49 protein-coding genes, 6 pseudogenes and 1 riboswitch (1 of these 56 running past the window's edge) are annotated in these 57671 nt (G+C 36.2%); of the genes and pseudogenes, 38 read left to right on the top strand and 17 right to left on the bottom strand.

The annotated features are described in order from the left end of the window. On the top strand, positions 1-107 hold the 3' portion of the coding sequence (locus BN990_RS13110; RefSeq protein ID WP_021291884.1) for a copper homeostasis protein CutC. The gene continues 604 nt to the left of window position 1, outside the view; 107 of the gene's 711 nt are visible here — the last part of the coding sequence; the start codon falls outside the window, past its left edge; its stop codon occupies positions 105-107. Positions 108-307: 200 nt separating this feature from the next. Here the strand turns inward: BN990_RS13110 and BN990_RS13105 are convergent, their stop codons facing one another. The 3 genes from BN990_RS13105 to BN990_RS22940 all read right to left on the bottom strand — a co-directional run bounded on the left by BN990_RS13105 (position 308) and on the right by BN990_RS22940 (position 2332). Next, a complete protein-coding gene (locus BN990_RS13105; RefSeq protein ID WP_038245476.1) occupies positions 308-835 on the bottom strand; it encodes a spore coat protein in 528 nt (175 codons plus the stop codon). An 82-nt stretch (positions 836-917) separates the two neighbouring features. Then, positions 918-1967: a C45 family autoproteolytic acyltransferase/hydolase gene (locus BN990_RS13100; protein ID WP_038245474.1), complete on the bottom strand. Its 1050-nt coding sequence runs from the start codon at positions 1965-1967 to the stop codon at positions 918-920. A gap of 221 nt (positions 1968-2188) precedes the next feature. Continuing rightward, positions 2189-2332, bottom strand: coding sequence for a hypothetical protein (locus tag BN990_RS22940; protein WP_187370468.1), 144 nt, complete (start codon positions 2330-2332; stop codon positions 2189-2191). A 154-nt stretch (positions 2333-2486) separates the two neighbouring features. Here BN990_RS22940 and BN990_RS13095 point away from each other — a divergent pair, with 154 nt between their 5' ends. The 3 genes from BN990_RS13095 (at position 2487) to BN990_RS13085 (ending at position 6082) form a co-directional block, all read left to right on the top strand. Further along, positions 2487-3740 (top strand): YeeE/YedE family protein, encoded by a 1254-nt coding sequence (locus BN990_RS13095; protein ID WP_038245471.1) that lies wholly within the window; start codon positions 2487-2489, stop codon positions 3738-3740. 248 nt (positions 3741-3988) lie between these two features. Continuing rightward, positions 3989-5323 (top strand): alkaline phosphatase, encoded by a 1335-nt coding sequence (locus tag BN990_RS13090; RefSeq protein WP_051739264.1) that lies wholly within the window; start codon positions 3989-3991, stop codon positions 5321-5323. Between the two features lie 72 nt (positions 5324-5395). Then, a complete protein-coding gene (locus BN990_RS13085; RefSeq protein ID WP_021291878.1) occupies positions 5396-6082 on the top strand; it encodes a hypothetical protein in 687 nt (228 codons plus the stop codon). A 19-nt stretch (positions 6083-6101) separates the two neighbouring features. Here the strand turns inward: BN990_RS13085 and BN990_RS13080 are convergent, their stop codons facing one another. Then, complete coding sequence (locus tag BN990_RS13080; RefSeq protein WP_038245469.1) at positions 6102-7613, bottom strand: multicopper oxidase family protein; 1512 nt, start codon at positions 7611-7613, stop codon at positions 6102-6104. A gap of 158 nt (positions 7614-7771) precedes the next feature. After that, positions 7772-7875: riboswitch (SAM riboswitch) on the top strand. 81 nt (positions 7876-7956) lie between these two features. Here BN990_RS13080 and ssuE point away from each other — a divergent pair. After that, the gene (gene ssuE / locus BN990_RS13075) at positions 7957-8508 is read left to right on the top strand and encodes an NADPH-dependent FMN reductase (protein WP_021291876.1); all 552 of its coding nucleotides are present in this window, start codon (positions 7957-7959) and stop codon (positions 8506-8508) included. Positions 8509-8613: 105 nt separating this feature from the next. Then, positions 8614-9390, top strand: a complete 777-nt coding sequence (locus BN990_RS13070; protein ID WP_021291875.1) for a class I SAM-dependent methyltransferase — start codon at positions 8614-8616, stop codon at positions 9388-9390. A gap of 15 nt (positions 9391-9405) precedes the next feature. Here BN990_RS13070 and BN990_RS13065 read toward each other — a convergent pair whose 3' ends face one another. The 4 genes from BN990_RS13065 to BN990_RS13050 form a co-directional block, all read right to left on the bottom strand. Then, positions 9406-10473, bottom strand: coding sequence for a glycosyltransferase family 2 protein (locus BN990_RS13065; protein WP_021291874.1), 1068 nt, complete (start codon positions 10471-10473; stop codon positions 9406-9408). A 94-nt stretch (positions 10474-10567) separates the two neighbouring features. Beyond that, positions 10568-11095 carry an NTTRR-F1 domain gene (locus BN990_RS13060; RefSeq protein ID WP_021291873.1) on the bottom strand — a complete coding sequence of 176 codons (528 nt, stop codon included), beginning with the start codon at positions 11093-11095 and terminating at the stop codon, positions 10568-10570. Between the two features lie 107 nt (positions 11096-11202). Beyond that, on the bottom strand, positions 11203-12195 hold the full coding sequence (locus tag BN990_RS13055; RefSeq protein WP_021291872.1) for a glycosyltransferase family protein: 993 nt from the start codon (positions 12193-12195) through the stop codon (positions 11203-11205). Positions 12196-12223: 28 nt separating this feature from the next. Beyond that, positions 12224-13933 carry a nucleotide sugar dehydrogenase gene (locus BN990_RS13050; RefSeq protein ID WP_232620901.1) on the bottom strand — a complete coding sequence of 570 codons (1710 nt, stop codon included), beginning with the start codon at positions 13931-13933 and terminating at the stop codon, positions 12224-12226. A gap of 207 nt (positions 13934-14140) precedes the next feature. Here BN990_RS13050 and BN990_RS13045 point away from each other — a divergent pair, with 207 nt between their 5' ends. Together BN990_RS13045 and BN990_RS13040 are read left to right on the top strand one after the other, a co-directional pair. Further along, positions 14141-15253 (top strand): DegT/DnrJ/EryC1/StrS family aminotransferase, encoded by a 1113-nt coding sequence (locus tag BN990_RS13045; RefSeq protein WP_038245468.1) that lies wholly within the window; start codon positions 14141-14143, stop codon positions 15251-15253. Next, entirely contained in the window at positions 15247-16311 is a 1065-nt protein-coding gene (locus BN990_RS13040; RefSeq protein ID WP_038245467.1) for a Gfo/Idh/MocA family protein, read from the top strand. Before BN990_RS13045 ends, BN990_RS13040 begins: the two co-directional genes overlap by 7 nt. Before the next feature lie 159 nt (positions 16312-16470). On the opposite strand, the gene BN990_RS13035 is transcribed toward BN990_RS13040, so the two are convergent. After that, complete coding sequence (locus tag BN990_RS13035; RefSeq protein ID WP_021291868.1) at positions 16471-17019, bottom strand: GNAT family N-acetyltransferase; 549 nt, start codon at positions 17017-17019, stop codon at positions 16471-16473. Between the two features lie 102 nt (positions 17020-17121). Between BN990_RS13035 and BN990_RS13030 the strand changes: the two genes are divergently transcribed. Beyond that, complete coding sequence (locus tag BN990_RS13030) at positions 17122-17901, top strand: aminoglycoside adenylyltransferase domain-containing protein (RefSeq protein WP_051739197.1); 780 nt, start codon at positions 17122-17124, stop codon at positions 17899-17901. 25 nt (positions 17902-17926) lie between these two features. Here BN990_RS13030 and BN990_RS13025 read toward each other — a convergent pair whose 3' ends face one another. From BN990_RS13025 to BN990_RS13010, 4 genes are all read right to left on the bottom strand, one after another. Further along, the gene (locus tag BN990_RS13025; protein WP_021291866.1) at positions 17927-19060 is read right to left on the bottom strand and encodes a Ger(x)C family spore germination protein; all 1134 of its coding nucleotides are present in this window, start codon (positions 19058-19060) and stop codon (positions 17927-17929) included. Further along, the gene (locus BN990_RS13020) at positions 19061-20518 is read right to left on the bottom strand and encodes a spore germination protein (RefSeq protein WP_021291865.1); all 1458 of its coding nucleotides are present in this window, start codon (positions 20516-20518) and stop codon (positions 19061-19063) included. After that, complete coding sequence (locus BN990_RS13015) at positions 20505-21602, bottom strand: endospore germination permease (RefSeq protein WP_038245465.1); 1098 nt, start codon at positions 21600-21602, stop codon at positions 20505-20507. The genes BN990_RS13020 and BN990_RS13015 overlap by 14 nt, the downstream gene beginning before the upstream one ends. 153 nt (positions 21603-21755) lie before the next feature. Beyond that, entirely contained in the window at positions 21756-22622 is an 867-nt protein-coding gene (locus BN990_RS13010; protein ID WP_187370474.1) for an SDR family oxidoreductase, read from the bottom strand. 181 nt (positions 22623-22803) lie between these two features. Between BN990_RS13010 and BN990_RS13005 the strand changes: the two genes are divergently transcribed. Next, positions 22804-24231: a polysaccharide deacetylase family protein gene (locus BN990_RS13005; protein WP_038245460.1), complete on the top strand. Its 1428-nt coding sequence runs from the start codon at positions 22804-22806 to the stop codon at positions 24229-24231. Positions 24232-24263: 32 nt separating this feature from the next. On the opposite strand, the gene BN990_RS13000 is transcribed toward BN990_RS13005, so the two are convergent. Continuing rightward, positions 24264-25070, bottom strand: coding sequence for a cytochrome c oxidase assembly protein (locus tag BN990_RS13000; RefSeq protein WP_021291861.1), 807 nt, complete (start codon positions 25068-25070; stop codon positions 24264-24266). A gap of 208 nt (positions 25071-25278) precedes the next feature. Between BN990_RS13000 and BN990_RS12995 the strand changes: the two genes are divergently transcribed. After that, the gene (locus tag BN990_RS12995) at positions 25279-25857 is read left to right on the top strand and encodes a DeoR family transcriptional regulator (RefSeq protein ID WP_038245458.1); all 579 of its coding nucleotides are present in this window, start codon (positions 25279-25281) and stop codon (positions 25855-25857) included. Between the two features lie 10 nt (positions 25858-25867). Continuing rightward, a complete protein-coding gene (locus tag BN990_RS12990) occupies positions 25868-26635 on the top strand; it encodes a FixH family protein (RefSeq protein WP_038245455.1) in 768 nt (255 codons plus the stop codon). A 684-nt stretch (positions 26636-27319) separates the two neighbouring features. Here the strand turns inward: BN990_RS12990 and spoIIP are convergent. After that, positions 27320-28450: a stage II sporulation protein P gene (gene spoIIP, locus BN990_RS12985; RefSeq protein WP_038245454.1), complete on the bottom strand. Its 1131-nt coding sequence runs from the start codon at positions 28448-28450 to the stop codon at positions 27320-27322. 333 nt (positions 28451-28783) lie between these two features. Here spoIIP and BN990_RS12980 point away from each other — a divergent pair, with 333 nt between their 5' ends. Further along, positions 28784-31516 (top strand): UPF0182 family membrane protein, encoded by a 2733-nt coding sequence (locus BN990_RS12980; RefSeq protein WP_038245453.1) that lies wholly within the window; start codon positions 28784-28786, stop codon positions 31514-31516. Between the two features lie 142 nt (positions 31517-31658). On the opposite strand, the gene BN990_RS12975 is transcribed toward BN990_RS12980, so the two are convergent. Continuing rightward, positions 31659-31799, bottom strand: coding sequence for a YjcZ family sporulation protein (locus BN990_RS12975; RefSeq protein ID WP_021291856.1), 141 nt, complete (start codon positions 31797-31799; stop codon positions 31659-31661). A gap of 35 nt (positions 31800-31834) precedes the next feature. Beyond that, positions 31835-31927 (bottom strand): YjcZ family sporulation protein, encoded by a 93-nt coding sequence (locus tag BN990_RS21990; RefSeq protein WP_074436684.1) that lies wholly within the window; start codon positions 31925-31927, stop codon positions 31835-31837. Positions 31928-32116: 189 nt separating this feature from the next. On the opposite strand from BN990_RS21990, the gene BN990_RS12970 reads away from it, so the two are divergent. The 25 genes and pseudogenes from BN990_RS12970 to BN990_RS21975 all read left to right on the top strand — a co-directional run. Continuing rightward, positions 32117-32374, top strand: a complete 258-nt coding sequence (locus BN990_RS12970; protein ID WP_021291855.1) for a hypothetical protein — start codon at positions 32117-32119, stop codon at positions 32372-32374. 289 nt (positions 32375-32663) lie between these two features. After that, positions 32664-32960, top strand: a complete 297-nt coding sequence (locus tag BN990_RS12965; RefSeq protein ID WP_021291854.1) for a WXG100 family type VII secretion target — start codon at positions 32664-32666, stop codon at positions 32958-32960. Between the two features lie 275 nt (positions 32961-33235). Beyond that, positions 33236-36739, top strand: coding sequence for a type VII secretion protein EsaA (gene esaA / locus BN990_RS12960; RefSeq protein ID WP_038245452.1), 3504 nt, complete (start codon positions 33236-33238; stop codon positions 36737-36739). Next, positions 36714-37205, top strand: coding sequence for a type VII secretion protein EssA (gene essA, locus BN990_RS12955; RefSeq protein WP_038245450.1), 492 nt, complete (start codon positions 36714-36716; stop codon positions 37203-37205). Before esaA ends, essA begins: the two co-directional genes overlap by 26 nt. Positions 37206-37215: 10 nt before the next feature. Further along, positions 37216-37473, top strand: a complete 258-nt coding sequence (locus BN990_RS12950; protein ID WP_021291851.1) for an EsaB/YukD family protein — start codon at positions 37216-37218, stop codon at positions 37471-37473. Positions 37474-37510: 37 nt separating this feature from the next. Beyond that, positions 37511-38785: a type VII secretion protein EssB gene (essB, locus tag BN990_RS12945; RefSeq protein WP_038245448.1), complete on the top strand. Its 1275-nt coding sequence runs from the start codon at positions 37511-37513 to the stop codon at positions 38783-38785. 47 nt (positions 38786-38832) lie between these two features. Beyond that, positions 38833-43332, top strand: coding sequence for a type VII secretion protein EssC (essC, locus tag BN990_RS12940; RefSeq protein WP_038245445.1), 4500 nt, complete (start codon positions 38833-38835; stop codon positions 43330-43332). A 19-nt stretch (positions 43333-43351) separates the two neighbouring features. After that, a complete protein-coding gene (locus BN990_RS12935) occupies positions 43352-43684 on the top strand; it encodes a hypothetical protein (protein WP_081856148.1) in 333 nt (110 codons plus the stop codon). A gap of 32 nt (positions 43685-43716) precedes the next feature. Then, positions 43717-44016 (top strand): WXG100 family type VII secretion target, encoded by a 300-nt coding sequence (locus tag BN990_RS12930; protein ID WP_021291847.1) that lies wholly within the window; start codon positions 43717-43719, stop codon positions 44014-44016. Continuing rightward, on the top strand, positions 44013-44720 hold the full coding sequence (locus tag BN990_RS12925) for a DUF5081 family protein (RefSeq protein WP_038245442.1): 708 nt from the start codon (positions 44013-44015) through the stop codon (positions 44718-44720). The genes BN990_RS12930 and BN990_RS12925 overlap by 4 nt, the downstream gene beginning before the upstream one ends. Then, entirely contained in the window at positions 44721-45053 is a 333-nt protein-coding gene (locus BN990_RS12920) for a hypothetical protein (protein WP_021291845.1), read from the top strand. It begins immediately after the preceding gene. 3 nt (positions 45054-45056) lie between these two features. Next, positions 45057-46862: an ADP-ribosyltransferase gene (locus BN990_RS23200; protein WP_051739195.1), complete on the top strand. Its 1806-nt coding sequence runs from the start codon at positions 45057-45059 to the stop codon at positions 46860-46862. A 25-nt stretch (positions 46863-46887) separates the two neighbouring features. Next, entirely contained in the window at positions 46888-47898 is a 1011-nt protein-coding gene (locus tag BN990_RS12905) for an ADP-ribosylglycohydrolase family protein (RefSeq protein ID WP_038245955.1), read from the top strand. A 1876-nt stretch (positions 47899-49774) separates the two neighbouring features. Next, positions 49775-49840, top strand: a pseudogene (locus BN990_RS23695) (T6SS immunity protein Tdi1 domain-containing protein); the annotation flags it as partial. 147 nt (positions 49841-49987) lie between these two features. Beyond that, a pseudogene (locus BN990_RS21565) lies at positions 49988-50636 on the top strand (DNA/RNA non-specific endonuclease). 10 nt (positions 50637-50646) lie between these two features. Then, complete coding sequence (locus BN990_RS12890) at positions 50647-51114, top strand: hypothetical protein (protein ID WP_021291840.1); 468 nt, start codon at positions 50647-50649, stop codon at positions 51112-51114. A gap of 203 nt (positions 51115-51317) precedes the next feature. Then, positions 51318-51674 (top strand): Imm6 family immunity protein, encoded by a 357-nt coding sequence (locus BN990_RS12885; RefSeq protein WP_081856147.1) that lies wholly within the window; start codon positions 51318-51320, stop codon positions 51672-51674. Positions 51675-52223: 549 nt separating this feature from the next. Then, on the top strand, positions 52224-52391 hold the full coding sequence (locus tag BN990_RS22615; RefSeq protein WP_308437224.1) for a DNA/RNA non-specific endonuclease: 168 nt from the start codon (positions 52224-52226) through the stop codon (positions 52389-52391). A 361-nt stretch (positions 52392-52752) separates the two neighbouring features. Then, positions 52753-53505 (top strand): annotated as a pseudogene (locus tag BN990_RS23500) (polymorphic toxin type 15 domain-containing protein). A gap of 32 nt (positions 53506-53537) precedes the next feature. Then, a pseudogene (locus tag BN990_RS12875) lies at positions 53538-54079 on the top strand (T6SS immunity protein Tdi1 domain-containing protein). 76 nt (positions 54080-54155) lie between these two features. Continuing rightward, on the top strand, positions 54156-54689 hold the full coding sequence (locus tag BN990_RS12870) for an HNH endonuclease (RefSeq protein ID WP_051739190.1): 534 nt from the start codon (positions 54156-54158) through the stop codon (positions 54687-54689). A 5-nt stretch (positions 54690-54694) separates the two neighbouring features. Next, positions 54695-55180, top strand: a complete 486-nt coding sequence (locus BN990_RS12865; RefSeq protein WP_021291843.1) for a DUF6985 domain-containing protein — start codon at positions 54695-54697, stop codon at positions 55178-55180. A 292-nt stretch (positions 55181-55472) separates the two neighbouring features. Further along, positions 55473-55667 carry a hypothetical protein gene (locus BN990_RS12860; protein WP_038245440.1) on the top strand — a complete coding sequence of 65 codons (195 nt, stop codon included), beginning with the start codon at positions 55473-55475 and terminating at the stop codon, positions 55665-55667. Positions 55668-55946: 279 nt separating this feature from the next. Next, a pseudogene (locus BN990_RS12855) lies at positions 55947-56491 on the top strand (T6SS immunity protein Tdi1 domain-containing protein). A 428-nt stretch (positions 56492-56919) separates the two neighbouring features. Next, positions 56920-57671: pseudogene (locus BN990_RS21975) on the top strand (recombinase family protein); the annotation flags it as partial.

Genomic DNA, 57671 nt, shown 5'->3' with positions numbered 1-57671 from the left:
GCAGGTCTTTAAGAATAAAGGGAGATTTCAAGCATTCATTTGATCCGTTAAACTTTAAAAAAGTTGTTAATGTATTAAATAGTTCATATAAACAAGAGAGGAACTAAAATTAATTATTAAAGCGGAATAAACATTCTATTCTATATATCGGAAATAGGCCATGTACTTCGTGGAACATCTGCTGCTAAGGTGAAGGATCCTCGGGTTCTTGGTGTTCATAGGAGTCATGCCTATTTTATTTGCTTTGATTTTACGAACAAGGTACAGTCGATTTTTTAGCTAGATGCTTTTTCTCTCCCGTTTACTTCTAAAATAATTGTAGGAAGTAGTTATAGGATTTGAGCTGTTCTTCAAACGAAGCTACTGGGAAGAACGACCACCCCATCTGTATCATGTATTCTTCATAGTTATCCTGAATGGTAAGTTGCTGTAGCGCCATCTGGACATGTATATGTCGTACATTATCATTTTTCATCATTAATGCAGACAAATAATTTGTATTTGACATGTTTTTAGCAGAAGTATGTGATTCCATAGCGATCCATTGATTCGTTTCATTCAAAGCTGTGGGCGACATAGCATGTAATTTTTGAGAAATAACATCGGCTTCACTTGGTAAAGGGGGCAGTTCCACTAGTTGCGTTTGGTAAGGGTTAATTAAAGCTAACATAACTAGCACATGATTGTATAACACAGAGGATTGCATTACAAGTATATCTTTTAATATTTGATCTGTTGCCAAGTTATTATAGTCTTGTAACTTATGTAACGCACCTTTATGAGCAGTCAAGTGTTCAGTCATTAATCCAAGGTCGATTACGGGTAACTGATTCATATAGAATCACCTCTCCTTATTAGATAGGTATCTTTATACATTATGTTGTTTAGAACAATATATTCGACCTTGATAGGAGGATTTATAAGTAATCCATATTGACAAATGCGTGTGTAGTTTCTAATTGACCTTTCAATTGCTTCGCATGTATATCAGCTCCTTGCACCCAATTTTCTAAATTAAAAATGAGTGGTTTGCGATCTCCACCTAAAGCAAACCATGCTTTTCTTACCTCTGGAAAGTACATAGCGGTATGCAATGTTCCCGCCCAAGCACCATACTTTTTGGAAAAAACTCCTTTATCGGTATCGTTTAACATTCGGAAAGCATGATAAGGTTTTATTGCATCAGCTTGAAGCGTTTGTATTGCTTGATACCTTTGGAAAGAATCATCCATACGATATCGGTTTTCATCCGTTAGTTGTTCAAAATGGTTGGTACATATATTGGATTTTTGCAGAGCGATTGACCGAGGTGATGCTTCAATAATAATTGATTGCCTGTTGCGGTCAATGACACAATAACTAAATGAATGGCGATGGGGAATTTCTTTTAGTAATGAGATCGCATCTCCGATCGTTGCGCAATTTTCTAATACGATTCTACCAATCATATTACATAGGAAACCATCTTGTGATTTTTTACGGTTTATAAAGTTATACCCCATTGCAAGTCCTTTCTCATTCATTCCATCTGTTCTTCCTGTAATTTGCATTGTCGGCCCAATTGTAGCAAAGCCATGATCTGTAGGCTGGTAGATAGCGTATCGTCCTTCATAAGAAGAAGGGTCGTTATCATAATTTCGAACCAGATAATGAGAACCCGTGTATATGGAGCAGCCACTCCTGCCGTATTCTAAATAATAGCCTCCAAAATCTTGGATCGCATCTTCCATTTTCATTGATAAAGCATCTGCTAGACCTTTTAATTCCTCCCAAATACCAGGGGCGAAATGATGTAACATTTGTTTAACCGTATTTATATCAACAATAAAATGCCGAAATTTTTGGGATTCCCATTGGATTTTACGATTGTGCAAAATGGGAGATTGCTTAAGCAATTTCCCTTGGTAAACACCGTAATCATAGTGTGATCCGCGAAATTGAATAACATCACTATATACTTGTTTCATTACAGTCTCCTTTAAAAAGATAGTATGGTTAATTGAATGAAACACCTTGAGTTTACTTTATTATAAAGAATAAGGATATGAATATGCTTATTGAATGACAAAAGGTGAGCTTTGCTTATCATGCAGTTGCTTGTTTGTCAATAGAATACAAAAAAGTTGCCGAGCCTATTAAACTGTACTCGACAACTTGTTCAACTTACATAGAAAACAGGTGATAAATATTAATCTTTATGCTTTTGTTCATTCGTCTTATTATTAAATTCATTCTCACTTGCAAATTCAACATCACCACGTTGTTTATTATGCTTATTTCGATTATTTTGTTTACCTTTATCTTTGTTTCGATTCTTATTTTCCTCAGACATACCAAAACCTCCTAAAGTTAAGAATAGGTATAGCATGTCCGAATAAAAAAAAGCTATGCAAATACGGCTTGAATTCTTTTGTTGACACAAAACGTAACACCAGTTATGATAGAAAAATAAATCTGACTAATTTTATCAGAAAAGGATGTTTTGGATGACAACAAAGGTTCAACCGATCAATGAAGTAAAAGATCCAATCCCTAAAGACAATACGGGGTTAAATAAATCACAGACGCCATTAATTATTGGCGGATTAGTTGTAGCAGCACTTCTGTTAATCTATTTACTAGCTACACAGCAAGTTGCTCAACCTTTGCTCTTAGTAATTGGGCTCTTGCTTGGATATACACTGTTCCATGCGCGTTTTGGTTTTACTTCTGCTTTTAGGAGATTTATGTCGGTAGGAAATGGGCAAGCACTTCGTTCCCATATGCTTATGTTGGCAGTAGCGGTAACATTATTTGCGCCTATATTAGCGTTTGGATATTCCTTCTTCGGAGGAGAAGTAGCTGGATACGTATCACCAGTTGGTGTAAGTCTCTTAGTAGGAGCATTTATGTTTGGAATTGGTATGCAGCTTGGAGGAGGCTGTGCCTCAGGTACGCTGTATGCTGTAGGTGGTGGACGTTCCGTTATGTTTGTAACCTTATTGTTCTTTATTGTTGGCTCGACAATTGGGGCAAAGCATTTAACATTTTGGACAGAAGACTTACCATCATTCGAACCAATTTCTCTAGCAACCTCAACTGGACTTGGATATGGGGGAGCATGGATTGTATCCATTGCATTATTTGGTTTAATCGCGTGGATTACATTAGTTGTAGAACGAAAACGAAAAGCCCCTAAAATGGCACCAGTACCTTCAACGAAAGGGTGGAAACGCATCTTCCGCGGATCTTGGCCACTCTTTGCTGCGGCAATTGTATTAGCAGTTTTAAATGCATTAACATTAATGACTCGTGGTGCCCCGTGGGGGATTACCTCAGCATTTGCACTTTGGGGTTCAAAAGTAGCTCAATTCTTTGGAGTTGACGTTACCAGTTGGGGGTATTGGCAAGGTGCCAATGCTCAAGTACTAGAATCATCTATCTTTGCAGATTCGACAACAGTGCTTAATTTAGGTGTTATCCTCGGTGCTTTTCTAGCTTCTGCAGCGGGTGGATTATTTAAATTTACGAAATTAAATCTAAAAAATATAGCTGCATCGATTATTGGTGGTCTTTTAATGGGATATGGTGCAAGATTAGCATTTGGATGTAATATTGGTGCATATTTTGGTGGCATAGCATCCTTTAGCTTACATGGGTATGTATGGGGAATACTCGCCTTAGCTGGGACATTTATTGCGCTATATCTTCGACCATTATTTGGACTATCCGTTCCAAAATCTAAGGACTCCTTTTGTTAAAAGTAGAATTGAACTATCGCAAAATTATTTTGCGGTAGTTTTTTTCTTTCATACCACTATGTTAGCGCTTTCTTCGAGATGGATAATTTGATCCAGGAAGAAATTCCCTTTAATTTTTACGTTATTTTTATATACTTTTAATCATAGATTAATAGATTCTCAGTAAGATATGGGTGGACAAAATTAGTAAAGGAGGAAGTATCTTGATTAGTAAAGGGTCTAGAAAAAAAATACTATCTGTTGCTGTTATGACAACTTTAGTATTCGGAAGCTTTGCTACAAGTAGTTTAGAAGTTGAAGCTAAGTCGTATAAGTCGAATCAAGGCAAGGTGAAAAATGTTATTTTTTTGATCGGTGATGGAATGGGTCCTGCCTACACGACAGCATATCGATCGTTCAAAGACAATAAAGACCCATATGTTGAAGAGACAGCATTTGATAAACATTTAGTAGGGATGCAGCAAACGTATTCTTGGGATCCAGAAGAAAGTATTACTGATTCTTCAGCAGCAGCCACTTCCCTATCTTCTGGAATCAAAACCTATAATGGTGCAGTTGCTGTTGATATGGAAAAGAATGAAGTGAAAACCGTATTAGAAGAAGCTAAAGATCGAGGAAAAAGTACTGGTCTTGTATCTACATCTCAGGTAAATCACGCAACCCCTGCATCTTTTGGTGCACATGATGAATCACGTAATAATTATAATGATATCGCAGATGATTATTTCGATGAGAAAATTGATGGCCAGCATAAAGTTGATGTTATTTTAGGCGGTGGAACATCTTACTTTGAAAGGGAAGATCGAAATCTAGCAGAGGAATTTGAAGATGCTGGATTTAGTTATGTTCATACCAAAGAAGAGATGCTAGAAGATGATAATGAGCAAATTCTTGGACTTTTCGCCCCTGTTGGCCTTGATAAAGCGATCGATCGTCCAGAAGAACAGCCAACATTGGAAGAAATGACGGATACGGCATTAAGCAAATTGAGTGAAAATAAAGATGGCTTTTTTCTGATGGTAGAGGGAAGCCAAATTGACTGGGCAGGACATGATAATGATATTGTTGGTGCAATGAGTGAAATGGAAGAATTTGAGAAAGCTTATCAACGGGCAATTGAATTTGCTAAAAAGGACAAGCATACATTAGTTATTACAACTGCAGATCATTCTACAGGTGGATTGACTATGGGAATCGATGGGGAATATAAATGGGATCCAACGCCATTGAAAGCAGCGAAGCGTACTCCGGATTACATGGCAGCTGAAATTAGTGAAGGTGAAGATGTTGAAGATGTCTTAGAAGAATATATTGATTTAGATTTAACCGAAGAAGAAATTGATTCAGTAGAAGATGCGGCTGAAGAGGAGGATACAACAGAAATTGACAATGCAATTGAACGCATTTTTGATCTTCGCTCTGGTACAGGTTGGACTACTGGTGGACATGATGGTGTAGACGTCAATGTTTATGCTTATGGCCCTCAATCAGATCAATTTATCGGTTTACATGATAACCACCAGGTCGGTTTAAAAGTTATTGATATACTGAAAAACGTTCGGAGCGTAAAACCGCATAAATAAAGGTAGTTCTAGACCCCATTATGCACAATATGGGGTCTTTTCTATCTAACGGATGAGGAGGTTTAACTATCTATGTTAAAAGGGTTATATGCTGTTCTTGCATTTATTTTGATCCTATCCGGATGTGCCAAGCAGGAGGAAAATGCAGAGGCTGAAAATAAGCAAAATCAAACGGAATCAATCGACATGGAAGAGGAAGAAAGAACAATTCAAGAGGTCAATGATGATCGTGATTATGTTGATAATCCACAAGCTCCTGATACACGCTCACTCAATGAGATTGGTGACCAATTTGAAGACGAAGATGGGAATATTACGCTTGAAGCAATCACAGATTATCAAAAGATGCATAGCATAGGGCCTATTCAAATGAGTATTCGTGATGTAAAGGTCGTGAATTTTTCTCCAGCAATGCATTTAGTTGATTACTTTCATGGTTTTACACATAACGAGGAAAATTTTAACTATATTAAAATGTACGTAACAATTGAAAATACGTCTGATCAAATGGTTAATTTTGCACCTGTATCGATATTGGAAACAGAAGCAGGAGAGAAAAAAGATTTTGAAGATGATTTTTACTTACAAAATCTTTATGGAGATCTCTCCGCTGGTCAGAAAAAAACAGGAGAACTCGCTTTTATTTTAGAAGAGACAAATATAGAACAAATTGGAACTATATCCTTAATCACCAGCGATGTCTTTGATAAGGAAAATCAATCCATTGAACAAGGAAAAGAAATTACAATTGAATTTTAGTAACGCGGTCACCTACTAGTTAGTCTCGCTTTTGTATTAAAAAAGGACGCATCATATCGTAATCTTCATGTTCCAAGATATGACAATGCCAAACGAACTTTCCAGCATAGGGGGAAAAAGTTGCGATTAGTCTTGTAATCTGTGCCGAAGGGGCAGCTATTGTGTCTTTCCAACCTCTTTCATTAGGTTTTGGTTTGACGGCTGATCCGGTATACACGATGCTTCCATCTTGATTGAATTTCTCCAGGTTAAAGGGGGTACGATCTAGAACCTGGAATTGAACAAGATGTAAGTGAATCGGGTGTGTAAAGCCTGTCACATTAATGATAGACCAAATTTCAGTAGAGCCAAGTTTCGGTGTTTCTGAGATCGGATCATCCCAGTATTTATTGTCCAATAATAATAAAGGCCTACCAAAATCATCACTCGCACCTACCAGTTTTAAATTTCGTATGGCTGATATAGGCTTATCTTTAAGGGAGGGGATAGATGATAAGTGCTTTGGAATGATTGTCGAATCTTTTCCCTTTAGAGGCAAGCGAACATTAAACTGCATAATATCCCCTGTCTCATCTTCGGGAGTGTTGATAGAACCGAGGTCATTTCTTAAAATTAATGATTTTCCTTGGTATTTCCTAAAATCAATAATTACGTCAATTCGTTCTGCTGGTTCCATTGTGATGCTTCTTGCTACAACGGTTTTTGAGAGGAGCCCGCCATCTGAACCAATTTGATACATTGGGTCTCCAGATTCAAGAGATAACGTATAGGTGCGTGTGTTGGAGGCATTAAGGATTCGGAACCGATATTTTCTTGGTTCTACATTCAGATATGGCCAAATTTTTCCATTCACTAGAATCTTGTCACCAGTAAATGCTGGTAAGATGGAAGGAATCGGTAAGTTAGCAGGTGGATTTTCCGGTCCCACCGGATAAAATAGCGATCCATCATTATTAATGGTCTTATCCATTAAAATAAGCGGGATTTCATATTCATCTTTAGGGATATTTAATCTTTTTTCTTGCTTGCCTCGGATAATATACATGCCGGCAAGACCAGCATAGACATTCAGCCTCGTTATCCCCATGGCGTGGTCATGATACCAAAGAGTGGCAGCACGTTGTTTGTTGGGATAGGAATATACTTGATGGAGAAATTCTGGACCAACCTCCTTGAAATTTCTGGAAAACCAAGCTTCTGGATATCCATCATTCTCCGGTTTTGTCACACTCCCATGTACATGCGTAACTGTTCGAACTTCAGGATGGTTAGCGATATGGTGAATTGATTTGTCCACTGGAAGTAAATGATTATCGGGCAAATGGTTTTCCCATTTTATATGGAGTTCTTCTCCTTCATTTACTTCAATAGTAGGACCAGGAAATTGGTTATTGTATCCCCAAAGCCGTGTTGGTTTTAAGTCCCTGTGTAGCTTTTGTCTAAACTCCTCCATACGCATTTCTAAATAGGAACCTTGTTTTTTTATCGTTTGCATTATTGGTAGCTCATCTATAAATTTTTTCAATTTCATTTCATTACCTCCTCAAAACTAGGTAGTAATACAGTAGATGAAACTTATCTCTATAAGGGTTGGGCGATTATCCTAAAATAATGAAAGGGCGAGAAGAAGTTACATTTCCCTCTTGATTTATCAGATTAATTGGAATACAATATAGTAACAAATGAATCATCTTATCAAGAGAAGCTGAGGGAACTGGCCCGAAGAAGCTTCAGCAACCTCTGTTTACTCAGAAAGGTGCTAAATCCAGCGAGTGTATCTTGGTAGATAAGAGCGGAACGAATATAATTGTAAGAGCCCTCTTTTTCCTATCAGAATGAGAGGGCTATTTCATTATCATAAAGGAGAGATCAACATGAATGAAATTGCTATCTTGTCGGGAAGTCCTTCCAGTCCTTCTCGTTCAGATCAAGTATTAAATTATCTTGGGAGTATATTGAATCAGAATGGTTTTTCGATTACTTCTATCTCTGTAAAAGATGTTCCTTATGAAGATTTATTTACTGGGAATTTTAATAGTCAAGCCATTACCTCCATAGCTCAAACCCTTGAATCCGCAAAAGGAGTCATTGTAGGTTCTCCGGTTTATAAAGGAGCATATTCAGGAGTGTTGAAAGCTTTACTGGATGTTCTTCCGCAAGATGTTCTTAAACATACGCCTGTTTTACCTGTCATGACTGGAGGAAGTATGTCGCATTTGCTAGCTATTGAATATGCTTTAAAACCAGTATTAGCGACATTAAAAGGTCATAATTTAAAAGGGCTGTATTTTTTAGATAGCCAAATCGATAAATTTGCGGACGTTCCTATTATCGAAGAAGCTTCATTGGAAAGAGCTTCAAAACAAGTGCACTATTTTATAGAACTTATTCAAAACCATCAAGGTGTAGTTCATTCATCTTCATAAGTGGTGAAATGATGATTTGATTTATTTATCCCTTTCCATTATTAATCGCTATTATATTTATTTTAATTAATAAGCTATACTTTATGGAAAAGGGAGGTAGTCGAAATGTCGATGAATTTTCATGATGATAACATGAAAATGACATACGCCAGCAGAGAAGCAGATCCGTCTTGGCTTCAAATTGTGAAGGACATTATAACTCCAACAAGTGTCATTTATGCTGCAGATATTGGATGTGGTGGTGGTATTTATACGAAGGCTTTATATGAATTAGGAATTAACAACGTTATTGGGATTGATTATTCAGAAGCGATGCTGGCAGGTGCTAAAGAGAATTGCAAGCAGTATCCGATGATTCATTTAAGAAAAGGGCATGCATATCAAACGCATTTACCAGATAAAAGTGTCGATTTCGTACTCGAACGGGCACTTATCCATCATTTAGATGATCTATTTGCTTGCTTTACAGAAGCTTCTCGTATCTTAATGGATGATGGCGTCTTGCTTGTACAAGATCGTACATTAGATGATTGCCTGAAAAAGGGAACGCATCAGCATATAAGAGGCTGGATTTTTGAGATGTTTCCTCAGCTAAAGAAAGTGGAAGAGAGACGTCGTATTTCTAGCGTGGATGTGAAAAAGGCATTATTTGATGCAGGCTTTAACCATATTACTGAAACAAAATTGATGGAAACACGGAAGATGTATTCATCAAAACAGGAACTGTTAACAGACATTCAGCAAAAGAATGGTCGTTCAATTTTACATTATTTAAATAATCATGAAATGGATCGCTTGCTTCTGTCTTTAGACAAAAAAATTGTAAGTATGAGGCCAATAATCGAAAAAGATTATTGGACCATTTGGAAAGCACAAAAGTAATCGGCTATGTTTGTTTTATTTTCCCTTTAGCAAAGTCTGGTGAAAGCGTAATAGTTCATCGTTTGGCCGATATTCCATAGCCTTATTATTATGATGGGCAGCAAGGTCGAATGCTTGTAGATTATAATAACAAATACACAGTTGTTGATGTGGGTACCAAGTGGAATATGCCGGGTAAGAAAAACCCCAAGAACTTTTAGGTTGTACCACACGTAATGCTAGTTCATACCAAAAGATAGCTAACAGAAATTCTCGTTTCTTCTGAAATAAAAGGCCAATTCGACTGCAGGCTTCTGATCGAGCTGTTTTTGAAAAACGAAAAGATTGAAATAAAGATTCTAGTGCAAGCTCAGCTTCATTTAAATAATAAAAACAGTCCGCACGAAAAATACAGGCAAATATTTTTTCTTCAATCCAGCCATATTTCATATTTATTCCATTTGTATACGCTTCTATCGCTTGTTGATAAAAACCATTTTCACGTAATTCATTGCCATAATAAAAGTAGTCTCGTTCCGTAAAGCTTCTGCTCTTACAAATCATTGCTTCATAGATATGGAGGTTCCGACCATAGGCATGTGCATTCTTTTTATGTGAAACTGCAATATCCGAATGAAAAATTTTTCCTCGTACTTGAAGATAATTATGGCAATCGCCAAACCATTGGTATTGCTTCCTCCGTTTTACTAACCGATTTCTTCGATATTGTAACGTAACGTTTTCGTATTCATCTATTCCAGCTAGATATATCATCGATACGGCATCAAATTCCGGATTTAAATGCTTCTTTAAATGAAATAATTTTTCTTGTTCCATTTTGTCTATAACGTCATCTGCATCTAGATAAAAGATATAATCTTTCGTAGCATACGAAAATGATTGATTCCTTGCTTCACTGAAATTATCGGTCCACTCAAAATGGAAGACGCGATCCGTGTATTTTTTCGCAATTGCAACCGTATGATCATTAGATCCTGTATCTACAATATTAATTTCATCAACAAGATGGGAGATCGAATCAAGACAGCGTTCAAGCACGTGCTCTTCATTCTTTACAATCATACAAAGACTGATGGTAACCATTATCTTCTTCCTTTCATATGGTGTAGCAAGAAGTTTATTATAAAAAAGAAGATACTCTGTAGGGGGAGCATCTTCTTTGATTGTAACGATGGAATTAATATCCGGTTGTACCTTCTGGGCCAGTTGGACCTGGGATATCCGGGTTGCTATCAAAATCTAATAATGCCACATCATCAACCAATATGCTAGAAGATAAAAAGTTACCTGATTGTTTGCTTATTTGAACAATTGCTTGTGTTGCTGTTTCGGGTACGATATCTGTTGTGTGATAAATTTCTGTCCAATTACTAGATACAGCATTTGGCAAATCGCCTTGGCTGATTTCTACGAATAATCCATTCGTAATAACAGCATTATTTTCATCTAGAAAATCAACAACTAACGTGACGCGAGGATTACTTAAAAAACGGGTACTAGACAACGATGCAAGCAGTTGGAAGTTTTGTCCCGGAGCAACTGGAACGGTTTGGCTAATGCTTGCTGGAGAAGTACCTCCACCCAATTTAGCAGATGCATTTCCGGTGTGAGAATAGAACTGAGTAATTGTACTATTCATTATATCCCAGGACTGAAAATCACCGGTTTCAAATCCCCCATTAAGCAATAAATTATTAACAGTCAATCGTGTTCCTCCTCTGATAGATTAAATTTTTATTCCCTATACGTTATGCAAATAATTAAACCTTGTTCAGGCACTAGCGCCAGATAACAAGTACATTTTATAGAATTTTAATAGGTTATAATCTCTTGTATCGCTTTTAAAAATTGCTTTGCACGCTCTTCGTTTGTGTGATGTGAATGAATAAACGTATAGCCATTCTCAGTAATTCGCTGTCTCTCTTGGTCATTTTCTAGATAGTACGCTGTTTTTTCTTCGATATTTTCAACGGTACATGCTACAAAGTTTTCACCATCTTTAAATCCTAAATCAATAATATCTTTGTTGGACTCAGCTAGTAATAGACTTTTACATGCTGGTGCTTCAAAGAACTTCAGGACGGCAACACCACCAGTCTCGTTCCTACTACCGCATGTGAAAAAGATTTTCGAACGGTTCAGTTCTTTGGCGTATTTTTCATTGACAATCAGTTGATCAGATTGTTTTACGCGATGCCCTGGATGGGGGTGGAGCACAAAACTAGGTTTATCACGCATTTTTTGAAATACAGCATCTCGAAAGGCATAGCGTCCTTCTGGAGGGATTTTCTTAGGGAGCGTATAGTTGCCTTTGTTGGACTCATCCATGTAAACTAATCCCATTAATAATGCGTCAATATCCTTTTTTAGTCCCCAATCTTTCATAATTTCTGGATTTATCGCCCATGGCAGCCATCTGAATTTACCTCGGTAGTGTGGGAATACGTTGAGAAAGGGATGCTTCGTGGCAGAGAATATGAGATCGATTTCGACCGCTTCGAAGTATTTCATCCGTTCCTCAGGTTTCCAATGTAAGTCAATGACAAAACAGCCTTTCGGAATCGTGGTCTGGTCTAAACCTTCAATATTTGGGGCTAAACCATAGTTCCATGCAATATCATAATGAAAAATAAAGTCAGGCGTAACGTCTAACTTTGACATAATATCATTGATATGGCCATCCGTATGCCAATAGTATACATCTGCAAACTGTTCCAGTGCCTTCACTGTGTCGATCTTTGGCTTATGCTTTGCATAAACCCAAAACGGTTTAATTAACACAAGTATTTTTAATTTTTGATTCATTTGAAAGACTCCTTTCCTGTTATTTTGATTAAAGCTTCCAATAGATCCCTTGATTAGCAACCGATGCAGGGAGGACACCTTTGATATCCATCATAATACTTCCCTTATTTGTAAGTTTGCTAAAGTCTAGTGTGTGAAATAAGGCGTGGGGTACACTGAAGATAATTACATCGGCTGGAGTTAATTGGTTTAATGGAAGGAGGTCCATATCATAATTATTTTTGAATACAACTGGATCAGCTAATGGGTCACATACTTGTATATGAAATTCAAGTGCTAGTAATTGATCAAGGATAGCTAGTGATTTGGAATTTCTCGTATCAGTAATGTTTTCTTTAAAAGTGATACCTAATAGAATGACGTTCAAATCCTTCAAATTAAATTTATGTTTCACTACTATCTGAAGCAGCGATTGAACGATATAATCAGGCATTCCCTCATTCACTGTACGGGCATTTGATAGAAACGTGGGATGATAGCCATGTTGCTTTGATTGATAAATAAGATAGTATGGATCAATACCAATACAGTGACCACCAACTAAACCAGGAGTATAAGGATTAAAATTCCATTTTGTTTTAGCTGCTTTAATTACTTCACTTGTTTCAATTCCAAGTTTTCCAAAGATAATAGATAATTCATTCATATAGGCAATATTGATATCACGTTGCGTGTTTTCAACAATTTTAGCTGCTTCAGCAACTTTGATACTAGAAGCTTTATAAACAGAAGCATCTAAAATACTGGCATACAAATCATATATTCGATTACACACGTGTTTCGTCTGACCAGCGACTACTTTATTGTTTGTTTCAAACGTGTGCTTATCATCACCTGGATTTATTCGTTCGGGGGAATAGCCTACAAAAAAATCTATTCCTGACCGCAGACCAGATTCTTTCTCTAGTATAGGAACACAGATATCTTCAGTTGTGCCTGGATAGACGGTAGATTCATAGATAATTGTTGTATCCTTCGCTAAATGTTTACCGATTAACCTCGAGGCACTCTCAATAAAAGTCAGATCTGGTTCATCGTTCCATGTGATGGGTGTTGGTACAGCAACAATGATATAACGACATGTTTGAAGTGCTGTTCCTTTATCTGTATAAGAGATATGAGCAGCAGCTAATTGATCACTGGAAAATTGTCCACTGGGATCATGATTACACTGTAAAAGCGCAAGTTTTTCCAGATCTACATCAATACCGGTAACGTTGTATTTCTTTGCAAAACCGAGTGCTACCGGAAGTCCAACATACCCAAGACCTACGACAGCTATTTGATCTGAACACTGCAAGTAAGGTGTAATGTTTTCTTTGACATAGACTTCTTTAGGAGGATGCTCGACATAATGGTCGATCATTCGTTTTAAAGCTTGAAGAATTTCAGCTTGAGATTCATCGATTTCCTTATTCCTATTTAATAGATCAAACCAATGATCAGCTAGATAGATGTCGATCATTGACTGATCAGCGTAGTTTGTATTCGGTTGAATATCGTAGCTGGACAGAGAAGAACGAATAATAAATAGCTGGTTCGATACTGGATGAGTGATAATCACTAATTGCTGCTTCCTATTTCGATCATTAGTAGGAAGAAGTGTGGAGACAGCTCTTTCTACTTCCGTATCACATTCAATTAATTCAAGGTTTTTCTGACGAAAGAAATAGATGATTTTTCTCTTCATCGGACTATTAGTGCCGATGATATAGTGTTTGTTTTTTTTGTCGAACATAATCCTTATCCTTTCAGTTGGAATGTATTAATGGTATATGCGTTGCTCTAAAGGGTTGTTCTAGGTTAATAGAAAAAAGGCTTCCTTCTATCATGAAGTTGTCTCATCGACAAAAGCATATTTCATCTTGGTTATGGTAGAAGCCGTGTTTGTGGTAAAGAAGGAGCATAATCTACTAGGAGCAAAATAAAGAAAAGGAAGATGAAGATGATTCCGATTAGCAACCCTAGAGGACAGTTAGAGCAAATACAAACCGAAATTGAACAGACAATAAGAACAGTGATCGAGAGTGGATCCTATGTTATGGGGCCACACGTGGAACGCTTAGAACAAGAATTCGCAAAGAAGATAGGTGTTACAGAGGCAATTGCTGTTGCCAACGGTACCGATGCGCTTGTACTTACTTTGCAATCTTACGGAATTGGCAGTGGTGACGAAGTTATCACAACACCGTTTAGCTTCTTCGCCACGGCAGAAAGTATATCTAGAGTTGGTGCAACTCCAGTTTTTGTAGATGTTGATCCAAAAACCTATACTATTAATCCACAGAAGATAGAAGATAAACTAACTCCTGCAACGAAAGCAATTATGCCAGTTCACTTATTTGGTCAGCCAACAGCAATGGATACGATTAATCAAATTGCTAATTACTATGGTTTAATCGTTGTTGAAGATGCCTGTCAAGCATTTGGAGCAACTAGAGGTGGTCAAATGGTAGGGAGCTTAGGAGATGCTGCCTGTTTTTCGTTTTTCCCTACAAAAAACCTTTCTACCATAGGGGACGGAGGCATCATTACAACTTCGGATAACAAGATCGCTAAGCGAATTCGTTCCTTACGAATGCATGGAAGTAGCCAGAAATATTTTCATGATGAAATTGGTTTTAATAGCAGACTAGATGAGATTCATGCAGCTGTTATTCTAGTATGTTTGAAATATATTAATGGATGGAATAACCGTCGCATCGAATTGGCGAAGAAGTATTATCAAACATTAGCACCTCTTACTTGTATGAAACTTCCATATGCAGATAAGAAAGGGGAACATACCTATCATCTATTTTGTATAGCTTCTTATCAACGAGATAAGTTGAAAGGTTTTCTAGATAAGCAAGGCATCCAGACCGGGGTCTATTATCCATGCTGTATTCACTTACAACGAGCTTACCGAGAGCATGGGTATCAAGATGGGGATTACCCAATCGCTGAGGCTTTAGCAAACACCTTGCTAGCAATTCCATTGTTTCCTTCCATGACAGAACTTGAGCAAGATAGCGTAGTCCATGCCTTAGAAGAATTTGAGGTGGCGCAGTCATGGTAGGTGTGGGTATCATCGGCTGTGGTTATATTGCCAAAAAACATGTTGCATCCATTGCAAACTGCAAAGAGTTAACATTAGCAGCTGTAAGTGATTTGCAAGTCGATCGGATGGAGGAAGTTGCTAAAAGTTATCGACAAAAGCAGTCGAATGAAGTGGTTCCTATAACAATCTATGAAGATTATCATAACCTTCTTCAAGATTCACGGGTAGAAGTAGTTATTGTTTCGACTATTTCAAGCCTGCATGCCCAGATTGCTATACAAGCACTGCAGCATAAGAAGCATGTAATTATCGAAAAACCGATAGCACTGTCATTGCAAGAAGTAGAGGAAATGATTAGGTTAGCTGAACAAAAAGACCGAAGAATCTTCGTTTGTCATCAACTACGTTATCGTCCTTTCATGCGTAAGTTGAAATCCTTCATCGAGAAGGGATACTTTGGTGATATCTATTTAGGAGTAGCTACATTACGACTTCATCGTTCCCAAGCATATTATGCGTCATCACCTTGGAAGGGCACATGGGATAAAGATGGTGGAATGTTACTAAATCAAGGAATTCATATGGTAGATTTATTACTTTGGCTTTTAGGTGATGCTACATCTGTTTATGGGGAGATGATGAATACCAATAAGAATAAAGAAACAGAAGATATTGCAACAGGAATTCTATCTTTTGAAGGACAATCCAAAGGATTAATTGAAGCGAATACCATTACTAAACCAAGTAACCAAGGTTACTATTTGTCATTATTTGGAGAAGAAGGATCTATTATTGTTGGTGGGGAGCATTTCAATGAAATTATTCACTGTTATAGCCAAACCCATCCAGAAGCTATACAAGCGTTAGGGAATACAACGAATGATAGGAACGAGCATATGTATATGTATCAAGACTTTATTCGAGCGATAAAAAAACAGGAAGATCATTTAATGACTGCCTCTGAAGGAAAGAAAGCATTGGAAGTTATTTTTGGAATGTACCAGTCAGCGAAAGAAGGTAAACCAGTTCGCTTCCCTTTAAATGATTTTCGCACAGAATGGATGCATGATTGGTAACATAAGTGATATGGATAGATTAGTAGAGAAGCGAGTTGCTAGTGTATGATTAATAGATTGGAAACGAATTTGATCAAACAAGAATTTCTACCACTTCAACAAGCATCGTATGAATAGGAATCATCGATGCTTGTCCTGTTTCTCGTAAGAGGAAATGAACTAAATCGTCCTTTGTAAATCTGCTTTTACTAATCCAAAAACATCATGGTCTACATAACGGTTATAAAGCCATTCCGCTTTTCGTAATCGGCCTTCTTTCTGAAAACCAAGCCGCTCCGGAATAGCAGCACTTTTTTTATTCTCTGTTGCTACACGAATTTCTATACGATTCAATTGTAGATGTTGAAAGCAGTAGCTAATAATAGCTTGACAGGATTGGGTAATCAAGCCATTTCCCTGATATTGCTCTCCTAACCAATAACCGATGGATGTGGAGCGATTTTCCCAATTAATGGTGTGTAAGCCGATGATTCCAGCCAATTCCCCTTTGTACCAGATACCAGCTTGAAATCCATTATTTGCACTAAATTGTTTAAGGGCAGCATCGATAAAAGATAATGTATGTTGTACTGTTTGGGTATAATCAATCCAGGGTAACCATTTCCGTAAGTGATATCTGGATCTATCTGTCAATATAAATAACGCTTCTGCGTGACGGTGCTCCAATATTCGTAATTCCGTATCTGGATTCAGTCGGTGATAAAACAATAGATACCCTCCTTTTTGGCTATGATATACTTTATAAAATAACAATCTTTATAATATTATTATAATTGAATGATTAATCGTTTCAATGCCAAGATAAATGAGGTGTCCAAACTGAATCATGCTATCGAAGCTTTGCAGCAATTCAAGTGCTTATGTAAAAACAAGCTCGGGAATAATCTGATTGGTGTATATTTACACGGATCATTAGCAATGGATTGCTATAATCGAACGTATAGTGATATTGACTTATTAGTTATCATCCATCATAACTTGACATCACATGATAAAAGGCAATTCATCAGCGAAATAATTAACATAGAGAACAATCTAGATGTGCGTATCGAAATGAGTATTCTTCTACAGGAATCTTTATTTCCTTTGCAATACCCGATCGCATTTGAATTGCATTATTCCAAAGATCATAGAGCTCGTTATCACAGAGACGCTAGCTATTTATGTGAGAATGGCAAAGATGATGATTTAGCTGCACATATTGTCGTAACACATGAGCGTGGTAAGGTGCTATATGGCGAAGCGATTACCTCAGTTTTCCCCGATATAGATAGAAAAATGTATCTTGTGTCGATTAGGAATGATGTGGCCGATGCTTCCAATAATATTATTTATTTCCCTGTCTATTATTGCTTAAATTTATGCAGAGTGGATTATTTTATGAAAGAAAATAAAGTAACATCTAAAAAAGAAGCAGGTGAATGGGCATTAAAACATCTTCCTGCTCGGTTTCACCATTGTATTGAATTAGCTCTAGATGTATATATTAGTGAAATAGAATTGGAAACCAAATGGGATCAAAAGCAATTAACCGCATTTGCTAATACTATGTTAGAAGCAATTAATCGTAATATACGTGAAAAAAAATAAGCGGCTGTTTATTGGATTCAGCAGCTTACTCATATACCCCTTCTGTCTCTAAATGAAAATCAACCGTTATCCTGTTTAACTTCTCTTTAGTTAATGAGTAATTTTGTAATTGGTCAGGTTTTACCCGATCATGAAATAATTTATTTTTTATGTTGTAGAGGTCGACTCCTTTTTCAACGCCTATTTCATACGTCTCTCGAATTTCTTTCTTCATTTGTTGTCGTACTAAGTTCTCAATTTCTTTCATCGGCAGTTGTTCTTCCAAATCGGTAACGGAGCCAGAAGCTTTAAGCTGAATATTAAATTGAAAATTTTTGTTACCCCGTTTGATTATAAATTTTGCAGTAGGTTCTAATATACGTACCGACCCTTTCTTGACATTATCCTCTGTTAGAATATCGATTGTCGTGTTATTTGTATCTTCTTGTGTCCATCGCAGTCCAGGAACTTCCTTAAAGGATAACCATTCTTTACTTTTACCGTCGTTTACAGGAAATACACCATTTATTTCTAAGGTTTGCTTAGGTTTTATGTCTTCTTTTGATTCTTTCCAACTCTTATCGTTAATTGAAATTGAAGGAAGAATCGCTGTTCCGCCAGGTTCCTTGTAAATGGAAACAAATTTATGCATTCGAAGCGGCGCGATATATGAGTATTCGTTAAACATATCTAATGGCTTATATAAAATCGTGTATACGGGTGGTAATTGATAAAATCCAGATAACGACATTATTTCTTCAACTGATTCTTTCGTACCGAACATCCAAGGAGTGTAGCGAAATTGACCATTTTTTCGCAATGATTGTTCTGCATCCGTCACTCCTTTTTCTAATATGGCGTCAGAGTAGATAATGGCACCTATATGTGCCCAATTAACAACCTGTTGTGAGGTTCGATATAAATTATTGACAGCATCATTAATTGTTTTACCCGTAGCTTTTCCAATATACAAAGGGGTACGCTCAGATGTTTTCCCTGACTCTTGTTTTGCTACATTAGAAAAGTCTAACATTTGTACATAAATAATATAGTTATCTTCTTGGTAATCAATTCCTAATGTCGTAATATAGTTAACTTCGCTAATTTGTCTTTCATCCCAACACCCCGTTAAGATAATAAGCAGAACAATAAGCAATATACATGTTTTCACAAGTCTCATTTACTTTTCACCTTGCCTATCGTTATCGATTGGATGTAGAATGGCTGCACGTTCATTTTGGTCGACAACTGGTTTTTTAAGGATAGATTTTAAAACATCTCTTCTAATGAATGGGGAAATCGGACTCAAATAGGGAACCCCGAACGATTCTAATTTGGCTAAATAGCCGAGTGTCAAAAATACACTGATAAAGAAACCAAACATACCAAAAATAGATGCAAACAGGATAGAGGCAATTCTAAAAATCGAGACTGTTCCAAATAACGCCTGATTTCCTAAAGTGAAAGTAGCGACAGCAGTAATTGCTGAGATAACCAACATCGTAGGAGAGGTAAGGCCTGCACGTATGGCAGCGTCTCCAACAATTAATCCTCCTACAACAGCAACAGTTTGTCCTACTGCTTTAGGTAAACGAACACCAGCTTCTCTGAATAACTCAAATAGTGCGAGCATTAGTAATAATTCGATTGTTGGACTAAAAGGTATACCTAATCGTGAAGCGGCTATCGTTGCTAGCAAGGGGAAAGGGATTTGATCCATATTATAAGCGGATAAGGCAACCCAAAATGCGGGTAAAAAGATAGCAAGCATAAACCCTACAAAGCGCAGTGCCAGTTCAAATGTGGCATAATAATAGGGGGTATATGCATCCTCTGAAGAATTAAAGAAATAACCTAGATTTGCAGGCCCAACAACTACATTCGGTACGTTATCAATAAAAATAGCAAATCTTCCTCTTGCCAAGCTTCCTGCTACACCATCAGGCCTTGAAACAGATTCCATTAATGGAAAGAGAGAATAGTGTGAACCGCCAATGATCGGTAATAATTGATTATCACTAGATAAAAAATCAATATCTATCTGATTCAATCTCTCTCTCGCTTTACGAATCATTGGTTTATCTTGGATATCTGTGAAGTATACGAGCTGTACTTTTGTCTTACTTCGTTTTCCGATGGTAAACTCTTCAGCAACAAGTGAATTGGATTTTACGCGTTTTCTTACCAACGCAAGATTCAACGAAATATCTTCAACAAACGCATCCCTTGGACCACGAAGCGACACTTCCGAATTGGATTCTTCAGGAGTACGTTTGGGTACATCTATCGTATTGAAGAAGTAAATCACTTCTGCAATTATAATTGCAGTATATCCATTAAATATTTTTTCCAAAAGAATAGATTCAAGTGCATCTATGTTGGATGTCCATGGCTTTTTTACTGTACAGTTGATATTTTCTAATCCTTTTAAGCCAGTATGATAAAAGGTAGACTGAATATCCGGAAAGATGCTATTAATTAATATATGATGATCGATAAGTCCATTACAATAAACAACGAGCATTGCCTCTTTCTTTTTTGTATTAAATAAGTGATGTTCTTCTACACTGACATCGGAAGTATGGCGAAATAATTCCTTGATAATCGATTGTTTTGCTGGTTGGTTATTTTTTTGCATGAGCTTTGTTCCTCCTTCCATTTGCAATTGCGATTAAGACAGTAAGAATAAAGATAATACATATTCCTAAGATACCGCCACCAATATAATAATAATTAGCTAAGAAAGAAAAAAATGCCTCGTCCGTTATAGGAGCAATTGTAAATAAGATATAGAAAAAACAAATAAATAATTGAACAAATATCCGTTTTGCTCTCGAGTGTATTTGAAGAATTTGAGTAAGGATATATAAAGTTGCTGCTAATCGAATGAAGTTACCCGACAGCCATTGATAAATCGATAAAAAATCCAAGTGATTAAAGTAATTACCTAAACCTAGAATTCGCCATTGGAAAAATGCTGGAAACCGCATTCTTTCAGCTTCTTCTACACCAAATGCGGCAATACTGCCCAACAATGGCCCTGCAGTCAAAATACAAAGGAATAAAATTAGAATAAGCATATGTTTAAATTGAATTCGCTTGATCACTTGATGCTGTAGTAATAGTAATAAAAGAGCAACTTCAATGATCGAACCAAGTGAAAATAGTGCACCTCTAAATACGTCTTTCCAGGTATTTTCAACCAAAACAGGGGTGACTAGCATGTAATCTTTGTCGGGAATTGTGCCAATTGCTACAAAAATGCCAAATATAATTACCAGTGGAAGCAGTACACCTGCACAGATAGCAATGACGTTTAATCGACCATAGGAAATATAAAAGGATGTACCTAATAAAAATAGCGCAATCACAAGATTCGGTGTTTCAAAGAGATAGGTTTCGTCAGTCCACATGGTTGTTTCTTTCAATGTTATCCAGCCAGCAACTACGAAAAATAATAAGAATAGGAGTCCAATAACCCTGCTTAGGAAACGAGAATAATTTGTGGTTAGCCAGTCAAATACAGATGTAGCATTAATCCCTTTGAGGACATATAGAACAACTGGGGAAAAAATAGTAAATACCATGTAACCAATGATTACACTAAGCCACGCATCACGCCCGGCGGCATTTATTAAAATCGGTATAACCAAGACATGATTACTTAATCCTGTAGCTAATAATAAAATAGCAAAAAACTGCGAAATGGAAATCTTACTCATTCAGGATCCCCCAAGAAATGTAGATAATGGTAGTGTGAGGGAAGTATGAATAAATTATTCATTGCACGAAAAGAAGTGAATAGCCAAGTTACACAAAATATTATAAAAAGAGCTTGTTGAGAATGGTTCTCTACAAGCTTTGATAAAACAATCTTATGTTAGATGTTCGTTATAATAATTTCCCCAATGAGGTCGTCTTCCGTCCGCATCATTAAAATTGTAGATATCGGATAGCTCCCAGGTACTTAATACTTTTCCGGAAAAACGCTGAAAATTAGGATCTAAGCTAAGATGTTTAATTGCTTCACCAAGATAAAAAGGAGTTTCCGATGCGATAAAATGTGGATCTTGCTTTACTCCATCTTGCCAATTATCTTCGGTAACACCGAATAAATCCAGCATCGCTTCTGATCGAAGAAATCCTGGAGTAACGGCACAGGCAGTAATTCTATCTTTTCGCAGGTCGTGAGCTGCTGCACTCGCCATATGAATATTAGATATTTTAGCCAAACTATAATAAAAATTCCCCCGATAGGAATAATCGGTTCCATCGGTAATTTCGATAAGTAATGCTTGATTAGATTTGCGGAGCAATGGTACTGCATAATGAGTTGTTATGATATGAGAAGTAACGGCCTGTTGTAAGAGCTGTAATCCATTTCGTAGATTGTGATCTCCAACAGCAGCCATCCAATCTGTTAATGGATCCCCTCCCCAGACATCGTTAACGGCAATATCTAATCTGCCTTCATTTTGTTGTATTTCTTCAACTAATGCTTGCACTTGTCCTTCGTACGTATGATCAATTTGTAGAGGGACCCCTTTTCCTCCTGCTTTTGTAACCAATTCTGCTGTTTCTTCAATGGTTTCTTTGCGCTTCATCGGTGACGTATGCTTTCTGGTTGTTCTGCCAGTTACATATACAGTAGCCCCTGTTTCTCCTAGTTTTATCGCAATGGCTCGGCCCGCACCACGAGTAGCACCAGCTACAAGTGCGATTTTTCCGTCTGCCTGCTGCAATTTCATCATTCCTTTCCATAAGATCTATCATTAATGTAGCATGTTTAACTTGACACCCTATGTCATATTCATAAAATAAAATCCACAGCGTTATTGTTAGCCACTGTATTTTTTTGTAAACTTGTAGCAAAGGTGATCCTTTTAGATAAGAAAAATACATCAAAGAAAGGGGCATATAGCAATGCATAAGATTATACGTTTGAAATGGCCGGCGTGGGCAATACTTTTTATTGTCGTCATCGGGTCGATTATTACTTTTACATATTGGACAAAACATTCACAAGCAGTAACCGAAGTACAACAGAAAGCATTAAGTAATTATCCTGGTCTTCATTTAGAAACATTAACAAAAGAAACGGATACGTACACCCTAGCAATTAGCAAACCGATTGCTGAAAGTGAAGCAATCAATAAGCCGATCGAAACATGGATCAATCAGCAAGAGAAAAAGTTTCTTACAAATGTGGAGGAGAATAAACAACTGCTGGACAAGGATCGTCGTGCTCATTTAAATATACATGTGGAAACAGAAAAGCTAGCAGATTCCCTTTATAGCCTTGTTTTTACAGCTTATCAAATAACTGGAGGAGCAAATGGTCAGGAAACCATTAAGACATTTAATGTGGACGTGAAAGGGAATAAGATGCTGGACTTAAAGGATATTTTGAAGGGAAAAGACGAAGCTTATGATACCATTCGCACAAGTGTAAGGGAACAAATTGATCAAAACGAAGACTTGAAACCTTATGTCTTCCAAGATGCTATGGAAGATGCGCTTCGTAACCCAGTGAATTGGAAATGGTCATTAAATGAAAAAGCTTTACATCTCTATTTTGATGAATACGAGATAGCTGCGGGCGCTGCAGGAACGATTGAAATAAACATACCAATTGCACAATTACGTGCTTATTTGCAAGATGATGTAGCTGAACAATTACAAGTTACTGTGGTAGAACCTAATACAGAAGGGCAGTCCTCTGTTAAAGAGAAGGCATTAGATCCGAATGGTAAGTATATTGCCTTAACGTTTGATGATGGACCTCATCCAAAAGTAACTCCACGGGTTTTACAGACACTCCATGACTATCAAGCAAAAGCGACCTTTTATATGCTTGGGTCACAAGTGGAATATTACCCATCCATTGTTAGAGATGTGTTTGCTCAGGGTCATGAGGTAGGAAATCATACGGAAAAACATACGGACTTAACCCAATTGGACCAAGCAATGATTGAACAAGAAATAAAAGAAACCAAACAGAAAATCTATCAAGCTAGTGGCTACTATCCAACAAGTATACGGCCGCCATATGGTGCCTATAATGAATCTGTAAAACAAGTAACTAATAAGCTAGATACACCTATGGTACTATGGTCTGTAGATTCATTAGATTGGAAGACTCGTGACCCTGACGCAATTAATCAAGTGGTTTCTGAACAAGTAGCATCTGGCTCGATTGTGCTCATGCATGATATCCATCCAACGACAGCAGACGCATTGCCACAATTATTATCAACATTAAAAGAGGAAGGGTACGAATTTGTCACCGTTTCTGAATTACTTTCCTTACAAAAGGCAAAGGGTAACGGACCTTTCTATGGAAAATCATAAGAACAAGCGCATGATAAAAGCTCCCAATTCAGCTACAGACTGATACTTCTAGGGGAGCTTTTTGATTTGTTTACTTTCTCATCCATTCTCGAACTAACATGAAGACTCATCTTATGTATTCCTAACATAGACAGCCCAGCGAGCCACTGATCTAACTTTGTGTTGATTGAAAATGGAAGTAAACTATTCTGTTGAGTTGTTGATGCTGGTATACACCATTGAGTTGCTGCTTGACTTGCTAGTGGATTACTAGCTCCATCGAAAAGTGCATATATAATAAACAATAAACAAGCAGGCATGATGATCATACTACTAATGAAAGTATAACGCTGTTTTTGTTGTTTGTTAAAATATTCTCTCGCTTCTGAAGCGATGATTGGCCACCACATTACGACTGCAAGTAAAAATAAAAGGAATTGATAAGAACGTCTCACTGTAGGAGTGACTGCTAAATATTGGAGGGTAATCGGAAGATGATAAAGAAAGAACATAACAGCAAATAAAATGAGTGCAAGCATTGTCATAATTCTTATAGGTTTGGCAGTGAATTGCTTCGTTGAGGAAGAGCGTTTAGGGAAGCTTCGGACCAAAAGAGGTGGGATGATAAAGTATACGATGCTCATTTGAATCATATGTGTACTAAAACTAATATGTCCCAATGCAGACAATGGACTGCCTATGGTAATGTATAGGATAAGCATGGAACTAAAGAATAGTACCGATTTAAAGAAATTCCCCTTTTTCCAACTAAGTATGACATATACGATGGAGCAACAAATAAGGATGAGCAGTAATTGCATGTTCCACTCTTGAAGAAATAGAAAAGTTTCTACATTCATTTTATCTCCCCTTTGCTAGTTAACGTAAAATATGCGATAAAATGAAAAGGTTCTGGTTATTTATGTACACTAATAAATGATTATATGAATCGTAGACAAAGAATATTCACAAATAATTCATAGAAATAATATTGATGAATTCGATTACACATGATATATTTCGTTATAGATTGTTAAGAATTGTTATAAGTTAGAAGGAGAGACAATGATGCTGCCATTGGAGCGACAAAATCGGATAAAAGAACTTATTTATCAAAAAAAGAATCTTAAGATCGCTGACTTAAGTAAGACATTCGGTGTATCGGAAATGACGATTCATCGGGATGTTAAAACACTTGAAAAAGAAGGAATTATTACAAAAACCTTTGGTGGAATTTCTTTGATACATCATCAACCTTCTACAAATGAGGATTGTGTACTATGTAATCGTAAAATGAATGAACGATTAGCATATCGGCTGATCCTAGAGAATAATACAATTGAAATGACTTGCTGTGCCCATTGTGGCTTACTACGTCATCGTCAATTAGGGGACCAGGTGATGCAAGCGATTTGTCATGATTTCTTCAAACAAACTACAATCGGTGCACAGATTGCATGGTACGTTATGGACACTTCGCTGCATATGGGATGTTGTCAACCTCAATTGTTAACGTTTGAGTGGAAAGAGCATGCGGATAAGTTTGTGAAAGGTTTTGGCGGTCGGGTCTACACATTTCAAGATGCAAGTGATGCATTGTTTCGAAAGATGGATGGCGCACATCATTGTAAGAAGGAAAAGGGGTAGGAGGGGTATAATGGTTAAGAAGGTCTCGATGTTTTTACTTTTCTGCTTGTTACTTGTTCTTGCAGCATGTGGGGAAACCAATGAAGATGAGCCCCAAGCTGCTGAGGACGAAGAGGTAAAATCACTGGATGTTGCATTTGACGTTCCCGAAACTGCTGATGTCGGAGAAAGTGTGACATTGGAGGCGACAGTGTTGTATGGGGACGAACCAGTTAAAGATGCAGAAGAGGTTATCTTTGAAGTATGGGAGAAAGGGAATAAAGAAGATAGTAGTAAAGATTTAAAATCTACAAACAATCAAGATGGTACATATACAGTGGAGACTACATTTGACCAAGATGGAGTGTATGAAATGTATGCTCATACAACAGCAAAAGATCTTCATACCATGCCAAAAAAATCGATAACCATTGGCGAAGTTAACAAGCAGGAAGCAGCAGATGAACATCATTCAGCAGAGCATGAACACGGCGCACATACGGAAGGTTTTCACATGCACTTTAATCAGCCAAAAGATGTGATGGTTGACCAAGAAACAGCAATGACAGTACATTTGCAGATGAATGATAAGCCTTTAGAACAAGCTACTGTCCGCTATGAAGTTTGGAAAGAAGGGGAAGAAAAGCATCATTGGGTAGATACGGAAGAAACTAATGCTGGTGAATATACCGGAAAACATTCGTTTAGTGAAAAAGGAACCAATTATGTCATTGTACATGTTGAAAACGATGATGGGTTACATGAACATGAAGAACATGTGGTTGAAGTGACCGAATAATCGCGTAAAAAAAGATTGTTTCCATGGAAACAATCTTTTTTTGAATGCTATGTCAAGCTTATAAGCAATTCATTTATAGATCATTTGCTAGAAAACCACGAAAACTCGGTATTTTATTTACATCCTTTTACAAAATTTTCAGAGCTTAAAAAAGAAAGCGAAGACAGGGTAAAGAGCAAAATCGATTTGGATAAATCGATTTTTTTAAGATGTTATAGGATATTCTGCTCACAAATTTGATTAAATGATAAACGAACGTATTCTATTCATCTATAATAACATTCTTTATCGAATGTTATTTCCTGGGCAATGAGACGTTTACTCGTGGTGGATAATTAAATTTTTATCAATTGAATTATTGTCATTGATGATCGGATTTGTCGAATTATACAAACGTTTGATTAAAACTTGTGTTTTTTAGTGGAATTTGTAAAATAGCAGCGTTTATTATGACTGCATCTAAATTTCTCATTAGAGTATCGAAGAGGTGCGAACTTATCTTGGATTTTTAACTGCTATGTAATCGGACATCATTTGGTGGGTTACTTGCTCTTCATTATTCATATTGTCATCCAGAGCAAACGAAAGGATTCATTTTTTTCTAATGCTACATTTGATATGGTGGACTCCTTTACATATCCGATTAATAAGGTTCAAGGAAGCCATGTTGGCTCCCTTCAAAAATTATTGATTCGTATCTACTTTTTCGGCATTAAAATGGTAGTCAGCGATGACTTCTGCCAAAGCCTCTGAAGTATTATTGAGCTCTTCCTTATTATTATCCACTCCTCCGATTTCAATAAGAATTGAGTTGGCTGATAAATCCTGATTATATACGCCATTTCCTTCTGATTTGTCTTTCAGAAAGATGCCACGACTGACTCCTGGGTATTTCTGTTCTAGACTATTATTCAGCTTCTCAACAAATTCTAGATTTTGCTTGTAATTTTCATGCTCAATTCCAACAATAAAATAAAGCTTTGCGTAAGGTTTATCGTTTATCGTTGTAGTTGTAATATCTTTACGTTGTGCATCACGGTGAATATCAATAAAGTACTGTGCCTTATCGTTTGTAGCCATCGCCTCTTGAACGGTCTCCCTTGAGAATTTATAGGAATCATAATAATCCCATCCTTGCTCATGTAGTCCAGCTGTAACATTCGTGGTATCATGGAATGTAGTCATTCCTTGCTTTTCTAACTGCTCGGTTAATAAAGACCCTACCATAACAATATTCTTGTCATTATCAGTACTTGAAGCATCGCTTGGTTTGGTCTTCTCTTCTCCTAAGAGTGGCAAGAATGCTTCCCAACTATGACTATGATAGACAAATACATCTGCTTCTTGTTGATCGGTTTCGTTCTCCTTTTTTGGGGGTTCTTTTTCTTCTTCATTCGTATCTTCTTTCAGTAAATCTTCAAAATCTGGAGGAGGAGATTCAATTGGTGTATTTGTACTATCAGCATTGTTGCCAGCAAACTGTATCTGATTCGAACTCGTGTTGAGTCCTGGCAATTCTAAATCAAGTAAGCTGCTAAAATTATTTAGAGTTATACCAGAAGCTGCTTCAAATAAAACGGTTGATAATTTAGGTGTCTCTATTCCATTTTCTTCTAATGTACCTTCGAGTTGAGGGACTTCTGAACTCATCATAAATAATAAAGCATCTGAAAAGATAGTTGATTCGGTCAGTTTACTAATTAGCGGTACATGAAAGAAATCCGTTTGTAGTTTGGGTAAGGTAATGAATGAAATAGCTGCGAAAATAACAACAATACTAATGATTGCTGAAAATAGAGTTTGTTTAAGGTTCATATAAGACAACCTTTCCTAGTCTTTCTATAGTTTATGCTTATATGTTTTTTTCATAGAACTATTTCATATTACAAACTAATTAAAATATTTACCCTGTAAGTTAAATATATGGATGAACATGATGGAACAAAGAGCGCTTTTCGCCCGAGAAAGTATTTCATGCTTGGGTGATCCTAATACCCAAAATATTAAATTTGTAACACGAAGACATTCTGGCTCGTGCTCTTTTTTGCTGAAAATTAATGAAACTATTTTAATGTGTCATTCGTATTCTATATGGAGGAAGATGAAGGTTTGGTACAATGAAAGAAATTGTTTTTAGGAGGGTGAGGTTTGGAGGGAAACGGAGAGAAGAATAACGTTCATTCACGGAAATGGAAGCGACTTGGCAATGGATTTGCCGTTATTCTGGGTATTATTATTCTATTATTAATGGTTGGATTAATGAGCTTTCAATGGATAACGGATTACATATGGATGGAATCATTACAATTTGAAAGTGTTTTTACAACGATTATCGGAAGTAAAATTATTCTAGGCATCATTGGGTTTATCTTGTTTTCCATCTTAACTTATATTAACTTAAGATGGATAAGAAATACGTATCTTAGCCATTTTCATAATAATCAAGTGCCAACGTGGATAGCTAATAAAAAACAAAGTCGATGGCTAATCATATCTATCTCCATTTTATTAGGTGCAATTGGTAGTTTAATTGTACAAGGAATAGGCTGGGAACCATTTCTCAAGGTAGTAAACCGGTCATCATTTGGAATAAATGATCCTTATTTTAATTTAGATGTATCGTTTTATATGTTTGTTTTGCCATTTATAAAAATGGTTTTATATATCCTACTAGGGCTTAGTATCTTTTACTTCGTTGTGGAAATTAGTTTTTATTCCTTCTTTCATATATATCGAATGAGTCAATCTGCTCAACTACACATGGGTTTAACATTAGGAATTATTGGACTCTTACTAGCGAGTTTTCATGTGTTACAGCCATATCATTCCTTATTAACAAATCAAGTGAATTTGTTCCAAAAAAGTGTAGTACACGGTATGAGTTATACGGATAAGCTGATAAATATTCCTGCCGCTTATGTCTTAGCTGGCGCAGCCGTAGTTGGTACAATATGGATGATTATTGCATTATATCGCCAAAAGTATTACCGAATGATCATTCCAATTGCTGGTTATCTTGTGTTAGTAATCGTAGCACAATTGGCTTCTGTCGGTGTTCAGCAATTTATTGTATCACCAAACGAATTCTCAAAAGAATCACCTTATTTGCAGGAAAATTTGGATTATACAAGAGCTGCTTATCAGTTAGAAGAAATTGATGAACGCGAACACCCAGCCAACGAATCCTTAGATGAAGCAATGATTGAACGTAATGCATTGACATTAGATAATGTACGAATGAATGATTCTAGACCATTGCTCGAGATTTATAATCAACTACAGACATTTAGAACATACTATCAATTTAATAATATCGATATTGATCGCTATGAAATTGATGGGGAGTATCAGCAGGTGTTTATCGGTGCGAGAGAACTGAGTACAGTAGATTTGCCTTCCCAGGCCAAAACATGGGTCAATCAAAAACTCCGCTATACGCATGGATATGGTGTGGCCATGAGTCAAGTAAATCAAGTCACAGAGCAAGGACAACCGGAATATATGGTGAAAAATCTTCCTCCAGAAGGAGATTTAGATATTACCAGACCGCAGATTTATTTTGGTGAACAAAATTATGACAATGTAATCGTCAATAGTAAGAAGGATGAATTCGATTATCCTTCTGGAGATGAAAATATTTCGACGAGATTTGACGCAGATAGCGGTATTCAGCTTAATGGAATTAATCGGCTGTTATTCGCTTTAAATGAAGGGTCTTTCCGAATGTTTGTATCTGATCAAATTACAGGAGAGAGTCAGTTTTTAGAAACACGAAATATTATGGATCGAGTGCAACGGATTGCTCCGTTTTTCGAATATGATGAAGATCCGTATATTTTTGTACGGGAAGATGGAAGCCTTGCCTGGATGATGGATGCTTATTTAACTGCGGAAAACTATCCTTATGCAGAAGCACATCAGGGAGACGAAAATTATATTCGAAATTCGGTCAAGGTGGTTATTGATGCGTATACTGGTGACGTTAATTTCTACATTGTAGATAAGGACGATCCATTGCTTCAAACATATGCAAAGATGTTTCCAGAGTTATTTACAGAAGAAGTACCAACAGATATTCGTTCCCATTTTAGGTATCCTGAGAAGTTATTTAAGGTCCAGGCTAAAATGTATGGAACCTATCATATGACTAATTTAGAAGTTTTCTATAATCGAGAAGACTTTTGGCAGTTTCCTACAGAGAAATACTATAATGAAGATATCGAAATGGAACCTTATTATATGACAATGAAGCTACCAGAATACGATGAAGAGGAATTTATGCTAATGATGCCTTACACCCCAAGGAATCGGCAAAATATGATTGCTTGGATGGGCGTTCGAAATGACGGCGAAAATTATGGGGAAATGATTGTATATCGATTCCCGAAACAGAAAAATGTTTATGGGCCACAACAGATTGAAAATCGAATAAACCAAGATAGCACAATCTCTCAACAATTGAATTTATGGTCACAAGGTGGATCCGAAGTCATCCGCGGTAACTTACTTGCGATTCCAATTGAAGACACGATGATGTATGTCGAACCAATATACATTGAATCTTCAAACGCTACATCCTTACCAGAGGTCAAGCAAATTGTAATGGCATACGGTAATCATATTGTAATGGAAGCTACTCTTGATGAAGCATTAGATAAAATGCTTCAACACCTTGATCCGAATCGTGAAGTAGAAGAGGAACCAATAGAAAATCCAGAACAAGATCAAGAAACAGAAGAATCCATTTCAAATTCAGAACAAACGTTGCGAGAAATATCGGATATGTTTGATGCGTATCAGGCTGCATTATCTTCTGGCAATTGGGAAGAAGCAGCAAAGATCATGACAGATATAGAAACACGTTTGCAAGAAATTAAATAAGCATAAAATCATGAAAGAAGCAGGCCATTTCAATAAATGACCTGCTTCTTCTAGTTTTCGAAAAATCTCATTTTCGTTCAACTTATGCTTCCCGTCGTATAGCGACAAGCTAAGTTTTTCTATAAGTTAAAGAAAGGAATACTTACAGCCAAGCAGCACCGACAATGATTAGAAGTATGAATAGAACTACAATTAAAGCAAATCCTCCTACACCATAACCGTATCCGCCGCTTGGTGCTCCATATCCATATCCTCCACAACCACAATTATATCCGTAACCCATATGAAACCCCTCCTAACAAATTGATTTGTAATGGATTAGCAAACGTAAGAAGTACCTACAATTATCAAAAGAATGAATAACACGACGATTAAAGCGAAGCCACCGCCGTATCCGTAACTTTCACCCATGTTGCTAACACCTCCAGTCTGTTTACATTAATAATGTATGAGTCTTTCTAAGTTTTGATCTAGGTGTTCACCCATATCGCCCTCATTTGGGCACATAATTTCCGCACTTACCCTGATGTATCTGTCTTTTACACCCTCATTACCTAAACATATAATATTCTATCTGTACTACATTTAGGGGGTGAAGATATGTCAGGGTCACATTACTATTCCCTTTGCCAGCGACATAGAGGTAAAGCAGTAGAGATTAAAACGCATGATGGGAGAGTTCATCGAGGAATCATTGATAGAGTAAGTTCTAATCGGGTTTATATGCGTCCATTAGGCCGACAAGGCGGTCTAGGTGGATTTGGTATAGGTTGGTATGGTTATGGTTCAGGATTTGGATGGGGTGTTGCTTTCGGAGCAATTGCTACCTTAGCAGTACTGCCATTTTTCTTCTGGTAAATGAGGCTAAAGGCAGACGTTTATAATCGTCTGTCTTTTTGATTTAGTTAACACATGTTTGTTAACCAACAAAGAAAAAAGTCATAAAAAAACACATAAGCATTTATTACTATACAGGTTGAAAAAATGTCCGTGTGCAAAATAATAATAGGACTTTTTATTCAATTAATGGAAAATTTTGCATCATTAGTTGACATTTAAAATATGGTTCATTAGGCTTAAGTCAGAAGGAAAACAATTTAAATTGTTTTCCTAATGAGACTATATAATCAAAGGGAGATGAAGTAATATGGCAGGTCAAATTCGCATGACACCAGATCAATTACAGGCAAAGGCAAAAAGGTATGGTCAAAGCTCGCAGCAAATTGACCAAATTCTCAGAGATTTATCTAACTTACAAGAAGAGCTTCGTGGGGAGTGGGAAGGACGTGCGTTTGAACGCTTTGATGATCAATTTCGTGAGTTAAAGCCAAGAGTACAAGACTTTTCTCAATTGATGCAAGAAATTGAAATGCAATTAACGAAAACTGCTGAAGCAGTTGCGCAACAGGACGAAGCTTTATCACAAAATTTTGGACTTAGATAAATTTAAATCATTCGTTTGAAGCACAAGAAGTTTTCGTGTCCATTAGTACTTATGAGCTACACGACGAATTGTTGTGTAGCTCAAAGTATGTTATGCACGGTTTGTAATTACATATGAAGTATTTTGTATGCTGTTGTATGCCATGACGACGTTATTGCCCCATATATACTTACACTAACTTTGTTAACCTCATTGTGTGAAAAATGGATAGTCTAGCTACAAAACAGGAGACGTGAGTACCTATAATTATAAGATGTGGCAGGAGTTGAATGATCTTGAAATCGATAGATAAGCGTTGGATATTATTCTTAACTTTAATCATCCTTTTAGCTTCTGGATTAACATTTCTTGCTTTGAACCAAGAAGCAAGCTCTAAGAAAGAAGAAAATAGAGATCCCAAAATGGCAGTTGCCTTAGTTAATGAAGATGAGGGGGCTGTTTTTAATGGAGAAGATTTAGCATTCGGAGATGCGTTTGTAAAAAGCATGGATAAAAATAACAACCATGATTGGTACATCGTTAGTCGTGGAGTAGCAGAAAGCGGCTTAACGAATAATACATATGACATGATGATCGTCATTCCGAATAATTTTTCTCAAAAAGCTTTGTCTATTGAGTCAGAAAATCCAGAACAAGTTGTTCTAGATTATAAGATAAATGCGACGGACAATGAAAAAATCAAAGCAGAAGCTGAAAAAACAGCAAGCAATATTTTAAATGAATTTAATCAACGGATTATTGATGTATTCTTTGCTAGTATCCTTAATAATTTACAAGGTGCACAAACGAATATTGGTGACATTATTGACAAGCAATCACAATTAACCAATACATATAATAATCAAATCTATGGTCGGCTTAACAATTATACCGACCAATTTGGCATGATAAAAGACAACACAGAAATTTCCAAGGATAGTTTTAGTGGATTTGAAGATAAATTGGAAAACTATGAAAATGAATTAGCCGAAGATGCAGAACGAAATCAAAACTATTTATCTAGTCTTGAAGAAGTTTTCCAAATGCAAGAGACGAATACAACAACTTGGCAGAATTTCTATGAAGCTTTTAATCAATTCGATACTACGCTAAACGCAAGTGAGGTTGAAGGTCAGCTACAGGAGTTACAGGCTGCAAATCTAGCAATTAATAAACAGTTCCAAACCAGAGAAGAACAACCTGAAACCCCTTCTGTGAATACAGTCATGTTCCGTCAATCGAGTAATAATGTAGCGAATATTGCTTCAGGAACAGCAGCGTTGAAGAAGCATTTGGATGAGTCTTTAACGAAAGTAGAACAAACAAATGCAGATATTGATGAAACATTAAATTCACTTGATGCAGATGTGGAAAGTAAGTTGAGAGCTTTTCTTGAAGAAGCATTTAGTTCAGAGAAACAACCGTTGAAAGAATTACTTCGTCAACATAATGAAAGATATATAGCAATAATAGAAGATCAAATTTCTAATTTACCAACTCTTAATATAAATAAGATAGAAGATTTAGGATTAACTGAAGACCAATTAATTGAAATTCGAAATGTAATTAAAGCAACTAGTAAATATAGTAATATAGATAATGTTCAGAAAAGCAATGATGCTATTCAATTGGAAGAGGATATAGATAGCTTAAATCAGCACCTTAATACAAAAGGTATAACCATGAGTGACTCTGTGAATATTCCAAATGATACCAAATCTAATGAATCAACATTTATATTAAATTACTCTAATGAAGTTTATGAGATTAAAAACTTGAGGGTTGTTGCAACTAATTTTGTAAAAGAAGTGGAAGATTATAAGGGTGGAGAAATTGCTTTACCAGCATCACCGGGTAAAGGGAAATTTAAAGTTGAGTTTACCCTTTTAACAAAAAATGATAATAAATACATTAATATGTTTGATCTAGCTACATGGGATTGGACACTGAAATATGATGATAAGAATGAAACAGAAGAAGAAATAGCACTTCTTAAGATGCACTCTAACCCTCTGGTTTCGACAATGGGGGTTGGGGTTAAAGACATAAAAAGTGAGAATCCAAATTATAATCCTGGAACGAAGAATAATACTGATGAGCAACCTTTGGAAGATACGGAAACATCATCTACTGATGAAAAAGATTCAACTGAAACAGATGAAGAAACAGAGGGTAATTTAAACGATAAAAATTCAGATAGTGATTCGAAAGATAAACAAGGGAATGAAAATCAAGAAAAACCTAGTGATAATAGTGATACGGATCAAACAGAACAGTCTGAAAAACCTACAGAAACTAAGAAAGTAGAGATTATAAATAACACCATTCATCATAAAGTAACTTCTCCTTCCGTTGATGAAGAAACAAAGGGTCTAGTAGAATCTGTTAGCAAAACAATAAGTCAGTATCAGCAAATGGCACGATTATATGAGTCTTATTATGGTATTGATATGGAAGCCTTGAATGAGAAGTTTGATGAAATAGGTAAGATTGAAGATTTAGCAATGAATAATAAAGGTTCATTATATTACCTATTCAATCACGAAGATATGGAAGGACTACTTTCTAGTTATGTTGTAAAAGAAATTGCTGATGGTATCACCCAAGAAATTCAAAAACCATTACAAACATTAAAGTCTCAAATTGACGATCATCAACAGCGGGTGCAACAAGCGTATCAAAATGCTGATCAGCTGGTAAAGAAAGTAGAAGCAACGTCAAAAAAAGCGAAAGATCTTAACACCAATCTTGCCAGTACCTTAGAAGATGTTAGTAAGTGGCGTGAGAGAAGTCAGACATTAATTGAACAGCAAACAGAAATTCAGGCAAATGAAGATGGGGAAAATACTGCAATTATGTCCTTGGGGAATGAGTTTGAACCCCTTCTAACAGCTAGTCAATCACTTGCTGAGCAGTCGCAGGGTAACCTGAATGCAGCTGAGAATGTTTATGACACATTTGATACGATTGACAATCATGCAGAAACGATACAGGAAAGTGGCGTAAATCTAGTTGATCAAGCAGAAGAGCTGTCAGTTAATATGACAAATAAACTGGTGGAGGATCAGGAATTCGCCAATAACTTCACAAATGTCCTTGCTAATAGTCAAATTGGTGAACGGGAGAATGAGAATTTATATGAGTTTTTATCTAATCCGGTGCAGGTCAGTAATAATGGAACGATTACATCACCTACCGGAAACACATTTAACCCTTATTATCTTGTGTTAATTTGCTTTATAGTTGTATTGTTTACCGCTTATGTAATTTCAACCATTAACCAAAAACGGGTGGAGCAAGATCAATTTACAGAAGAGAAATCGTTAATGGCAGCAAACACACCAATCACGATGATCACTGCTGGAATTGGAGTTTTAGAGGGGATAATTATCGGGGTACTTTCTAGTTATTTCTTAGAAATTAGTAATGTAAATATGCTGCTCTGGATAACAGTGGTAACAACGGTAACAGTAGCAATGCTGTTAATTGCAACCTATTTGCTTCGCCAGTTAAAAATGATTGGGATGTTCCTATTACTAGCGATTTTTAGTATTTATCTATTCCTAACCAATACATTAGGAAGTGGTTCAGAAGCGATCCAAATGATTCGGGAATTCTCGCCGTTAAAATTAGTAGAATCGGTATTAAGAAATACGGTACAAGGTGACATGAATTACTCGGTAACATTAGCCATAATTATTGGGCTCATTGTATTAGGGGCAGTAGGAAATTTATTCGTCACTTATCAATTAAGAAATAAAGGGGATATAGATGATGAAAGTTCAGAAGAAGCTAGCTAAACTAATACTTTTATTTTCTATAAGTCTACTGATGCTTCAAACATCAGTAGACGCCAGCCCTGCGAATAATGGACAATTACAATTAGAAATTGATCGTATTATCGAAAGTGAGAAAGAACAAACACAAACAGATAAAACCGAACTTGAAAAGCGATTTCCTACATTATTTTCAGAGCAGACGCAATCTACGATAAATACAGAAGAAAAGCAGAATAAGGCATCTATGGAGAGGTTGCAACAAACACTGTTTCGTACAGAAACAGAGACGAACAAGACGATTCGTAATGTAAGGGAAGGATTATTTGAGGAAGATTATAGCGCTGCATCTGTTCAGTCCCAGATGGATAAAACAGACGATAAAGAATCGACCAACGCAATGAATAGCATCATGCTGATCGTGTTTACGGGATTAGCATGCTTGCTTTGTGTTGGTTTATATTTCATGATGAGAAGAATGTTGAGTTAGGAGAGAAAAAATGGCTCAAAACACGCATATAAATGTAACATTTGATTTTAGTAAACGTTTTGAAGAGGGAAAAAGGTATGATCTACGAATTCCTATCCAATTGTCAGTGAAACAATTACTTATCAATGTGATTGCCACATTAGGATTAGCTGACGATGGCGATTCGCGTTTTGCCATTAAAGTCATAACCAAGCATTTATTGATTGCAGATGATGATTATTTAATAGATTATCCAGTGACAGATGGAGATATCTTTGTGGTGTTATAGAAACGATTAATAGTGTTATACGAAGGAGTCAATGGACATGAAGGAAAAAACAATCGAATTTGAAAATGTCTCGCTTCGATTTGTGATTACGAAAAATCAGTGGGAATTAACATTACCAAAATCACAAACAAGTGTAACTAGCAGTAGACAATTGGATTTATTACTAAATCCTTCTGAATTGTTCGCGCCAGTTGAGTTGAGTGAAGAAAAGGATGTATTTCATTTTTCTTATCAACTGGAAGCTCATTGGAAACAATGGGATTTTATTAAGAAGCTGCCGCGAAATGAAAAGTTACGACTGCTTTGTAATATGGGTAAACTAAGAAAGTTTTTATCTTCGAGAATCACATTCTTCCTGCATCCAAATAATTTGGCATTTGATGATAATCTCATGCCAATTGTTATTTATAGAGGGATTCGCAAATTGGTTCCTCCATTTGAAATGGAAGAAGAGGCATTCTTAAAACAGTATAAATGCTTTATTATCGCACTTTTTTCAAAGAAATATAATTATGAGCAGCTCTATAATGGGGCATTACAAAATGCCAACGACACGGAATTTGAACGACAAATCAATGAAATGCAGAATCTTGAAGCATTGCAAGCTTTTTTGTACGAAAGTTATAGAGAAGAGCAGAAAAAAACAGACAAATTAATGGAAGTTGTTCCTATCAAGCGATTCCGTTTATTTAAGCAACTGACCATAATATTAAGTGTGATTGTTGTATTATTAGCTGTGCCACTGATCTATTATGGGTTTATAAAAGTGCCTTTCCAACACCATGCACTGGATGCGCATGGTGAATACCTTGCCACAGATTATGGAAATGTGATTGCTACATTAGAAGATGAAGATCCAGAGAAGTTGTCCAATCAGACGAAGTACATATTAGCACATGCATATATAAACGTTGAGAACTTATCGGACACCGAAAAAGAAACAATCATGAAAAATGTTAGTTTAAAAAGTGATGAAAATTATTTGCTTTATTGGATATATAATGGGCGTGGAGAGTTCAGTCATTCACTTGAAAAAGCGAAATACATTGATGATCCACAGCTGATTATGTACGGATTGATTAAACAGATAGAACAGGCTAAGAACAACCCTGACTTAACTGGAACCGAACGTGACGAAAAAGTAAGTAGCCTGCAGGATGAATTAGATAAATACATCGAAGAATATAATTTAGATCCGAATGAAGCAGGACAAATGCAAGAAGATGGAAAACAAGAGGATCGTACAGAAACAAATACAGACACAACGAATTCAACGGATGATGAACCAAATCAAAACAAAAATAACAACTAATTAGATGGTTTAAACTTCTGTTGCAGATCCAGAAAGGGAGAACACAGATGGCTAATAAAATACTGATGGTAACCTGTAATAATCAACTTCATAAATGCCATTTAATTGAAAATACTCCAAAACAAATTACAATTGGCAGTGATATGTCACACAGCGTTTCCTTTCCTAATTTAAAACAGACCTTACAAATTGATTGGGATGGAAGGAGTTGCACATTGGATGGTCAACAACTAAATGAAGATATTCAATTAAACCCAGCATTACCTATCGATGTGTATGTAATGGATGAGGGAAGTGAATATCTATTTGATATTGCTGGTAAGGAGTCAATTACATTTGGTCCTAATTACTATGATGATGTAACCATTAATCAAACAGAGGTAGATTTTATCCTTATTCGGCAAGCACCTAACCAGTTATTTACGTTGGAGGGTCAGAAGGGGAATATTTATCATAACTTTCAGCTTATAGAAGATCCTGTTCAAGTAGAACCAGGAGACCAACTGTTCACAGATGGTGTATGTATAGTAGTTGGTGCAAATTATCTACAAATAAACACATCGCATCATGAGTTAGATACAAAATTAGTGAGCTTGGTTGATAAGGAATCTCCTTATCATGGAGAGTATCCTGATTACCATCGTTCTCCTCGAATCATACATCGAGAACCAGAAGAAAAAAGAACCATAGCAAAACCGTCTAATAAACCATCGAAACCGAGTGAACAATTAGCACGAACCATTGTACCACCGCTTGTAATGATTGTAGCTCTCGTATTGATTTCCCTTATACAGCCAAGAGGAATTTATATATTAGTAATGCTAACCGTAACGATGGTAACAGTAGTATTTTCCATTACTTCCTATATTAAAAACGTAAAAAAATATAAAGCAGATATGAAAGAAAGAGAAGAAAGCTATAAAGCCTATTTGCAGCGAAAAACCAAGGAGTTATTTTTGACTAGTGAGGAACAACGTCATGCTTTAAATTATCACTATCCAGATGTTAAGGAAATACGTGATATGGCTGCAACAGTTGAGCCGCGCATATACGAAAAAACCATTTATCAACATGATTTTCTTAACTTTCGTGTTGGTATAGGTACGGTTAAATCAAGCTTTCATATTGAATTTAACGAAGAGGAATTCACACAAGAAAAAGATGAATTAATTGATGAAGCAAGGGAATTATTGAACCAATATAACGAGATTAATCAAGTTCCTGTAGTTACGTCACTTAGGAAAGGACCGGTAGGTTATATTGGTCATCGACCGTTGGTTATTGAACAATTGCAGCTGTTAGTTATGCAGCTTTCTTTATTTCATAGTTACGAAGATTTACAATTTATTACGATTTTTCCTGAAGAAGAAAAGCAGGATTGGCATTGGATGCGATGGCTTCCTCATGCAAGTTTAAGAGATGTAAATGTACGAGGCTTTGTTTACCACGAACGTTCTCGAGATCAAGTATTATATTCTCTTTATCAGTTATTAAAAGAACGCAAGCAGGCAGTAGAAGAAAAAAGCAAGCAAAAAGAGAAGATTTATTTCTCCCCCCATTATATTGTCTTGATTACGGATGAAAAAATGATACTCGACCATACGGTCATGGAATTCTTCAATGAAGACCCTAGTGAGCTGGGTGTTTCACTGGTTTTCGTACAGGATGTTCTACATGCACTACCAGAGCATGTCAAGACAGTTATTGATATAAGGGATGCCAAAAATGGTAACATTCTGCTGGAAGAGGGAGAATTAGTTAATAAGAAATTTCGATTAGATCATTTCCCATCTGACTTTAATCAAGAAGAAATTGCTCGCTCACTAGCACCTATTAATCACTTACAGAATTTGAAAAATTCGATACCTGAAAGTGTAACTTTCTTAGAGATGTATGGAGTGGAAAAGGTTAATGAATTATTGATTGCAGATCGCTGGAGGATGAATGAAACGTATAAAAGTCTAGCAGTACCTTTGGGGTTGCGTGGGAAAGAGGATATCGTACAGCTAAATTTACATGAGAAAGCTCACGGCCCTCATGGATTAGTTGCAGGTACCACTGGTTCGGGGAAATCGGAAATAATCCAATCTTATATTTTATCGTTAGCAGTGAATTTCCATCCGCATGAAGTGGCATTTTTATTAATTGATTATAAAGGCGGCGGAATGGCTAATTTATTTCGAAACTTACCGCATTTGTTAGGAACCATTACGAATCTCGATCGTGCGCAATCGATGCGGGCACTGGCTTCGATAAAGGCGGAATTACAAAAAAGGCAGCGACTGTTTGGGGAACACAATGTCAATCATATTAATCAATATCAGAAACTATATAAACAAGGTAACGCAAGTGAACCGATGCCACATTTATTTTTAATCTCTGATGAATTTGCTGAATTAAAGTCAGAACAACCTGATTTTATGAAGGAGTTAGTTTCAACTGCAAGAATTGGTCGTTCACTTGGAATTCATTTAATATTAGCCACGCAAAAGCCAAGCGGCGTGGTAGATGATCAAATTTGGTCCAATTCGAAGTTCAAGCTAGCTTTAAAAGTACAGAACACAAGTGATTCCAATGAAATTCTAAAAACGCCGGATGCGGCTGAAATCACATTGCCCGGTCGCGCATATTTACAAGTTGGTAATAATGAAATTTATGAACTATTCCAAAGTGCGTGGAGTGGTGCAGAATATGTGCCAGATAGGGATAATGATGAATTCGTTGATACAACCATTTATGCTATTAATGATTTAGGGCAGTATGACATACTTACGGAAGACCTAAGCGGCTTAGAAAACAAACAGGAAATTGAAAAGAATCCAACCGAATTGGATGCGGTGATCGACTGCATAGCAGCTTATACAGATGAGCATCAAATTGCGCCGCTCGCACGTCCTTGGTTGCCACCACTGCCAGAAAAGATTTTTGTGGAAGATATAAAGGAGATAACTGTTGATGAAGCATGGCAAGAATCTAACAAACGATTAATCGTAACATTAGGGCTTTTAGATCAACCAGAGCTACAATCACAACGCCCGCTAACCTTAGATTTAACCAAACATGGTCATCTTGCTGTATTTTCTAGTCCTGGATATGGAAAATCCACGTTTTTACAAACGCTTGTTATGGATTTAGTTAGACAACATCGTCCAGATCAACTACATGTCTATCTATTAGATTTTGGTACCAATGGATTATTGCCATTAAAAAATATTCCGCATGTCGCAGATACGTTTCTTATTGATGAGGTAGAGAAAGTAGGCAAATTAATTCGTTTAGTGTCTGCCATTTTGAAGGAGCGAAAACAGAAGCTAAGCAGCTATGGTGTAGCTAATATTGAAATGTATGAACAAGCAAGTGGGGAGCATGAACCAAAGCTATTCATCATTATTGATAACTATGATTCAGTTCGCGATTCTGACTTTTCCGATGAATTTGAGAAGTTAATCACGCAAATTGCAAGGGAAGGAGCAAGCGTAGGTGTACATTTAGCCATAAGTGCTGGAAGACAGAGTGCCATGAGAATGCCATTATTATCGAATATCAAAACACAAATAGCGCTCTACTTAATCGAACACACCGAAGCTCGAGCGATTATTGGCAAAACGGATATAGAAATTGAAGAAATCGCGGGTCGTGGTTTAATCAAATTAGAAGAGCCAGCTTTATTTCAAACGATGCTGCCAGCGAAAGGTAAGGAATCACTAGAAATTATTGATTCCATTCAAAACACAGCTAAAACAATGGATGAAAAATGGAATGGGAAGCGGCCGAAAAAAATACCGATGGTTCCAGACAAATTATTGTTCCGTGATTTTGTGAAAGATGAACAGACCAAAGCATTCCTTGAAGAAGGCAGAATTCCATTTGGTGTTGATTTTGAACGCGTGGAGCCTGTCGAAATTAATCTAGCCAAAGATCAAAATACATTGGTAATAGCAGATGTGATGGGGTCTGTTGAAGAAATGTTCTTAACTTTGATAATGAGCATTTCTCGAAACACATATTTTGATGTCGCACTGATAGATAATGCTTCTGTAAGGTTTGGCATGTATAAAGAAAATACTGATATGTATGCGCACGACGCTACTTCTATGGAAGATGTTACGGAACGATTACAAAAACTGTTTGAGGCTAGGGAAGATGCCTTCCGTGAAGTTCAAGATAATCATGAAGGCTATGCAACAGTCAATGACTTCCTTAAAGACGTCCGCCCAATGGTGGTGTTAATCACCGATGTGTCTGTTGTAATAGACTCCTTGTCCATTACAACCCAAACGACCTTTGCCAAACTAATAGAGAATGGTTCGAGGATGGGGATACACTTTATTATTGGTGCTGTACACAGTTCCATTGATCGCTTATATGACGATATTACCCAAATGGTTAAGAAACAAAAGCATGGGGTGTTGATGGCTAGAATCATGGATCAAAACATTTTAGAAGTAGCTAATCGACCTTATCGTGAAAAAGCATTACAGGCATATGAGGCTTATTATATTCAGCAAGGAAAGGCAGAAAAAATCAAAATCGCAGTACCTCATTAAAGGAAGGGAGTGAAAGATGATGTTTGGCTGGTTCAAGTCAGAAACAGAGAAGAAGCGGGATGATTACTATGAGTTATATCAACGACTACAAGATGCAAAGTCGGAACATGACAAATTAGTAAATGAAGCAGAAGCGTCTTATTCAAGTTATATCAGCACTGTTCCTAATCTATCGAACTTTGAGATCCCATCTAACGATTTTGATTGGAAACGAGAAGAATTAAACAGCGAGCTACTTCGCTATTTTGATTACGAAAAGAATAAAAGAAGCGCTATTACCCAAGCAGCATCCAGAGCCTATCAACGATACGAATACTACAAGAATCTTGCTATCAAAGAAGAACAGGAGTAGAAAATAGTTATAATTAGATGGGAGGAATAGTCATGGGCGATGTTCGAGTCGATGGAAATAAGTTAAATGAAGCCAAAACGGCGGCTAAAGCTCTAGAAGATTCAATTAACTCTACCTACGAACAATGTGAAGAGCTATTATCGTTTGCTCAATCGGCGAAGTGGAGTGGGAAATCAAGAGATAGCTTTATAAGCTACCTTGATATCATTCATCAATATCATCATGATTTAAAATCGGCAGTAGCTTTACAAACAAAGGCATTGAATAATTTAGAGGGCTATATGGATGATTTCAATAAAGATAGTTCGGTGAAAGAAGTGAGGCATTTATGAATGATTCATCCACCGATACGTTTCATGTATCTGAACTATTTTTACTAGCTGCTTCCTTTGGAGGTCACGTACTTTTTGGTCTTCCTGAAAAAAAGATTTTCCAGCTAAAAGGAGAAGAAGTATTTGCTGATGCTCAAAAGCGCTTAATAAATAAGGAGATCTTATCTGCAGATGGAAAAGTGACAAATCGAGGGGCAATGATTATCCAAGCATTGGAACATTATTATTTGAGTGAAAAATATGTAAGGATTAATAATCTCATGTTTGCTTTTCATAATGAGTATAAGGATGAATTACTTATTCTTGTAGAAGTAGAAGAAAAAAACTTGTATAAGTTAGTTGTTGCTTCGAAAGCGATTGTCTTAAAGATGTTAACTGAAAAATTCGAGCTACTAACAAGAGAACCAGATGAAACCGAACAAAGCTTTTTAAAGAAAGAATTATCCCATCAGGAAAGAAGAGAAACGGAGGAATTAGAACCAGGGTATGAATTAATAAACATGGAATTCTTCCATTTAGACGAAAGGCGACAAGAAGTAAATAACGCTAAATATTATCAACAATGGTTAATTTTTACTAAGGATGAAAAGCAAAAACTAATTATGGTAGATACCGTTCGTCGAAAATATTATCATGCAAGCCAATATTGGTTTTTAAAATTACTCTTTGATGAAATGGAATTTCCATACAAGGAGGCGAAGTAAATGCTGATTGCAACTTCTGGAAGTGGTGGTGGAGGAGCACAAATCAATGTTCATCCAGATGAAATTACGACGATCTATAATCAGTTACAGGCAATAATAGCAGAATTAGAATCCAGTGTTACCCCTAATATACAGAAATTGGGAGAGATAGATTATTATCAAGCAGGTAAGGCAAAACCAGCAATGGAAGTGTATGCAGAAGCTAATGAAAAATTAATGGATCTCTATGATAATTATGTTCGAGCTTCTACCTTAGTTATTGATGTTCTGAATACCATGATCGAAACAGATCAAGCAATTGCCGAACAGATCATTGCAAAATTGGAGGTCTGATAGATGGATGTGAAATACATCCCTTCAGATTGGGAGAAGATACGAAGTGGTTTAGGCGATCTCGTGGGGTTAGGTCGTTGGGGCAAAGGCATGATTGATGAACTGAAGGATATCACGGAGAACATGGAAGACGCAGCCTCTGATATTGCCGAATATGACAGTGATGGGGTTATCTCTTTTTCGCATATCGACCGCGAATCAACCTATCAAAAGCTCTACGAAGATTTTCAGGTAATGCATGACTTTACCGGCAAGGTTGGCGATATCGTCGATCGCACGATGGATCAACCGTTTTATGAAGATATTGATGCGTTTGTGTCAGCGATGAAGGAAGCAACGATTTCCAACTATACAACAAAGAACCGAATTGGGGCAACGGAAGAACAAATTACCTATCATGGCTATGGAGCGATGCACACGACCCGTGAGGTACCAAAAACAGAGGTAAGTCTTGATGATTTATTCAGTGGAGATACCTTTTATGGGGAACAAATGCAGATCGAATATGAGATGTGGAAGGCAGAGCACCCGGACCAGGATTTCACACAAGAAGAATATCAGATGGCTGCCGTCAACATGAATGCGTTCGAATATGAATCAATAAAAGATCAGCAATTAAATAAGGAATTTTGGGTTAATATAGGAGCTTTGGTGGTAGTTGTAGGCGTGGCAGTTGTATGCCCTCCAGCAGGGTTGGCGTTAGGAGCTGCTTATGGTAGTTTAGAATTAGGATCTGCGATATCAGGAAAAGATTGGTCCTCCGGGAGAGAATTGGATACGGGGGAGCGATGGATGCGAGGTGCATTAGCACCGCTAGACATTATCCCTGGAGTAGCTGGGATCAAGAAATTCAGCAGCGGGGTACGGATTGCCAATCAAGCAGCCGATATAGGCCAATTTGGATTGACGTCTGGCATAAAAAGTAGTATGCAACAGGAGCTAAAGCATGTAGGAGACATGGTAACTACTGCTGGGAAACATTCTGCTAGTAGATTAAAGCATGCTGGAGCAGTTGTGATAGCTAAGGTCGCTAAGGATGCAACGGCTATAGCAAAAGCAGCAGATGCCGGAATCATTTCTGCCAAGAACCTAACTTCTACACGCAAAACGATCGCCCTAGATCAAGTAGGAAAAGTAACGATGCCAGCAGAGAACACCCACCACTTCGCCAAAAAAATGGAAGAACCAGTGAGTAAGACGGACGTGGGTAAAGTTGGAGGAGATACTTTAAATAAAAATGCAATACGTTTTACTAACTTAGATGAAGCTAATGAATGGGGTAATTTGTATTATAATGATTGGATAACTTCTTTAAGTGAAAGCGAAAAGGAAGCAATTAAAAGATATACAGGTAATGACTACAGAAAAATTAATAATTACTTAAGAGGAGTCAGTGATAGTTTAGAAGGTTTAGATATTCAAGTGATTGATAATATAACCAGTGGTTTGGATAAAGCTTATGTACCGCGTAATTTAAAAGTATATCGTGGAACGGATTTAAAGCCATTTATTGATTTATATAAGTTAAATGATGAAGGGGAAGTTATTGTTGATTCTTTGATCGGGAAAACAATAAAAGATGACGGTTTTACTAGTACTGCTATGGTTAGAGAATCATCTTTTGGTCATATGAATGTTTCTTGGGAGATTAATGTGCCAGAAGGCTCTAATGCTGCATATATTGGAGGAATTAGTCATTATCCAAATGAGGCAGAATTATTATTAAATGCCGGACAAGAAATGGTTATAAAGCAAGCTACTGTTAATAGTGATGGAAAGATACATTTAGTTTTAGACTTATTAAAGTAGGTGTATAAAAGTGGATAAAAGAAGAATGATTGATAGATGGGAAGATGATAATAAATCTTTTCTTAAATTAAGTGTTAAGCAAAGAATTATGCCTACAATTTATGGTGGTATAATAGGAGATTTATTAGGCGTACCAGTTGAATTTAGAAAAAGAGATTCATACTGCATAAAGGACGTAACTGGATTTGGAACATACAATCAACCACCTGGAACTTGGTCAGACGACACATCTCTAACAATGTGTTTAATAGAAAACCTAATAGAAGAAGGACCTAAAACGGATTTAATGGATAAGTTTGTTCAATATAAAAGAGATGGGTATTGGACGCCATACGGGAAAATGTTTGATATTGGAAGAACAACAGATGAAGCTATTACTCGTTATGAGCATGGGATGACAGTTGAAGAGTGTGGCGGAAGAGATGAGTATGAAAATGGTAATGGTGCAATCATGAGAATCGCCCCTTTAGTATTTGTTCTTTATAATGAATTTAATTTTATGAAGAAGGTAGAGTTTATAAAAAGTTTTACTAAATTAACTCATGCACATCCTCGTTCAATCGTTGGTTCAATTATCTTTATTGAATTTTTATTTAGACTATACCATAATAATACTCCTCAAGAGGCGTTAAATGTAATCAAGCGCCTATTCGATAAAAATTTTGATGAATCGCATAACTATCAACAAGAACTAAATTGTTATGCAAGGCTGTTCGATAATGAATTCTTTGAATTGGATAAAGTGGAAATTAATTCAGATGGGTATGTGGTACATACTTTAGAAGCTGCAATATGGTGTCTTGGAAATTCAACAAACTTTGTAGAAGCAGTGCTAAAAGCAGTTAATTTAGGTGATGACACGGATACTATTGCTGCAATAACCGGGAATATGGCAGGTATGTATTATAAAATGAAAGAAATCCCAAGCGAATGGCTAGATAAAATAGCTAGAAAAAGAGATATTGATAAATTAGTAAATAATTTTTATCATTACTGTGCTGATAAAGCAGTTTTAGAAGAATACGGCAGTAATTAACATTTGAAGATTTAAAGTAAGGGAGCAATATTGTGCAGAAGGGACTTTTTGCAAAATATAATAATGAAATCTATGAAGTTAGTAGAATTGATGAGGCGAGTATAAGGCTTATAAGCAAAAATAATAGTGATGTAAAAAAATGGTTTTACTGAAAAAAATACCCTAATTATTATAAAAACATCGATTCTCTTCCTAAACTGTATATAAAAGAAGTAAACAAGAAACAAGTTCAAGAGCTTTATGAAATTGATTATAAAGCAAAATATAAGGGATTTGAATACAATCTAAGTTTTAACGATAAAACGAAGGATTTGTTTCTTGGAACTACGAATGCTGAGGTTGCTAAAATTAATAACTTTGAAAGAACGGATAAATACTATTATGAAAAAAAGTCAAGAAATCTGAGATAGAAATCAGAGAAATTCGAAAAGAAATTAGCTTATAAAATACTTTATATATTTAAATCTATAGTAACATAGTGATTTTTAATAGTTAATCTTATTAATTTACTAACAGACATAATTGGATATTTAACTCAAAACAAATAGTTAGAAGAAGTTACATACATGAATGAACGAAAGAGAATAGTTACAGAAATCCTAGAGCATAAATTCTACTGCAAAGAGGGAGGTCTGATAAATGGATGTAAAATACATCCCAGCAGATTGGGAGAAGATGCGAAGTGGTTTAGGCGATCTCGTGGGGTTAGGTCGTTGGGGCAAAGGCATGATTGATGAACTGAAGGATATCACGGAGAACATGGAAGATGCAGCCTCTGATATTGCCGAATATGACAGTGATGGGGTTATCTCTTTTTCGCATATCGACCGCGAATCAACCTATCAAAAGCTCTACGAAGATTTTCAGGTAATGCATGACTTTACCGGCAAGGTTGGCGATATCGTCGATCGCACGATGGATCAACCGTTTTATGAAGATATTGATGCGTTTGTGTCAGCGATGAAGGAAGCAACGATTTCCAACTATACAACAAAGAACCGAATTGGGGCAACGGAAGAACAAATTACCTATCATGGCTATGGAGCGATGCACACGACCCGTGAGGTACCAAAAACAGAGGTAAGTCTTGATGATTTATTCAGTGGAGATACCTTTTATGGGGAACAAATGCAGATCGAATATGAGATGTGGAAGGCAGAGCACCCGGACCAGGATTTCACACAAGAAGAATATCAGATGGCTGCCGTCAACATGAATGCGTTCGAATATGAATCAATAAAAGATCAGCAATTAAATAAGGAATTTTGGGTTAATATAGGAGCTTTGGTGGTAGTTGTAGGCGTGGCAGTTGTATGCCCTCCAGCAGGGTTGGCGTTAGGAGCTGCTTATGGTAGTTTAGAATTAGGATCTGCGATATCAGGAAAAGATTGGTCCTCCGGGAGAGAATTGGATACGGGGGAGCGATGGATGCGAGGTGCATTAGCACCGCTAGACATTATCCCCGGAGTAGCTGGGGTAAAGAAATTTGCCACAACCACGCGAACTGTAGGTAAAGTAGCGGATCTAGGAAGAATAACCAAACAGCCATCTAATGTAAGAAATCTCGTCAGCACAGCAAAAGAAACCGCCACTGCACGTTTAACAAGTGCCAGACAAGTTGTAAATAACAAAATGTCTTTAGTAAAGGAAAACGTCAGTGGAACTGTGGTCAATGCAGCCCAAAAAGCAGATGATGTGGCTACCCATCTACGAGCTGGTATGCAGCCAAATGTTGCCATTGCTGGTGGAGGAAGGCTGGATGATGCAGCTGTAACTTACTTTAGTGCGAAGGCAAAGGATGCAGGGTTTGTAAAGAGCAGTGTAACTGAAAGCAGCAGTGGTGCAGGAAAACATTTGGATGATGGTAAGGATTCAGCTAAAAAAAGTCAAACTGAAGGAACATATTCTTATAATTACTGAATTTATGGGACCAGTTCAGTAATATTTAAGACAGAATTAACTATAAGCACTTGATTGCCTTTTTGGTAACAGGTGTTTTTTTGTGAGAAATTTAAAAGAAAACATCAGTGGAACCATAGTAAGTGCAGCCCAAAAAGCAGATGATGTGGCTACCAATCTACGAGCTGGTATGCAGCCAAATGTTGCCATTGCCGGTGGAGGAAGGCTGGATGATGCAGCTGTAACTTACTTTAGTGCCAAGGCAAAGGATGCAGGTTTTGTAAAGAGCAGTGTAACTGAAAGCAGCAGTGGTGCAGGAAAACATTTGGATGATGGTAAAGATTTGGCTAAGGGTATAGATAATGGTACTAGACAGGTATCTGACGATATCATTAAGGATGGTAGTCATTTGGTTAAAGGTGGTAAATTAAAACCAAATGTTAAATATCAAGCAGGTGAATATAATTATCAATATAAGACAGATGGTTTAGGGAGACTTACTGATTTTAATGCGGATGACTTAAAACTAACAAAACGTAATAATAGATTGTCTCATAAGTCCAATACACCTGGAAAAGAACCTGGAGACCATGCAGGACACCTATCGGCTGATAGATTTGGAGGCTCTCCAGATTTGGATTCTTGTATCTCAATCAAGTGGTGTTAACTTGAGTAAATACAAAAAGCTAGAAAACCAATGGGCTAAAGCAATAGAAGAAGGAAAAGACGTTTCAGTTAATGTTAAAGTTAATTACGAAGGAAATAGTTTAAGACCTAGCAGCTTTGATATAGAATATGAAATAGATGGTCGTATGAGGTTCACAAGTTTAGAGAACTAGGGGGGATTATGTGAAGTTATTTGAGGACTATTTTTCAGAATTACAAACAGACATGGTGGCTATTTGTTTAGAGTATGTTGATAATAAAGCTGATGAAATTTTTATTTATTGTTCGTATGAACCAAAAATGTATGTTTTTGATTTTTTCTATAAAATTAATGGAAAAGTTGTTCATAAACATCAACTAAACGAGGCTTCAAAAGAATTGGATAGTCAACAAAATCGGGTTTACGATGTTTCGAGAGAAAGACAGAAGGCTGCACTAAGAATAGGTAATCAAAATTTAAAGCATATTCATAAAAAATGTGAAGAGTTCAATAAAGATATGCCAACAGAAATGAAATTACATTATAATGTAAAGAAAAATAGCTTAAAAGGAAAATATAGATATGATTTAGTTTATTCTATTGATGACGAACTATTACCAGATGATATCTTTGATTTATGGTTCGAAGAAGTGAAAGAAAATAATTTGTAAAACTAGACCTTGATTGGCTAAAGTCCTTTCAGGGTTTCTTTTTTGAGGGGCTACCTAGTGCCGAATGAACCGCTAGTTATTAATAGAAAATAGATACTCTTTGTAAGCCGTATAGGTTGTTTTAACAAATTCTTTAGTACGTACAACACCTTTTAAAAAGGTAACCTATCTAGTGAGTTTCATTAGTTGTGAAATAGTCTAAAATCTTAGATACTACCATTCACGAACTTTATGAGCTTATTGATAATGCGGATTTTACAGGGATTTCAGAATTTTCCGAGGAAGAAGAAAACTTGAGCATTGCTCGAATTTGGTCACTATTAGTTGATGCTGTAGCTTATACCTCATGGGAAGCTTATAAAAATGAAGAAGTGAAATATTTACCTCAGTCATTAGAAAGTATTACTACCGATAGTATTATTACCTTCTTAAATAGTGCAGTGGAAACCAGCTTTGTTAAAGTAGAGGAAATCAAAAGAATGGAAAAAGTTTATAATGATTATAGGAGTACAAATGCTGAAATTCCAAAAAAAAGAGAAATATTTTATGGATATTTTTAAATAAGCAATATACCTTGGAATTTGTCTTGTAATACTTAATGCTCTTGATTTGTTGATAAATTATACTTAGGCTAACCTGCATATTAAACATATGTTGCAAGCTCTTTGTAACAAGCAAAATATATAGAATTTATGCTTAATGTTTGTTGACTGCCCTAAGGTTATAAAAAAAGCACTTGATTGTCAGATAGGCATCAGGTGTTTTTGTTTTTTTAGTTTAGATTTTTAACTTTGATTAACATTGGACAGACTATTGAGATTCATAGCTCAATGAAGGTAGTATCATCAAGGTATTCTGTTTAATACTGTGTATGTGAAAATAATAAGATAGGCGAGATGACATTTTACATGCCAAGAGGACTTAAGTTACTGCCGAACCCACAACCTAACGAGATTGACAAAGCTCGTGGCGATAAACAGTGGGTAACCAAAAAGGTTGTTTAATAGCACAAGAGGAATAAAAATAGGGTTGTAATATTCTTAGGGAGTGCCGTACAATTCTCGATATTCGCTAAAAGCGTTACAAAATTTTAAAATTTACGTTACTTAATACAAGCTAATTATATTAGATATAAATCAAATACACCAGGAAAAGAATCTGGAGACCATGCTGGACATTTAGCTGGTGATAGGATTGGGGGATCTCCGGATGATAAACTTGTTCCTCAATCAAGCAGTGTTGATTTAAGTAAATATAAGAAGTTGGAGAATAAATGATGGACGTATAAGTTTTACAAGTTTAGAAAATTAGAGGTGGTTAAATGAAGGAATTTGAAGATTATTTTTCAGAATTACAAACGGATATGGTTTCAATTTGTTTAGAGTACTTTTTTGAAAGAGCTAATAAAAAAATATATATTGTTCATATGAAGAAGGTCTTGTTTCAAATGACTTCTTTTATAATATTAAGGTGAAAATCTAGAAAAAATCAATTTGAAGGAACATTCTTTTTATTAATAAATTTATGTCACTAGTTCAATAATGTTTAAGTCTTAGCTACAGATTTAAATTTTGTGAGACAGCAAAAGAAACCGCCACTGCACGTTTAACAAGTGCCAGACAAGTTGTAAATAACAAAATGTCTTTAGTAAAGGAAAACGTCAGTGGAACTGTGGTCAATGCAGCCCAAAAAGCAGATGATGTGGCTACCCATCTACGAGCTGGTATGCAGCCAAATGTTGCCATTGCTGGTGGAGGAAGGCTGGATGATGCAGCTGTAACTTACTTTAGTGCGAAGGCAAAGGATGCAGGGTTTGTAAAGAGCAGTGTAACTGAAAGCAGCAGTGGTGCAGGAAAACATTTAGATGATGGTAAGGATTTGGCTAAGGGTACGGGAAAAGGTAGTCATTCAGAGAATGTAACTAGAATAAAAGAAATTGAAGTAACATATAAAAGAAAAGTTAAACATGACTCTGAAGAGTTTGCTAGACAACTTAAAGATCAAGAAAAAGGTATGAATGAGTTAACGGTTGATGAGTATCTGAAAAATAGAGAAAGATATATTGCTGAGGGACGTGCGATAGAAGGTAATGCTGCTCAACAAACAGCTCGAGAAGAAGCATTTTCTGATAAAGTTGCAGAACTTATGACTAACGGAAAATCATTTGATGAAGCAGAAAAAGAAGCTAAAGAATGGCTGAATACCCAAGCAGCACTTCATAATCCAGATCAAATTGCAGGTGGATAACCAGATGAAACTGGTGGAATGGGGCATAAGGGCATTAATTCTTCAATTGGTTCTCAATGGAGATATAGAATTGATGTTGTTGATGAACAAATAAGGGAAATAGCAAAAAATATGAAACCTGAGCAATTAAAAGCACCTATTTGAATGTTAAACTGACACACTAAGGAGATTTATTTATGGAAAAAACATTAAATGATTTTAAGGTAAACAGTAAGGTTCCAAAAGAAATAATAGAGAAATATAAAAATCTTGTTCCAAAAGAAATAATAGACTTGTGGCAGGAATATGGATTTGGAACATTCATGCAAGGATATTTAAAAAGTGTTAACCCAGAAGCGTACATTGATATTTTACAAGAGTGTAGTCAAAGATATACGGATTCTGTAGTGTTATTTGCTACTGGTATGGGAGATTTAGTATTATGGGCTGACGGTTATGTAAGATTGCTTAATTTTAGATACGGAGTACTTAAAACAGTTATGCCAAACTTTTTATTTTTTTCAAAAGTCTGGATTCAGAAAAGTTTCGGGATGAGTATTTAAAGTGGAAACCATATCCCGAAGCTGTTGAAAATTGGGGAGAACTATCTTATGAAGATTGCTTCGGCTATACACCTCTATTAGGTTTAGGTGGAGCAGAAAAAGTAGAGAATCTAAAAAAAGTCAAACTGAAGGAACATATTCTTATAATTACTGAATTTATGGGACCAGTTCAGTAATATTAGTGCGAAGGCAAAGGATGCAGGGTTTGTAAAGAGCAGTGTAACTGAAAGCAGCAGTGGTGCAGGAAAACATTTGGATGATGGTAAGGATTCAGCTAAGGGTACGATGGGTAATAATAGGCAGATAGACTTTACAAGAGGTTTTGACGTAGACCCTAAATACAGCTCTTATGAACAAAGGGTAAAAACTACCCCTGTTAATAAAGGTGAATGGAGTAACGAACGAGCAGAATCGTTATTTATCTCCGATAAGACCGGTGAAATAAAAAAATATCTTGATGAAGCTGGTGTTGATGGAGTTGAGTATAAAAACGGAATGCCAGACTTTTCTCCATTTTCCAAAGGTGAAATTAAATTAGCAAATATGACTAATGATAGAAAATCAAACTTCTCGACTGCTGATGAAGAATTGGCTAAAAAGTGGAGTACACCAGAACAAAAATGGACAGCAGAAGATATAGCTGATTGGCGAGAAGATAATAAATATACTTGGCATGAACTTAACGACTTGGAAACAATACAATTGGTGCCAAGTAAAATCAATAGTGTTTTTAAACATTTGGGTGGAGTTGGAGAATATAATATAAAAGTTAAGTTAGGAGAGTGATTAGGATGGCCATGATTAATGATGATTTATTTGGAAAGCTTGAATATAAAAACAATTTTTGGAGAGGAGAAACAACTATTAGAATGTTTGATTTGGAAAAAGAAATACTTTTAAGTGTCGATGCACATGAAAATGCTGACTTTTCAAATGTGCAAAGAGAAGCATTTATTAACTTTAATCAAGATATGAAAAACATAATAAATGAGGCTGAAAAGAAAGTTTACGATTACTATATTGAGAACTATGAAGAGTATAGAGAGATGTTAGGTAATGAATCAGAAGCAGATAAATTTGCACCAAAGATTGATTCTATCTCAGATTTAAAGAGAATAGTGAAGCCGGTTGAATTAATCGTAAGAAGAGTAAGAAAGAATGGAAAAAGAAGATTAGGTTTACTTTGCGATGTCTCCTGGGATATTGACAATGGAATGGGAATAAAAATTGAAGATGAAATGGTAGAAGAAGTAGGTTATCAAGATATTGTATTATAACTTTCATAATATTATGGATGATAAAATTAACCTTGAATGGAAGTGAGTTCATTCAAGGTTTTTTCTCATAATTAATAGATGAAAGGTGATAAAAAAAGACTGTATGAAATTTAGTCTCTGGAACATTCCACTTTTTCCGTAGCGCATCCAACTCTTCTTTCCCCAATTCAAACTTAGGTATATTGGGAATTGAATAAGGTAAGTTTTTATTAATAGGTCTTTAGATTATTTTGAATAATTTCCCATTTGATTCGTATTAAACACTAAAGATATTTATTAAAGAAATGTTAGAATGGGAAGAGGAAATGCTATTTTCGATGATGTATTTTATTACTCTTCAGGAGATAAGAAGCTTATTAGTCCAGCAAAAGTAACTAAAGAAATAGAAGATAAAAGGCAATTATTCTATTGTAGTGGTAAAAAATGTAATGCAAAATTAAGTCATAACATAGGAAAAGGCAAAAACCCTAAGTCTTACTTTTTTTAAGAAAATTGCGCGACGAAGAGAACAATACTCATCATAAGGATTGTGATTTTTATTTACTAGATGAATATATCCAAGTCAAAGAATTGAAAAGTATTAGAAAAAATATAGTGGAGTAGAATGGTATGTTCCATTAGAAAATGAAAGTAAACCAAAACAAAATAAGAAAGAGAATAACAGTAAGGTTAAATCAAATTTGGATGAAACGAAATACATAAAGAAATATACCACAAAACAATATAAAACTGCTGCACAAGCAATAATCAAAGGAGGGTATTTTTATTGGAAACTATATTTAGCGATTTTATAAAACATGAAACAGTTGATAAAGATGTTATTATAAAATATATGGATAAACTCCCTGAAGAATTGATAGAAACATGGAAAAAATATGGGTTTGGTACTTTCGCAAATGACTTTTTAAAAGTTATTAATCCAGACGATTATTTATACATTTAGAGAATAGTTATTTAAGATATGAGCAGGCAATTCCTATTTTTACAACCGCAATGGGTGATATTATAGTATGGGAAAAAGGTAAGTATGTAAATTTATTAAATTTTAAGAAAGGATATGTTAATGTTGTTTCATCCGGGTTTGAATTCTTTTTTGATGACTTAAAAGATAATAACTTTATGAACGATGAATTAATGTGGCAGCCTTATCCTGAAGTGATTAGTAAATACAGTGCCCCTAACTATGATGAGTGTTTTGGATACACCCCTCTATTAGGGTTAGGTGGAGTAGAAAAAGTAGAGAATCTAAAAAAAGTCAAACTGAAGGAACATATTCTTATAATTACTGAATTTATGGGACCAGTTCAGTAATATTAGGGAGTATGTTACAGAATTAACAATAAGCACTTGATTGCCTTATTAGGAATCAGGTGTTTTTGTTTTTTAGAAACCTCAAATTTGGACGATGTTGGATATTGCTTTACTGAAACTCATAGCTCATGAAGGTAGTATCATCATGGAGTATTGATTTTATATTTGGATTTTGTGAGAAGTACGATAAACAGGCAAGATAACATTTTAAGTGGTAGGAACACTTATGATACTGCAAAACCCACAAACTAAATACAATGACAAAGCTCGTGGCGATAAACAATGGGTAACGTATATTATAGGTGCTGTTTTATTGTATAAGAAAATTAACTTATAGTTGTATTTTTACAAGAGACGGTCGTATAATACTCGCTATTCGTTAAAAAGCGTTACAATAATTAAAATTTATGTAACGGGAGGGTGAAAAGTTGAACGTTGTTGGGCATATACGAGTCTCCACTCAAGGGCAAGCAAGAGATGGATATAGCTTGAAATTTCAAGAAGATGAAATTAAAGCATACTGTGAAGAAGAGGGTTTTAACTTGATTCATATTTTTAGAGATGAAGGAATTAGTGGCGCAAAACTGAATGAAGAAGCATTAGAAATTGATAGGGTGGGCTTACAAGAAATGTTGGCTCACCTTTCGTCTATCCAAATTGATTATGTGGTGGTGCTGAACACAAGTCGCTTATGGCGGTCAGATATTGTAAGGTGTTGATACAACGAGAGCTAAAGAAATATGGCTGTGATATTAAAAGTATTGAACAGCCATTTTATAGTATCCATAAAAAGATCCCAACGCAATGGCTTAATGGAGTTATTGGACCAATACCAACGGCTTGAAATTGCTCTCAAACTAACGAAAGGGAGAAATAAAAAGGCGAAGGAGGGTGGTTATGCAGGAGGAAGGGCAACATTTGGCTATATGAAACAAAAGGGTGAGAAGGAACTAAAGATACATAACAGTCATGCAGAAGTAGTGAAACGATTGTTTGAGCTTAGACAGATACATATGAAATGGTCACTGTCTAGGTTGGCAGAAGCATTAAATAAGGAAGGTTATCAAACAACGCAAGGAAAAGCATTTACGAAAGTACAATTCTCGATATTCGCTAAAAGCGTTACAAAATTTTTAAATTTACGTTACTTAATACAAGCTAATTATATTAGATATAAATC

Source organism: Virgibacillus salexigens (assembly GCF_000723585.1).
Taxonomy (GTDB): Bacteria; Bacillota; Bacilli; order Bacillales; family Amphibacillaceae; genus Virgibacillus; species Virgibacillus salexigens.
This window is presented reverse-complemented; position numbering and strand designations above follow the sequence as displayed.

Excerpts from the sequence above, each read along its gene's own strand:
- BN990_RS12935 (WP_081856148.1), top strand. The coding sequence starts at position 43,352 with ATGTTTGGCTGGTTCAAGTCAGAAACAGAGAAGAAGCGGGATGATTAC.
- BN990_RS13055 (WP_021291872.1), bottom strand. The coding sequence starts at position 12,195 with ATGAATCAAAAATTAAAAATACTTGTGTTAATTAAACCGTTTTGGGTT.
- BN990_RS12925 (WP_038245442.1), top strand. The coding sequence starts at position 44,013 with ATGAATGATTCATCCACCGATACGTTTCATGTATCTGAACTATTTTTA.
- BN990_RS13095 (WP_038245471.1), top strand. The coding sequence starts at position 2,487 with ATGACAACAAAGGTTCAACCGATCAATGAAGTAAAAGATCCAATCCCT.
- BN990_RS13000 (WP_021291861.1), bottom strand. The coding sequence starts at position 25,070 with ATGAATGTAGAAACTTTTCTATTTCTTCAAGAGTGGAACATGCAATTA.
- BN990_RS12950 (WP_021291851.1), top strand. The coding sequence starts at position 37,216 with ATGGCTCAAAACACGCATATAAATGTAACATTTGATTTTAGTAAACGT.
- BN990_RS12975 (WP_021291856.1), bottom strand. The coding sequence starts at position 31,799 with ATGGGTTACGGATATAATTGTGGTTGTGGAGGATATGGATATGGAGCA.
- BN990_RS13080 (WP_038245469.1), bottom strand. The coding sequence starts at position 7,613 with ATGAAATTGAAAAAATTTATAGATGAGCTACCAATAATGCAAACGATA.
- spoIIP (WP_038245454.1), bottom strand. The coding sequence starts at position 28,450 with ATGAACCTTAAACAAACTCTATTTTCAGCAATCATTAGTATTGTTGTT.
- BN990_RS13040 (WP_038245467.1), top strand. The coding sequence starts at position 15,247 with ATGGTAGGTGTGGGTATCATCGGCTGTGGTTATATTGCCAAAAAACAT.
- essA (WP_038245450.1), top strand. The coding sequence starts at position 36,714 with ATGAAAGTTCAGAAGAAGCTAGCTAAACTAATACTTTTATTTTCTATA.
- BN990_RS12970 (WP_021291855.1), top strand. The coding sequence starts at position 32,117 with ATGTCAGGGTCACATTACTATTCCCTTTGCCAGCGACATAGAGGTAAA.
- BN990_RS12995 (WP_038245458.1), top strand. The coding sequence starts at position 25,279 with ATGCTGCCATTGGAGCGACAAAATCGGATAAAAGAACTTATTTATCAA.
- BN990_RS21990 (WP_074436684.1), bottom strand. The coding sequence starts at position 31,927 with ATGGGTGAAAGTTACGGATACGGCGGTGGCTTCGCTTTAATCGTCGTG.
- BN990_RS12930 (WP_021291847.1), top strand. The coding sequence starts at position 43,717 with ATGGGCGATGTTCGAGTCGATGGAAATAAGTTAAATGAAGCCAAAACG.
- BN990_RS13045 (WP_038245468.1), top strand. The coding sequence starts at position 14,141 with ATGATTCCGATTAGCAACCCTAGAGGACAGTTAGAGCAAATACAAACC.
- BN990_RS13065 (WP_021291874.1), bottom strand. The coding sequence starts at position 10,473 with ATGGTTACCATCAGTCTTTGTATGATTGTAAAGAATGAAGAGCACGTG.
- BN990_RS13070 (WP_021291875.1), top strand. The coding sequence starts at position 8,614 with ATGTCGATGAATTTTCATGATGATAACATGAAAATGACATACGCCAGC.
- BN990_RS13090 (WP_051739264.1), top strand. The coding sequence starts at position 3,989 with ATGACAACTTTAGTATTCGGAAGCTTTGCTACAAGTAGTTTAGAAGTT.
- BN990_RS13015 (WP_038245465.1), bottom strand. The coding sequence starts at position 21,602 with ATGAGTAAGATTTCCATTTCGCAGTTTTTTGCTATTTTATTATTAGCT.
- BN990_RS12965 (WP_021291854.1), top strand. The coding sequence starts at position 32,664 with ATGGCAGGTCAAATTCGCATGACACCAGATCAATTACAGGCAAAGGCA.
- BN990_RS13005 (WP_038245460.1), top strand. The coding sequence starts at position 22,804 with ATGCATAAGATTATACGTTTGAAATGGCCGGCGTGGGCAATACTTTTT.
- BN990_RS12990 (WP_038245455.1), top strand. The coding sequence starts at position 25,868 with ATGGTTAAGAAGGTCTCGATGTTTTTACTTTTCTGCTTGTTACTTGTT.
- BN990_RS13085 (WP_021291878.1), top strand. The coding sequence starts at position 5,396 with ATGTTAAAAGGGTTATATGCTGTTCTTGCATTTATTTTGATCCTATCC.
- BN990_RS13020 (WP_021291865.1), bottom strand. The coding sequence starts at position 20,518 with ATGCAAAAAAATAACCAACCAGCAAAACAATCGATTATCAAGGAATTA.
- BN990_RS23200 (WP_051739195.1), top strand. The coding sequence starts at position 45,057 with ATGGATGTGAAATACATCCCTTCAGATTGGGAGAAGATACGAAGTGGT.
- BN990_RS13025 (WP_021291866.1), bottom strand. The coding sequence starts at position 19,060 with ATGAGACTTGTGAAAACATGTATATTGCTTATTGTTCTGCTTATTATC.
- BN990_RS12905 (WP_038245955.1), top strand. The coding sequence starts at position 46,888 with ATGATTGATAGATGGGAAGATGATAATAAATCTTTTCTTAAATTAAGT.
- BN990_RS13050 (WP_232620901.1), bottom strand. The coding sequence starts at position 13,933 with ATGTTCGACAAAAAAAACAAACACTATATCATCGGCACTAATAGTCCG.
- BN990_RS13100 (WP_038245474.1), bottom strand. The coding sequence starts at position 1,967 with ATGAAACAAGTATATAGTGATGTTATTCAATTTCGCGGATCACACTAT.
- essB (WP_038245448.1), top strand. The coding sequence starts at position 37,511 with ATGAAGGAAAAAACAATCGAATTTGAAAATGTCTCGCTTCGATTTGTG.
- essC (WP_038245445.1), top strand. The coding sequence starts at position 38,833 with ATGGCTAATAAAATACTGATGGTAACCTGTAATAATCAACTTCATAAA.
- BN990_RS12920 (WP_021291845.1), top strand. The coding sequence starts at position 44,721 with ATGCTGATTGCAACTTCTGGAAGTGGTGGTGGAGGAGCACAAATCAAT.
- BN990_RS13105 (WP_038245476.1), bottom strand. The coding sequence starts at position 835 with ATGAATCAGTTACCCGTAATCGACCTTGGATTAATGACTGAACACTTG.
- ssuE (WP_021291876.1), top strand. The coding sequence starts at position 7,957 with ATGAATGAAATTGCTATCTTGTCGGGAAGTCCTTCCAGTCCTTCTCGT.
- BN990_RS22940 (WP_187370468.1), bottom strand. The coding sequence starts at position 2,332 with ATGTCTGAGGAAAATAAGAATCGAAACAAAGATAAAGGTAAACAAAAT.
- BN990_RS12860 (WP_038245440.1), top strand. The coding sequence starts at position 55,473 with ATGGGAAGAGGAAATGCTATTTTCGATGATGTATTTTATTACTCTTCA.
- BN990_RS12865 (WP_021291843.1), top strand. The coding sequence starts at position 54,695 with ATGGCCATGATTAATGATGATTTATTTGGAAAGCTTGAATATAAAAAC.